The following is a 57,671-nucleotide window of genomic DNA, read 5'->3' on the forward strand; positions in this document are numbered from 1 at the left end:
GGATATAAAACCCCGGCGATTGCTCATTGGCTTCGCGAGCAGGGCATCCGCCCGGTCATGCCTTATACCCGTCCCAAGGGCCCGCCGGGACGCTTGCGCAAACAGGACTTTGTGTATGATGCCTATCTGGACGCGTATCTCTGTCCCGAGCATCAGGCCCTGCGCTACCGCACCACGAATCGGGACGGTTATCAGGAGTATGTCTCGGATCCCGTCTTTTGTCAGTCCTGCCCGCTGCTCGAGATCTGTACCCAAAGCCGGGATCACCGGAAGGTGATTCTCCGCCACGTCTGGCAGGAGGATCTGGACGAAGCCGAACACCTTCGGCACACCCCGTGGAATCGGAGGACCTACGCGGAACGAAAAGAAACCATCGAACGGATTTTTGCAGATCTCAAACAAAAGCATGGCTTGCGCTGGACGCTCCTCGCCGGAGGGGCACGAAACACCGCGCAGGCGATGCTTGTTTATGCGGTGATGAACCTCAAAAAACTCGCCACCTGGCGGTGGCGACAGACGTGCGCCGGCCGTTGGAGGCTTCTTTCTCCCTCAATGGCACAAACAAAGGCCTCCGAAATTCATTTTCGGAGGCCTTTGTCTACAATCTGATCCTTATTTATATTATTACACATTAAAATTTACACGAAAAGAAAGATCCCTCGTATGTTTACAAGTTTTTCTTAACAGGTATAAATATTAAGAGCATGTTTTCATTCAGAAAGAATTAACACAATTGGAATTCTGACGAAGGAGGACGCCATTTATGGCACGAAACGTTGCACAAAAGCTAATCGAAGAACACCTCGTCTCCGGGGAGATGACTCCAGGCGAAGAGATTGGAATGAAAATCGACCAGACACTCACCCAGGATGCCACTGGAACAATGGTGATGCTTGAGCTTGAAGCGATGGGGGTTGAACGGGCTCAGACAGAAGCTTCCGCCCAGTACGTAGACCACAATATCATTCAGGAGGATAATAAAAACCCGGATGACCATCTGTTTCTTCAAACAGCAGCAAAACGCTTCGGCATGTATTTCAGCCGCCCGGGTAACGGTGTCAGCCACCCGGTACACATGCAGCGCCTTGCCCGTCCCGGCCGCACCCTTCTCGGGTCGGACTCCCATACATGTGCCAACGGCTGTATGGGGATGCTTGCCATGGGAGCAGGCGGTATCGAAGTAACGATGGCAATAGCTGGAGAGCCATTCTTTGTTAAAATGCCCCAGGTTTGGGGAGTAAAGCTTACCGGCAAGCTTCCGGACTGGGTCAGCGCCAAGGACGTTATTCTTGAGCTTCTCCGCCGCCATGACGTGAAAGCCGGCGCTAACAAAGTCATTGAATACTACGGACCAGGCCTTGAAGATCTGAGCGCTATGGATCGTCACGTTATTGCGAACATGGGAGCCGAGCTCGGTGCCACCGCAAGCGTATTCCCATCGGACGATGAAGTGAAGCGTTTCATGGCAAGCCAGAACCGCGAGGACGAATGGCAGGAGCTGAAAGCTGACCGCGGTGCCCAGTACGACATCGATGAAGAAATCGATTTGTCCTCTCTTGAGCCGCTGATTGCCAAACCGTCGAGTCCGGGCAACGTTGTACCGGTACGGGAAATCGCCGGCGAACCTATTTTCCAGGCGTATATTGGTTCATCCGCAAACCCTGGATACCGAGACTTTGCGATTGCTTCTGAGATCGTCAAAGGGAAAAATGTGCATGAAAATGTAAGCTTTGATATTAATCCATCTTCACGGCAAATGCTGACAGACCTCGTGTCCAACGGCCATATTGCCAATCTCCTGAGCGCTGGCGGCCGGCTGCACCAGGCAGGCTGTAACGGCTGTATCGGCATGGGACAGGCACCTGCCACCCACAAAAACAGCCTGCGGACGACTCCGCGGAACTTCCCGGGACGCTCGGGTACGAAGGAAGACCGCGTATTCCTGTGCAGCCCTGAAATAGCTGCTGCTTCTGCGCTTTACGGTGAAATTACCGACCCGCGGACCCTTGATATGGACTATCCTAAGGTAGGTGAACCTGATGAGCCAACCGTTGATTTCCGGCTGCTGCAGGAGCCGCTTCCTTACGAAGAAGCAAAAAATATAAAAATTGAAAAAGGCCCGAACATTGCTACCCTTCCGGAAATGGAAGAGCTGCCGGACCGCATCGAAGTACCAGTACTGCTGAAGCTTGGCGACAACTTCTCCACCGATGAGATTCTTGCCGGCGGAGCGCGCGTGCTTCCGTACCGCAGTAACCTGCCGGAAATCAGCAAGTTTTCATTTGAAATTACCGATGAAGACTATTACAACCGGGCAATGGAAATTAAAGATGATACCGGTCACGCTATTGTCGGCGGATCCAACTACGGCCAGGGCTCAAGCCGTGAGCACGCAGCCCTTGCACCCCGCTACCTCGGTCTGCGTGTTGCCCTTGTCCAGGACTTTGCCCGTATTCACTGGCAGAACCTTGTGAACTTCGGCGTGCTTCCGATCACGTTTGAAGACACTGAAGACTATATGAAAATCGACGCCGGCGACACTATTGTGCTTGAGAACCTGCGTGAAAATATCCAAAATTACAACACGTTTGAAGCCACTATTAAAAACAAAAATGAAACCATTACCGTGCGCCATGAAATGTCAAGGCGCCAAATTGACATGATGCTTCGCGGCGGTTTGATCAACTGGGTACGCGCAAAACAATAACAGTACCGGCGGGGCAGACGCTTCTTTTCAGGAAGCGCTGCTCCTTTATGTTTGATGATTAAGGGAGGCCTTCATTGATGGAAAACAAAGTAGAAAATCAAAGAACTATCCTGCTGACCGGCGCCACCAACGGCATCGGCAGAATCGTCGCAGAAAAACTGGCAGCTGAAGGGCACACCCTATTGCTGGTGGGACGCAAGGAATGGAAAGGCGAAGAGCTGATTACCGAATTGGAGCAGAAAACCGGAAACACAGGACTTCATTTTTATCAGGCTGACCTTTCCCTGCTGCAGGAAATCGAGACACTTACAGAGAATATAGCACGGGACTACGGCCAGCTTGACGCCCTGATTAATAATGCCGGCGCCGTCTACTCTTCCAGGGTTTGGACGGAGGAGCATCTCGAGCGCACTTTTGCCCTGAATTACCTCGGGGTATTTTATCTTACTGAGCTTCTCCTCCCTCTTCTCCGGAAGAGCTCTGACGGCCGGATTGTAAACGTTTCTTCTGCTGCACATGCAATATCCAGGATGAACTTTCAAAATCTGCAGGGGGAGCAGAAGTATAACGGCCTGAAGCAATACGGTCTGGCGAAGCTGTCCCTGCTGCTGTATACGTATGACCTTTCCCAAAGGCTACGCTATGAAAATATTAAAGTGAACGCTCTCCATCCCGGCAACATTTCCACCGGGTTCGGATTGAATAATAAAAATGCCTTTTACCGGGGACTGAACAAATTCATCAGTATGTTCGGCGACTCCCCGGAGGAAGGAGCTGACCTGGAAGTGTCGCTTGCTTCAGGTGCCCGCGGCTCTCAGGTAACCGGTAAATACTTCACGAAAAAAGGAATTACGAGCTCTTCGAGTGATTCCTATTCCACAGCCAATCAAAGAAAGCTGCGGGAAATCAGCGAAGAACTCGTTTATCACTACACTGGAAGAGAGCTTCAGAAAGAAGCCTAAAAAATATCAGCCTCATGGAATGCCTTCGCGGGCATTCCTTTTTTCGCTTTTCTGTCTTTCCGCCTTGTTTTGCCCTGTTTTGAAGCGGGTATTTAACCTTCATGTGCATGTACTTATGCACCATTCTATTTACCTGAGGAGGAATTCCCCATCGTACAGGCGAAGGCAAATGCCGCAAAAGCTGACTTCACCGAACGTTTTACGTCTCTGCGTCAGCAGACGATGAAGCTGACCGAACCGTTATACACCGAAGATTTTATGATTCAGGCGCATCCTGACGTCAGTCCGGCGAAATGGCATCTGGCCCACACGACCTGGTTTTTTGAGCAGTTCATTCTCAAGCCGTACGCTGATCATTATGAAGAGTTTTCAAAATTCTCCAACGGCTTGTACAACTCCTATTACGAAACGCAGGGAAAACCGTTTCCCAAGCAGTACCGCGGACTGATTTCCCGTCCGACGACTGAAGACACCATGGAATACCGGCGTCATGTGGAAGCGGCGATGGAACGTTTTCTCAAAGAAGGGCCCTGGAACGATGAGATCGCTGAATTAATGGAAACCGGCCTGCAGCACGAGCAGCAGCACCAGGAGCTGTTAGTCACCGACACAAAATTCAACTTTTCGATGAATCCACTTAACCCTGCCTACCTGGAAAATGATTCTTTTGCTGAAAAGGGAGAGACTCCTGAATTGGAATGGCACGCCTATGAAGACGAGTTAACGACTATTGGCACAGATAATCTGCATTTTTCCTTCGATAACGAACGCCCGGAGCATAAATTTTATCTGCACGCCTTCTCTATCGCCTCCAGACCGGTGACCAACGAAGAATATATTCGTTTTATTGAAGACGGCGGCTACGAAGATCCTGAGCTGTGGCTTTCCGAAGGCTGGGGTATTGTCCAGAAGCATGACTGGAAGGCACCGCTCTACTGGCAGAAACAGGGCGGGATCTGGTTCTACTTTACGATGAACGGCCTGAAAGAAGTGCGCCTTCATGAACCTATTGCCCATATCAGCTACTACGAAGCAGATGCCTATGCCCGCTGGGCCGGAGCGCGCCTCCCTACCGAACAGGAATGGGAGTACGCTTTCCGCAGCTCCGAAGCAGACGGTACGTTTCTTGAATCTGAAAGCTATCATCCGCAGCCACTCCAATCGGCTCCCAATGCCTACGGAGACGTATGGGAGTGGACACGCAGTCCTTATTCCCCGTATCCAGGCAACCGTCCGCCGGAAGGGGCCATGGGAGAATACAATGCAAAATTCATGAGCAACCAAATGGTGCTGCGCGGCGGTTCGTGCGCAACTCCGCAGTCACACATCCGCTCCACCTACCGTAATTTTTTCCCGCCGGAAAAACGCTGGCAGTTCAGCGGACTGAGGCTTGCCAAGGACGGAGTGCAGAAATAGCCATGGCTGACTATACTGTATTGGATTTAAAGCCTTCGCTCTCCTCCCTGGCTGAAGACGTTCGCACCGGACTGGCTGCCGAGCCTAAGAGTATCCCCCCGAAACATTTCTACGATGAGCAGGGAAGCATGCTATTTAATGAAATTACCCGGCTGCCGGAATATTACGTGAGCCGGACCGAGGCGTCTGTTTTATCCGACTACGGGGAAGAAATTGCTGAAAGCATTGGAGCCTCCTCCCTTATTGAGCTTGGAAGCGGAAGCTTTGATAAAATCCGCTGCCTGCTTCCCTTCCTATCGGAGGCAGTGAGCTATACCCCCGTCGACATTTCGCTTAGTGCCCTGCACGATACCGCCGCCCATGTAAAGGAAGCCGTGCCGGCCATGCAGGTCTCAGGCGTATGTGCAGACTATACAAAAACGATGTCGTTTTTTAACAGCAGCAAAGACCAGCCCTCTGCTGTCTTTTTTCTCGGCTCCACTATTGGAAACCTGGATCCGAAGGAGGCTTCCGAATTTTTACAAAAGCTCGCTTTTCATATGAATCCCGAGGACAGCCTGGTGGTCGGTGTCGATTTGAAGAAGGATCCGGTCGTGCTTCACCGGGCGTATAATGACGAGGCAGGCATTACCGCTTCCTTTAATAAAAATTTGCTCCACCGCCTAAACCGCGAGCTTGACGCCGGCATCAATACCGGCCATTTTGCACATGAGGCTTTTTACAACGAACGGCTCGGGCGGATCGAAATGCATCTGCGCGCCGAAAAGCCTTCCCTGTTCTCGATCGGTGGAGAAACGTTTACGATGCGTGCCGGCGAGACGATCCATACAGAAAACAGCCGGAAGTTCACTCCCGAGGAATTCATAAATCTGGCCCGCCAGTCCTTCTGGGAAACCAGCGACTGGTGGACGGACGAAAATGAATGGTTTGGCGTATTTACGCTTTCCCCTCAAATATAAGCAGAGCTCCCGGTCCTCCGGGGGCTTTTCATGTCTGCGGCCAGCCTTCCAGCCGGTACGCCATTTCCCAGAACAAATACTCAAACCGGGTAGTCGTTAAAAATATATTTTCAATCTTTCTTTTTTCCTCCGCGGGTTTGTTTTCTGCCAGGCGGTCGAGCATGCTGATGCCCCAGTCCGCCAGCTGCTGAAATTCGTCATCGCTGTACATCTGCACCCATTCGCCGTACAGCTCATGCTCGAGGGCCCCCGGCCATGAACTGAGCTTTCTTCCGATTTCTGCGTAGCTCCACATGCATGGAAGCACAGCCGCAAGCAGCTCAGCCAGACCTCCGTTCTGCCCTTCATGCAGCATATACCTTGTGTACGCAAGTGTAGTTGGTGCCGCTTCTGCCTGTTCGAGCTCCTGTTCGGTGATGCCAAATTTTTTTGCATACTGGCGGTGCAGACTCATTTCTTCATTCATGGTAACGTCCATTACCTTCGCAAAAGCCCCCATCGTTTCCACGTCTTCGGCTTTAACAGCACCAATCGCAAACAGTTTCGCATATTGCATGAGATAAAGGTAATCCTGAACCATGAAATAACGAAATTTTTCCTTATCGAGGGTCCCCCGCCCAAGCTCTTCCACAAACGGATGCGTATGATTCTGCTCCCACACCGGCAGCAGTTTTTCCTTTAAATCATGAGTGAATGACATTAACCTCTTCCTTTCCTTCATTAAGAATCAAACCGGCCCAATCCCAGTCGGAAATAGGAATTTCCCATATTCAAACACAGTTTCCTCCTGCGGGCAACACGTGCATGAGGCAGCCTTTCGCAGGGTATACTACAAGTATACCGAAGGGAGCGTGATGAATTCATGAAAACAACGAATACCGATGTATGCATTGTTGGGGCGGGCCCCGTAGGCTTGACTGCCGCCAACACATTAAGAGCACTCGGCATCCGCGTCCGTATTTTAGACAGAAAAAGCTCGATTTCCCCCTTTTCCAAAGCATTCGGCATCCAGGCGCGCACCCTCGAAATGCTCAGCCTGATCGGTGCGCTCCGCCCCTTCTTAAAGGAAGGGTTCCCAATCACTGATGCGGCTGTTCAGCCTGAAGGCAAACGTGCTTCCAGGGCCTCCTTTGCTTCGCTCGATACGCCGTTTCCCTTCATGCTTATGCTGCCGCAGTCAGATACGGAGCATATTTTAAAGAAACAGCTTCGGGAAATCGGCCAATTTATCGATTGGAACACCCACTGTAAACGGATTACCCAGTACCGGGACTACGCAGAGGTGGAATGCTCCACCGAAAATGGGCACGAATTAATCCGCGCCTCCTATGTGATCGGCTGTGATGGTCCTCACAGTACCGTCCGTGAGAACATGAACGTTTCCTTTCCGGGCGGCAAGCATGAAACAATCTACTTTTTAGGGGACGTGACGGTGGAAGGAATTCCGCTTTCCAACGATATATCGACATTTATTACCGAACGCGGTGTAGCTGCTTTCTTTCCCTTCCGTGATGAATCGTACCGGGTAATCACTATCGACCATGCCGAACAGAACCGTGAACACCAGGACGACCTCCCTCTTGAAGATCTCGAAAAAAGCGTACAGCGTATTACCCAGCAGCCAGTACGTTTGACCAGCGCCTCCTGGCTGTCCCAGTTCGGCACCTCCCATCACCAGGCTGATGCCTACCGGGACCAGCGGCTGTTTCTTGCCGGGGATGCTGCCCATCTGCACAGCCCCTTCGGCGGCCAGGGGATGAACCTCGGCATGCAGGACGCGGTTAACCTCTGCTGGAAATTGGCGTGGGTGCTCCGCGGCCATTCGGATCCTGCTCTGCTCGATACGTATGAAGAGGAACGGTACGAGGTCGGACGCAAGACCATTCGAATGACAAATACGGCCATGCAGGTGATGACCCGCTCCCATACCCTTATTCCACGCCTTCTGGCGAACCCTGTCAGTATGCTGAGCAAAAGCAGTTCATTGCAGCGCCAGCTGACCCAGCGCCTCGCCAATATTGATATCAGCTATCAGAACAGGGCTTCGTTTGCGAAATTCCAGCACCAGGGGCCGATGATTCCAGCCGGATCCCGGGCTGCGCCGGCACGTGTTCTTACCGAGGAAGGAGAACACGCAGACGTAATGGATTTTCTGCACATCCAGCAGTTTACCTGCCTGTTTTATATCGAAGACGAGCAGGAGCTTCATCAGCTCGATGAAAGCATCCAGGAGGTGCGCCGGCAGTACGGCCCTTCTATTCTCATTCTCGTTGTTCAGCGTAAAGGCATACTCCGGGCCTCCAGACCGAATATCCACCATCTGTTTGATTACCGGCGCGATCTTGCCGTTAAATGGAAGCTGCCGGCATTTTCAGCTGTACTCATACGTCCGGACGGCTATGTTGCTTTTGCCGAGCACCCGGTCCGTACCGGGAGATTGATGAGAAAAATTCACACCGCTTTATATCAGTAGCTTCTTTCATCCTCGCTCCATTTTCCAGCCGGCTGTGGATAATTTCCGAAAGCACTTCAAAGACTGTCCACAAGCCGGCGCTTCATTTCAGTAAATTCTCTGTCATCAATGCCTTCAATCGAAGCAGCCGCTTCGATTATTTTTATGTCCTTCCCTTATCTCAGCTGATAACCATCCCCATTGTGTATATGTCTGTGGACGGTTTTGTCAGTTTTTCAAAAACCACCATTTTCTCCTTCTGTTCGTTTCCAGAAAAGAGCCTCCTGTTCGAGCCTCTGCACGACAGTATGCTTTTCTTCCATATATCCAGACGGACTGTGTGGGTGCCTCGCTGCAGCCTGTTTTTTAATGATTTCATATTCCTTCGCCTTTGCCGGGAAAGAGCGTAAATAATCGCGGAAGGCAAGGTGACGTCCGCTCCCTTCGCTTTCTTTTTCGAACACGTGCACGTGAAAACGGTGGACATATTCGCCTTTATAATAAAAAGCCCTTCCTTCAATACCATGCTCTCCTTTTCCCCTATATCCGAGTCCTTCAAGCCGGTCTTCGGACCACATAGAAAGCTTCGGCGTTTCGATCAGGATATCGATGATGGGCTTTGCCGAAAGGCCCGGAACGCTCGTGCTTCCTATGTGATAAATATGATCTCCCGGACCGCCGGCTTCAAGCTCGAGCAGCTTTTGTTCATGGTAAAAATAGTGCTTCCACTCCTTTTGCCACGGCACGACCTCTATTCTCCGCATCGGATCACTCCTTTTCAAAAATCTTTACTTTTCTCAAACTTCAGCATAAAAAACTGTCCTGGAAGCCTCCAGGACAGCTGCTTAATTTTGTTATTCGGGAATATACGGCAGATCCCGCATTTTCGGTACATTGATGACGTGAGGGGTTACGTAGCCGAGAAGGCCTTCCTTTCCGTATTCGCGGCCGATGCCGGACTGCTTGACTCCGCCGAATGGATAACGGACGTCAAGTCCCTGCACAGCAGCGGTATTGACCATCGTAGTGCCTGCTTCAATACGGGCTGCAACTTCGATGGCATGGTCCTCTTCTCCCCATACCGAGCTTGTGAGGCCGTAAATGCTGTCGTTCGCCATTTTCACCGCTTCATCCACCGTATCGTAAGGCACGATCGGAACGGTCGGTCCGAACTGTTCCTCCTTCACAATGTCGTCCTGCTGGTCCGCGCCGAGCACCAGAGTCGGCTGCAGGAAGTACCCCTGTTCAAACAGCTCCTTATCCACAATGTGGCCGAGCGGGATAACGTCCGCTCCTTTTTCAGCCGCATTATCCACAAGGCTTTTCACAAAATCCAGCTGCTGCTTGTTATTGAGCGGTCCGGTCGTGACCTGTTCATCAAACGGACTGCCGATTTTCACCCATTTGTTGGCTGCTTCCTGATACTTTTCCACAAAATCATTGTATAGGGTGCGCGGTACATAAATGCGTTTGGCGATCATGCATATCTGGCCGGCGGTCAGGAAGTTGGAGATAACCATGCGGCGCATCGCGCGCTCATCATTTACGTCAAAGTCCGGCAGCACTACGGCAGCATCATTGCCGCCAAGCTCAAGCGTCATATCCTTAATTGTATCCGCTGCCGACTTCATAATTTTCTTAGCAGTTTCCGTACCTCCCGTGAAAGCAATTTTATCCACATGTGTATTGGAGGTAAGCTCCACGCCGACCTCAGCTTCTCCGTGGACGAGATTCAGCACCCCGTCCGGAAATTCTTTGGCAATCATTTCAACTACCAGGCTGACCGCATGTGGAGCAAACGGGCTCGGCTTTGAAACGACGGTATTTCCTGTCAGAATCGCCGGAGCAATCTTGATTGTAGAGAGCGCAATTGGATAGTTCCACGGGCTGATGGCAGACACTACGCCTATCGGCTCCTGACGGATGATTGTTTTGCCGCCCTCGCCTTCGTCTACCTGATCAGCGATTGTCTCTTTTACTGTCTGGCAGGCATACTCCATCCACATGATTGAAACCGCCATTTCGCCCTCTGCGTCGTAAACCGGCTTGCCGTGTTCTTCCGCGAGCGTTTCAGCAAGCTCCGGCGTGCGGTCCTTCATTGTTTGGATGGCGCGTTCCATCCGCTCGATCCGCTCTTCCACCGGCACTTCCTTCCACGCAGGAAAAGCAGCACGGGCTGCTTCAATAGCTTCCGCTGCCTGCCCGGTCGTTGTTTTCGGCACGTATGCCACGATTTTTTGCGGGTCTGCCGGGTTTTCCCGTTCCATATATTCGTCGGCGTCCACTCGTTTTCCGTTAATCCATGCATATAATGTTACTGACTCGTCTGCCATTGCTGACTCCCCCTTAGAAACATTAGTATCTATCAATTCATCGTAGCCTGCTGCACGTGATTATTCAACTAATTTGCTGAGCCGGCTGCGGCAGTTACTTTTTAATAACCTGTTTAGTGCCGGGCACCATTTTCCCTTTACACATCGGACACTCTTTTTCGGTTTCATCAGGTGCTTCCGACAGACGTATCCAGGCCGGGCACATCGCTTCTTCACAGACGAGCGCCTCGATGGTTTCCGTTTCCTGCTTTTCCCCGGTATGTGTTTCCCCCGGAAAGGCTTCGAGCAGAAAGCGTGACACTTCCACCTCCTTGCCGCGGTAAAAGGCCGGCGAGCTGATGCACAGCTTCTGCTTCGCCCGCGTAATCGCTACATATGCGAGCCGGCGCTCCTCCTCCAGAGCCTGGGTCTGCTTATTTTCTGCCTTCTCTCCGTATAAAAGGTCCTTCATCCGGTCGGCCTTTAACGCAGAATCATGCGGCATGATCGTTTCTGAAGCCCCGATCACATACACGACCGGAAACTCCATGCCCTTGGCCCGGTGGATCGTCATCAGTGAAACGTGGTTCGCATCCGGGTCCTTCTCCCGCTCCTTCATCTCGCGGAATGTCCGCAGCATATCGTCGACAAAGTATACAAAAGACGACACACTTTCAAACCGTTTGGCCGAGGACTCCAGTTCATCGAGGGTTTCCTTTAACGTTTCCTTTTTCATGCTTACCTGCTGTTCATCGGCCTCCAGGTAGCCATCGTAAAACTGGCGCCGCATCTGGCGGATGGCCGTTTCCGGGCGTTTTTCCTTCAGCTTCTGAATCATGCCCTGCCGCTCCTCCACCTTTTTACGCTGAAAAGGGCGAATGCCCGGCATGTCTGTTAAATGAAGCAGCGGTTCGCTGCGGGGAGAAAATATTTCACGGTCTTTAATGTGCCGCATGCCGCGCTCCCGGGAGATGAATAAAGTCGGCACAACCTCGGGCATCGCTTCCACGAGCGTCGGATTCAAGCTCAGCCGCAGATAGTCCATCATCGCTTTCACCGGCCACTGCTCATAGAACATCTGGTTGCCGAGGGAATGGTGCACAAACGGCACATCCTGGGCCGTCAGCTGCTCAAAGATGGCACGGCTCACACTGATCGTCCGGTGCAGCACGGCCATATCACGCCACTCGCATTCTCCCTCTGCCACGGCACGCTTCATATCTGCCACCACCTGCTCCGCTTCTTCGTCGGTGGACGCAGCGCGGAAATAAAACGGAGACGAGGCTTCTGCATTCATCACCTGGAGGGTTTTCGTTTTCCGCTGCTTGTTGTGGCGCACCACTTCATTCCCAAGGCCGGCAATAGCTTTATGGGAGCGGTAGTTGACGTCGAGCACAATCGTCTGCGCTTCCGGATACTTCTGATCAAACTCCAGAATAAATTCGTGCCGGGCCCCGTTAAACGAATAAATCGTCTGGTCGTCATCACCCACCACAAACAAATTGCGGTGCTTTTCCACGATCATCTGCACCAGCCTGTATTGAAGATAGTTGGTGTCCTGAAATTCATCGACCATGACGTACTCAAACCGGTCCTGCAGCTGCTGCAGAAAAGCCGGGTCCTCGTCCATCAATGCTTTGGCCTTCATTAAAATATCGTCAAAATCAATATAATTGCGTTCAAGCTTCCAGTCTTCATACGCCTCGCAAATACGTTTTAACTGCTTTTGGCTCGTTTCTTTTTCAGGAAGATCCGCAACAGCGGTGTCATTCATTTTATGATAGGACAGAAAGGATAAGACCGCCTCAGGCTGATAGACATCTTCAAGGCCCATGTCCTTCATCAAAAGCTTCACGGCCAGCTGCTTTTTCCGCTCGCTTGAAACAATTTCCTGTCGGATACCATGGCGCCGGAGCAGAAGCAGGAAAAAGGCGTGGAACGTGCGCACCTGCAGATTGCTGGCTGTTTCTCCGACACCCGGCAGGTTCATCACTCTCGTTTTCATTTCTTCCGCTGCTTTTTTTGTAAATGTGATCAGTAGAACGGATTCTGCCGGCACCTGCTTGACCGCCATTAAATAGCCGGCCCGGCAGACGAGCACCGACGTTTTCCCTGATCCGGCACCTGCAAGCGCCAGCAGCGGCCCGTTTCCAAAGCGCACGGCTTCAATCTGGGCTTCGTTCAAAAAAATACCGTCCGCTTCAAGCGAACGAAAATAAAAGGCATCGGATTCCTGATCCGACACGAGCTCTCTGCTTGTCGTAGCTTTAGCAATTGCTGCATATGGTACTTCTTCTCCGCTTACACCGAAGGGAGTCGAATAAAAAGAAAATTCCCGCATAAGTTCTCACCGTTTCTGTTGGATTGAGTATGTTTATTATAAATCGGCACAGCCCCTCTTGTATAGAGCAGGCAGTCACAGGACGGCGAGCATTATTTTTCCACCGCCGCTGAAGCTTTTGCTCTCATAGTCCTGTAATGCCTGCCGTACCTGAACGAGCGGATAGACATGCCGGACGCGCGGCACCACAAGCTGCCCGCTTTCCACCAGTTGAAACAGCCTCCTGAATACCTGCTGGAAGCGCGCATCGGAAACTGAAGCATTCCAGTGCCTCAGATGAAACATCGTACCCTTCACTCCCAGTGTTTCCGTAATATAAGCCCAGTCGAGCGGTCTGCCGGAGAGCAGGCCGAGTGCTAAAAGCGTTGTTCCCGGCTTAACGCTCCCGGCGAGAGCGGCTCCGGCTTCTCCACCGATCATATCCACGGCGGCTTCTGCTTTCTCTCCCTGCAGGGCAGCTTTCAGCCCGCTCTCTTCTTCTCCTTCCCCGGCTGCCACTATTTTTTCTGCCCCCAGCTGTACCAGCTCGTTTATTACTTCATTTCGTCGTACAAGGCCCACCACGCGAATATTCATCCAGGAAGCCAATTGAATCAGAAGCCTGCCCATTACAGAATTAGCCGCGTTAATAACAAGCATTCCACCGGAAGGAATATCCAGCTTTTCAGTTAAAAGGACGTACGCCGTCACCGGGTTGATGTACATCTGCGCAGCTGTCTCATCGGAAAGACTGCCCGGCACTGGTACGGTCAGGGCTGCCGGCGCATGTACAAGCGACTGCCAGCTGCCTTCGCCCCGCAGCGGCAGCACGCGCTTTCCTATCAATCCTCTGCTCACTCCCTCTCCAACCCGCTCAATAACACCCACACCTTCGTAGCCGGGCACGAGCGGCAGCGTTACCCGGTGGGCATAACGCCCGTATACAGGAATGAGATCCGAAGGATTGACCGGGGACAGACGCATCCGTACTTCCACGCGGCCGGCTTTTAACTCCCCCTTTTCTTCCTCCCTGATATGAATTTGCTCGGACGGTATTCCAAACGCACCGACGTCTGCTTTTATGTTAATACGTCCCACCTTCTCCCCCCTAATATGCAATTGCCGCTCTGTCTGCGATATGCTACTCTTTGAACAACCCGTATATTTAAATAGGAAAATATAGTCCTACACTTTCTGAAAGCGTTATCCTGGAAGGAGGGAGCCCATTATAAGAAAGAACATGAAGATGCAGACAAAAATTATGTTTCTCGTCGTCGGGCTTGTCGCTTTTATTACGATAAGCTCCTTCGGGGTGTTTGCTTATTTAGAATATAATGATATCGAAGAAGAGCTCGGAGATAAAGCATTAAGCACAGCCACCTACATAGCGAGCTCCCCGGTCGTTCAGGGAGCGTATGCCTCCGAGGATCCAAGCTCCGTGCTTCAGCCCTATGCTGAACGGGTCCGTAAGCAGGCCGGCGCAGAGTTTGTGGTGCTCGGTGATACCGACGGAGTCCGTTACGCCCACCCGGACGAATGGAAAATCGGCGAATCCATGGTCGGCGGCGACAACGCCCGCGCGCTCGAGCAGGGGCAGTCCTACGTCTCCACTGCCACCGGCACCCGGGGCCCCTCTCTTCGCGGCAAGGCACCGGTTCGTGATGAAGACGGGGATATTGTCGGCATCGTTTCTGTCGGCTTTCTGCTTGAGGATGTGCGGGCGGCCATCTGGGAACGCTTCGGGCTTCTGTTTATGCTCGCGCTCGTTCTTCTCGCTCTAGGCGTAATCGGCAGTATGGCGGTCTCAAGAAATATCCGGAAAGATATGTTCGGCCTTGAACCTCATGAGATTGGTCAGCTGTACCAGGAAAAAGAAAGTGTACTTACTGCTATCCGGGAGGGCATTATTGCGATTGACACCGAAGGGCGGATCACGATGATGAACGAATCAGCCCGAAACATGCTTGCTATTAACGGAGCTATCGAGGGGCAGAATATTCATCACGTGCTGCCGGACTCGGAAATGCCAAAAGTACTGAAGCACGGACAGCCGGAATACGACCAGGAATTAGTGCTCCGAGGGGCTCCTTACATCGTCAACCGGGAGCCGATCACTATCGATGGCCGGCTCGTCGGCGTCGTTTCTTCGTTCCGTGATAAAACAGAAATGATGCAGATGGCTAACACGCTTTCTGACATTCAGCGCTATTCGGACAGCCTGCGCTCACAAAATCATGAATATCTGAATAAGCTATACGCATTGTCCGGGTATCTTCATCTCGGGAAATACGACGAGGCAGCCCAGCTTGTCGAAGAAGAAACGTCCCAGCAGCGCAAAACCCACTCCGTAGTCTTTCAGCAGATTAACGACCCGACCGTTCAGGCGATACTAACCGGAAAAGCGGCAAGGGCTTCCGAAAAAAAGACAGCTTTCCACATCGACAGCGAAAGCCGGCTGGGAACACTGCCGGACCACATTCAGAAGGTTCAGCTTGTATCTATTTTAGGCAACCTTATCGATAACGCCATTGACAGTGCCTCAGGCTGTTCAACGCCCGAAGTAGCATTTTTCGTCACCGAAATGGAGGAGGAAATTATGTTTGAAGTTGTCGATAACGGGCCCGGACTTCCGGAGGGGATAGACATTACTTCCCAGGGAGCCTCCACAAAATCCGGTGACCAGCCAAGAGGATACGGACTTTCGATCGTAGAAAGAACGATTCAGGAATTAGAGGGTATGCTTGAATTTGGCAACAATGAAAACCAGGGCGCCTACTTTACGGTTTACCTGCCCAAAACGTTGCCACAAGGGGGTAGTTGATGATTTACGTTGGTATTGCCGAAGACGACTTTCGGATCGCAGATATTCACCGGCAGCTTATTGAACAAATTGAAGGGTTCTCATGCCGGTTCACCTCCGGCACCGCAAAGGAACTGCTCGAGACGATGGAGCACACGCCGGTTGATGTACTGCTGCTCGACATTTATCTGCCCGATCAGCTTGGAACAGACATTCTCGGGCAAATACTGGACAGCCATGATGCGTACATTATTATTATTTCAGCTTCAAATGATCTCAGTCATGTGCAGAAAGCCTACCGATCGGGTGTGATCGATTATATTATTAAACCAGCTTCTCCTAAACGGCTCGAGGAGTCGCTGAAAAAATTCCAGGCTATGCAGGCGGCCCGCCCTGAAGGGGATCTTACCCAGGAGGAGATTGATCGTTACTTCTCCCCTCCTGCGTCTCCCGGCACGGCGGAAACCAAATCAGAATTGGATCTGCCAAAAGGTATTGATGCCTTCACACTCGATCAGGTAAAGGATCAGATCCATCAGGCAGAGCACGGAGTAACGGCTGATGAAATGGCTTCGTTTCTCGGTGCTTCCCGAACTACCGCGCACCGATATTTTAAATATTTGTTATCCGCAAACGAAATCGAGGTCCGTCCGATCTATGGAATTGTCGGCCGCCCTGAACGCAGATATTTTAAAAAATAATTCCTTCACCGGCTGCAGCCAGTACATGCAGCCGGTTTATTTATGCCTGTGACATTTATGAAATAAATACAATAAACGAAAGATATACATTTTAAATTGTAAACGGTTACATTTAAGCGTTTTTTGGTTACGCTTACATCAATATAAAAAAGGGGGCTACATATTATGAAGCATTCAAAATATTGGATCGGTGCCGGAGTACTTTCGCTTAGCGTTTTAAGCGCCTGCGGAGGAGGCGGCGGGGACAGCTCGTCAGGTGGTGATGGTGGTGGTGACGGCGGCGAAGAAAACTACGAGCCGGATTCCTCACTTGAAATTGTTGCACCGGCCGGAGCTGGGGGCGGCTGGGATACAGTGGCCCGTTCCGCTGCTGAAGGTCTTGAAGAAGAAGGCATTGTCGATCAGGGCATCGGTGTCGTTAACCGGGAAGGCGGCGGCGGAGCCAATGGCTGGTCCTACATTCATAACCAGGAAGGCAATCCGGAATACTCTTTTGTGGCTTCACCTCCCCTTCTGCTCGTGCCGCTGAACGGCCAGTCGGAATACAGCTATGAAGATTTCACTCCTCTTTCGAATATGATTGCCGACTACGGCGCGTTCGCCGTTACGGAAGACTCGGAATGGGATGATTTGAACGACCTGTTTGATGATATGAAGGAAAACCCGGATGATATCACCGTCGTCGGCGAATCCTCCCCGGGCAGTATGGACCATATGCAGTTTGCCAAAATTGCTGCCGGTGCCGGCGTTGACCCTTCTACTATTAAATACGTATCCGCCCAGGACGGCAGCGCCCTGACAAACCTTTTAAACGGCCAGGCCGATGTTTATTCAACGGGTATCACCGAGACGGTCGAGCAGGTGAGAGCCGGCGATGTTAAAGTGCTCGGCATTACAGCCGAAGAACGTCTCGAAGGTGACACGGTCAGCGAATTTCCAACCGCCATGGAACAGGGCATCGAAGAAACATTCGTCAACTGGCGCGGATTTTTGGGACCGCCAAACATGAGTGATGCTGAAATTGCTTATTACGAAGAGACATTTAAAGAACTCAGTGAATCTGACTACTGGCAGGAAACCCGTCAGTCCTACGCCTGGGAAGAAAACTACATGGACAGCGAAGAATTTGAAGAGTTCTTAGCCGAAGAAGAAGAATCCATGCAGGACCTGCTTGATGAGGTGGGCATTGACCGGGGCGGCGAGTAACACCGTACGAAGGAGCTCTGAACGTTCTGCGTCCAGAGCTCTCTTATTTTAAAAGCAGTTGAAAGAGGTGATACGTCATGTTTCGTTCCGCAAATAAAATTATCAGTATGATTCTCATTGCCATTGCTATTTTCTATTTATACCTGGCTTTTCAGATCCCCGCTTTTGCTACAGGCGTGTTTACCGCTTCCACCATGCCAAAAGCAGCTGGCTTTTTATTGATTGTACTCAGCATCTTTTTGTTTTTTATCAAAGAAGGCGAGAGTGAGGAAGATCAGGAAAAACGAAAGGAAGCCGGACAGCATATTTTTTACTTGAGCGGTGTAGGCGTAATGATCCTTTTATACATTACTCTTTTAGAGCCCGTTGGTTTCATTTTAGCTTCCACTGTATTTATTTTTCTGTGCAGCCTGTTTATGGGCTACCGCAAACATATCGTCAACGCTGTGACCTCGGTTGTTTTTCCGTTATCTCTTTATTTAGTTTTTACTCAGTTATTAAATATAAGTCTGCCTCCGGGCATTCTGCCGCTGTAGAAAGGAGGTTAAGCTCATGGGAACATTTGATGGAATTTTAAGCGGGCTCAGTGTCGCTTTCAGCGTCCAGGGAATGCTGTTTGTGCTAATCGGCGTTTTCGCCGGAACATTTATCGGAATGATGCCCGGGCTCGGGCCGATCAGCGCGATCGCTATCATGATCCCGCTGACATACAACATGGAGCCGACTGTGGCTCTCGTACTTATGGCCGGCGTGTATTACGGGGCCGTGTTTGGAGGCTCTACCTCCTCAATTCTTTTGAATGCTCCGGGGATTTCCGGTACGGTGGCTACCGCTTTTGACGGCTACCCCATGGCCCAGAACGGCCAGGCGGGAAAGGCACTTGCGATTGCGGCCATTTCTTCCTTTGCCGGCGGGACCGTGAGTGTCGTTCTGCTGATGCTCTTCGCTCCGCTTCTGGCAAGCGTCGCCATTGTATTCGGCCCGCCCGAATACTTTGCCCTGATGCTGCTCGGCTTAACCGCGATAGCCAGCTTGTCTGACGGCTCGACGATTAAGGCACTTATTTCCGCAGTGCTCGGCCTCATGTTTGTCACTATTGGCATGGACAGCCAGACCGGGACGACGCGGTTCACCTTCAATAATCCGAACCTGCTCGAAGGCATTGATTTTCTCGTAATCGCTCTCGGCTTGTTTGCAATTGCTGAAATCTGCAATCTGATTGTAAACCGCAAAAAGACAATTAAAAATCAGGGCAATATTGGAAGCCTGAAGCTTTCCAGACAGGACTTCAAGGATATGAGCGGTCCAATGACCCGCCAGTCCTTCCTAGGATTTATTCTCGGGGTTCTCCCGGGCGCCGGTGCCACGATTGCTTCATTTATCGGATACATTACGGAAAAAAAGATTGCCAAACGTCCCGAAGAATTCGGAAAAGGCGCAGTGAAAGGTATATCCGCTCCCGAAACGGCCAATAACGCCGCTACGAGTGGTGCCTTTGTACCTCTTCTCAGCCTTGGTATTCCCGGTTCCGGAACGACGGCCGTCCTGCTCGGCGCCCTGCTTGTGCTGAACGTGCCGCCGGGGCCGCTGTTAATTGAAGAACAGCCTGACCTCTTCTGGGGCGTTATCATCAGCATGTATATCGGCAACGTGTTTTTGTTAATCCTGAACCTGCCGCTTATTCCATACATTGCTAAAGTACTGTTAATACCGCGCCCAATGCTGATTTCGCTTGTGATTATGTTCAGCATGATCGGAGTTTACTCCATCAGCTTCAGCACATTTGATCTTTATTTACTGCTTGCTTTTGGCGTGATCGGCTATTTGATGAAGCTGTACAATTTTCCGGCAGCTCCGCTGATCCTCGCATTTATACTCGGCGGGATGATGGAGGAGTCCTTCCGTCAGGCCATGACCATTGCCAATGACGATTTAACGGTGTTTTTTACCCGGCCAATTGCCCTCAGCATGCTGATTGTCGCGCTTCTTTCCTTCCTCGTGCCAATTATTCGCCAGAAAAAAGCATCCTCCGCATAATAAAAACCCGGACCTCCGGGTTTTTTTGCGTCATTTTTCATACTGATTTAAAAAATCGTCCAAACTTCGTAAACCATTTTTAAATTCCAGTTGACAAATGACTAATTTCTTTCTATCCTTAGAAATCAGTGAGGTGAACATAGATGCGTATACAAAAAATTATTTATACGGCTTTATTTGCAGCAATTATCGCAGCTTTAGGCATTGTGCCGCCAATTCCGCTCCCATTCAGTCCGGTGCCAATCACCCTGCAGACCCTAGGTGTCATGCTTGCAGGCTCTCTGCTCGGTGCGAGATACGGCGGGCTCAGCATACTGCTGTTTGTCGTACTCGTAATGATAGGACTGCCACTGCTAGCCGGCGGTCGCGGCGGTGCCGGTGTATTATTCGGCCCAGGCGGCGGCTACATTCTGAGCTGGCCGATCGGGGCGTTTATCATTGGCTGGATCGCCCATTCCTTCAAGAAACCTTCGTTTCAAAAGTATTTGTTTGCCAATATCGTTGGCGGCATTCTCGTCATTTATGCCGGCGGGGTCACCTACTTATCGTTTTTAATAAACATACCGTGGACCACTGCCGCGATTCAGGCACTCGCTTTTCTGCCTGGGGATATTTTTAAAGCAGTTGTTGCTGGCTTTGTAGCAGTCAGGCTGAACAAGCAGCACAAAATCAGACTTTAGCGCCGAAAGGGGGGAGGACTTTAAATGATCGGCCAGGCTATCACCCGGCATGCTGATTCTAACCCTGCCGGGACGGCGCTCTCATACTCAGAACGTTCCATCAGCTGGCGGGAGCTGCACGAAACCATTAACCGCCGGCGGCGTCAGCTGCACGCTGCTTTCGGTCCATTTTTTCAAAAGCAGATTGCTTTTGCGCTTCAGGATCCTCTCGAACAGCTGTATATGTTTTTTGCGGTCGTGTCTGGAGGCGGGATTGCTGTGCCAGTGGATGAAACGCTGGACATCGACACGAAAGCTTCTCTTCTTTCCTCCTCCAGACCCAGTCTTTTTATCACAGATACTGAAGCAGCCGGGCCGCCGGTGCCTTCATTAATTCTTGCAGACGTTACTGGCACTGAGGCGTATCCGTCTGCACCCGCTGCCTTCTGCGAAGAGACCGATTTGTTTTACGGTGCCTGCACATCAGGGTCCTCCGGGGCCCCGAAAGTATGTTTGCGGAGCCATCGTTCCTGGCTGAAAAGCTTTGAAGCGGACGAGCAGCTGTTTCCGTTTCAGGAAGGCGAACGCGTACTGATTACCGGAAAGCTCTCCCACTCTCTCTTCTTGTACGGTGCCGTTCGTATGCTCGAAAACGGCCACACCGTTGTGCTGCCCGCACGACAATCGCCCCGGGCGTTTGACCGGATGGTGGACGAGCAGCAGATTACAGTATTGTACGCTGTACCTACCACGCTCCGCTGGATTCTCAGCCACTCCTTTCCTCCTTCTCCCACCGTCAGACTTATCATTACGGGAGGAGAAAAATGGTTTCCTGCCGATAATCAAAAAGCATTCGCCCGATTTCCTTCGGCGGACCTGTATGAATTCTATGGCAGTGCCGAAACCAGCTTTATCAGCGCCTTAAACCATCGCGCGGAACAGGTCAGCTCTTCCTGCACCGGCCGCCTGTTTCCTATGGTGGAAGCCGCATCTTCCCGGGCATCCGGGGAATTAATCGTAACAAGCCCGTTTTTATTCAGCGGCTATGCCGGAGATAAATGCTTCCACTCCCCCCATTCGGTTGCCACCGGAGACATTGGCTGCGTCGATAAGGAAGGCTTTCTTTATATTACCGGCCGGCGGAGTGGAAAAATTGTCAGCCGCGGACGCAACATTTATGCCGAAGAAATCGAACAGGTACTTATGAGTCACCCGGACGTTGAGCAGGCAGTCGTTTTTGGCATGTACGACGCTCTTCAGGGGGAAAAGATTGCTGCACTGTATACTGGAAGGGCTGCCCACAGCGAACTGCGGTCTCACTGCCGGAAGCAGCTGCCGGCTTATAAAATACCTGCATGCCGGCATATGGACCATCTTCCGGTGCTTAGCAGCGGAAAAATCGACCGGGAGCGGGCACAGAAGTATTACGAAGCTTCATTTAAAGGAGAACGGTAATGATGACTGAGCCTGTCTATATTATTGATGCCAAACGGAGCCCTGTACATCATGTGAACGGAGCTTTTTCCCAATTGGAGCCGGAGCAGCTGACGGCGCCGCTGTACAAGTATTTCCAGCTCCATCACGGGATCAATGACCGGGTCCTGGCGGACGAAGTTTTTATGGGAAATACAGTTGGTCCGGGCGGTAACCTTGCCCGGCTCAGTCTGCTTGAAGCCGGATATGATATGTCTGTTCCCGGCGTAACAGTGGACCGCCAGTGCGGCTCCGGCCTTGAAGCTGTGCATCAGGGATTCCGGCATCTGCAGACCGGCGCCGCGGATACCGTTCTTGCCGGCGGGGTGGAAAGCACAAGCCGGGCCCCGAAGCGCTCCTTTTTCGCCTCGGAAGCCTATCCGGTCTCCTCCACGCAGGAAAGAGCCCGCTTTTCTCCAAAGGTTATCGGCGATCCTGATATGGGAGAAGCCGCGGAAACGGTAGCGGAGGCCTACAGCATTTCCCGTGCAGACCAGGACGCCTTTGCCGAACGAAGCTATAGGCTTTCGTGGGAGGAAGCAGCAAAACCGGATATTTCCCGGGAAATCATTCCCGTAAGCACCATTCAGGAAGACGCAGAGCTTCGTTCTCCAGATAAAATGAATAAAATTATCCGCCGGGCGCCCCCGGTTTTCCAGGAAAGCGGCACGGTCACTGCTGCCAACTCCTCCCGGATCAGTGACGGGGCGGCACTCACGCTGATGGCAAGTCGCTCCTCCTGCCGGCAGCATGGGCTCGAGCCTGCGCTTGAAATCATCGACGCCACCGCAGCGGGTGTTGATCCGAACATGCCGGGCATCGGGCCGGTGCCTGCTGTACGCCGGCTGCTTGAGCGAAACCATTTGTCTGTACAGGACATTTCCGTTTGGGAATGCAATGAAGCATTTGCCTCCCAGGTGCTTGCCTCCGCCTTTCAACTCGGCATTCCGCCTGAGCGGCTGAATACAGCGGGAGGAGCCATCGCCCAGGGGCATCCATACGGCGCGTCGGGGGCGATTCTTATTGCAAGGCTGATGCGGCTGATGCAAAACGGCGGCCTGCCGCTCGGCGTAGCTATGATCGGAATCGGAGGCGGACTTGGGCTCGCCAGTCTGTACCGGCTTTTATAATAAAAACAGCCTGCATTCATCAAAGGATGAATGCAGGCTTATTTTTTATGACGAAGCCTACTTAGTTATTGAGAAACGATTCCGGTACAGTGGTTAAGTCAATTCCCCAAAGGGTCGGAAGAACAAGATAGACTAATGCCGTAATTAGTATTATCGCAATTATATTCAGGAAGAAGCCGTTTTTCACCATGTCGATGATCCGTATCTTCCCACTCCCGAAAATGATGGCGTTTGGCGGTGTACCAACCGGCAGCATAAACGCACAGTTAGCAGCCATCGCACACGGAACCATCAGCGCAAACGGGTGCACCTGAATCGCAATCGCAAGGGAAGCAACCAGTGGAATAATCATCGTGCCTGTCGCTGTGTTGGACGTGATCTCTGTCAAGAACAACACGAGCGTGGCAGATACAAGGATAACGAGAATGATGTTTACCCCTTCAAGGATAGTTAAGCTGTTACCGATCCACTCGGCAAGGTCGGTGTTACTAAAGCCGGCAGCAATCGCCAGTCCGCCCCCGAACAACAGCAGAATGCCCCATGGTATTTCTCTGGAGTCTTTCCAGACCAGCACCCGCGGGTCCTCCTGTTTTTTCGTGGCAGGCACTAAAAATAAAAGCACCGTAGCGATCATGGCAATACCGCCGTCACTGAGGCCGGTTACTCCAACGATTTCCTGCCAGAAAAAGGAACGTGTAATCCACATGACAGCGGCAAATACGAATACTGCCATGACAATTTTTTCTTCGTATTTCATTCCTCCGAGCTTCGTTCTTTCCGCCTGAATCATGTCACGGCCGCCCGGAATGGTCGAAAAGCCGATATTATAGACAAAGCGTGTCAGGTAGAACCAGACCATCAATAAGAAGACAGCTACGATCGGCGCGCCGAACATAATCCACTGTGCAAAGGAAATCTGCTGGCCAAACAGCTCTTCCGACTGCGCGGCCAGAATACTGAGCGGCGGTGTCCCGATCAGTGTACCGAGTCCGCCAACCGTTCCAGCGTAACCAACACCGAAAATAAGCGCTTTTTCGAATTTTTTCACTTCTTTTTCGGAATCCTGTTCTCCTTTGAGGGCTTCCGACACCTGGTACGTAATCGCAAGCGCAATTGGAAGCATCATCATGGTTGATGCTGTATTGGACACCCACATGGATAAAAAGCCTGTCGCTACCATAAAACCGAGAATAATCCGATTGGTGCTTGTACCAATCACCGCGATGATAAACAGCGCGATTCTCTTATGTAGGTTCCATTTTTCCATTGCATAGGCAATAAAGAAACCACCTAAGAACAAGAAGATAATATCGTTACCGTAAGCAGAAACGACAGTGTCCCCGTCGAGCGCTCCGGTAATCGGCAGAAGGACAATCGGCAAAAGCGAGGTTGCCGGAATCGGGATCGCTTCTGTAATCCACCAGGTGGCAATCCAAAGTGTGGTGGCAAGTACTGCTTTTCCTTCATAGCTGAGCCCCGAAGGATCCAGAAATAGCATTGTAATGAGAAATAATAATGGCCCTAAAATAAGTCCAACGAGCTGTGGACGTTTGTAGGAAGGATCCTGCCCTCCGCTGTCTCCTCCGTCGTTTCCTCCTCCGTCATCGCCGTCGCGGTTTTTGTTACGGCCAGCGGTAGAAGGATCCTGTATTTCTTCTTCCTTGTGACGCGTTGGTGACCGGTCCGTCTGAAAAACATTCAGCAATTTTTTCGTCTGCCGGTGGGAATGCCATAATGATTTCCAACCTGAAGCAACCGTATTCTTCATCCTTCTCACCTCTTACTTTTCAGATTATTGAAAGCGCTTGCTAACTAATATAATAAAGTTTTGATTCTTTGTATACATTTTGTAAGTAAGCACATACTTTTGTAAACAAAATAACCAAAACTGCCAGCCTTTTTCCTTACTTTTCCATCCAGTCTTTAAGTATTTCCACCTGTTCCGGAGGCATCGTGTACTGCTGCAGCGGCCTGCCGCTTCCCGCATAGTTCATCGTTATTTTAAGCACCCCTTCTCCCTCCAAAAAAGCGAGATACTTCCGCACGGACACTCTCGATATGCCCGTACTTTCTGCGAGTCCCTGCGTCGTAAAGGTACTGCCGGCATGCTGAAGAATTTCTTCGCCGACAATCCGGAAGGTTTCTGTCGTCAGACCCTTGGGCAGCTCGGGCTCCTCCTGCGTACCCTTATTGGCTAAAAACAGCTGATCCACATCTTCCTGTCCCCATTCCTTTGTCGTTCCCGATGCTTTCTGCCATTCCTTTACATTGATTAACGCTTCCCGGAAGCGCTCAAAGTGAAACGGTTTAATCAAGTAATCTGTACAGCCAAGCCGCTTAGCCCGCTGCAGGGACGAAGTATCATTGGCCGACGTAATTGCAATCACATCCACCGGGATTTGTTCTTTTCGCAGCTCCTCCAAAAGATCAAGACCGTTTTCTTTATTTAAATACACGTCCAAAAGCACAATATCAATCGCTTCTGCACGAAGCATCTCTTTTGCTTTCGACAGGTTTTCCGCATGCCCCGCTACGTCAAATCCCGGAACCCGTTCGACATACATGCGGTTAAATTTAGCTACCATCGGGTCATCTTCGACCATTAATACTCTCATTTCAGTTCTCCCTCTCTATTGGTATCTGTACATCAAAGGCTGTCCCTTCTCCCGGTTGGGAATCGATAAACACTTCTGCTTCCAGCGTATCGAGGGAACGCTTCGTATTGTACATGCCAAAGCCCCGACCTTCACCTTTTGTCGAGTACCCCCGTTTAAACAGTTCTGCCTGGGTCTTCTCGTCCATTCCCCGTCCGTTATCCTCGATTTGAAAACCAAGACAGCTGTTCTCTTCGTAAATATGCATAAACAAATGAGGGGACGGCGTCTGCTTCATCGCGTCACGGGCATTGTCGATCAGATTGCCGATAATCGTGATCATATGGTCGGTCCATTCAGGATCAGCCATCGCTGGCCACATCCCGCTTCCCGACAGCTCCACTTCGATGCCGTTTTCCTGCAGGTTGGATATTTTATTCATTAAATACCCGGCAAGCACCGGATCCTTTACATACGCGGTCACCCATCCGACCTCCTGGCGGTAGTTGCTTGAAATGCTCATCACATAGTCGTCGAGCTCTTCATACGACTCCGTCTGGATCATGGCCGAAATGACGTGAAGCTTGTTCATAAACTCATGGGACTGGGCCCTGAGCGTCTCTGCATAGGTTCTGGCCCCGGACAGCTGCTCGACGAGCCGTGTCAGTTCATCTTTGTTGCGGAAAGTAGCCACCGCTCCAAGCAGGGTCTCATCCGAAACCACCGGCATGCAGCTCACAATAATTTCTACGTCTTTCAGCTGCTGGACCTGGTCAAGCTCCTGCTCTTTAGTCTGCAGTACCCTTTTCAGGAGGGAGTCGGCAAAGAAATGGGATATATCTTTTCCCATCGGGTCTTCTTCGGCGCCGGCTTCCGTGAACAGCTCCCTGGCCGCATCGTTGGCCAGAATCACCGTGCCGCTGCTGTCGACAGCAAGTACACCCTCCCGCACCGAGGACATAATCGCCTCCCGCTGTTCAAGCACCTGCGATATTTCAAGCGGCTCGAGTCCGTGCATCGTTTTTTTGATCCGGCGTGCCAGCCAGAAAGCGCCAATGACACCGGCTGCCAGACCAATACCGCTTCCGAGAACCAGCGTCTGCTGGTCTGCCCAGATGTCTTCCTGAATACTGTCAGTCAGAATGCCCACGGAGGTGACACCAATCTGTTCGCCCCCGTCCATCACCGGTACAAATGCCCGCATGGAAACGCCCAGCGTTCCCTCAGCCGTCGATACGTACGTTCTCCCGTTTAAAGCCTCCGTCTCGTCTCCACCGGCGAATTGCTCCCCGATCCGGTCCTCGCGCTGGTGCGTATAACGCACGCTGTTCATATCCATGACGACTACATATTCCATATTCGTTGCTTCCTGAACTTCCTTTGTATATTCCTGCAGGCTTCCTCCCTGTTCACCGGCCCGCAGCGCTTCAGCTGCTTCCGGCGAACGGCTGACAGCTTCGGCAATGTTCAATGCTTTTTCTGCCTGCTGGTCCCGGACGTCGTCAGCAGTATCTACGGCAACGATGATTCCGGTAATGCAAAGCGCAATCAGCATCACTGCAGAAATCAACAAGGTAATCCATGTTACAAGCTTTAACGGTTTTGTTCGCTTATCCCCCACCATATCCCCCATCACTGCTGCAAATACTTATGTTTAGTAACATGTTTATTATGCAGGGAGCAGTTCGTTTTTTCAAATGAAGGTAATGGCAGTCTTTTCGTTTATTTTTGCTGGCAGGTCGGGCAGTAATAGCAGCGTCTTGAACCGGCAGTGAAACGGATAATTTCCGTACCGTCCACCCGGCATGGCTGTCCGCCGCGGTTGAACACCCAGTGCCGGTACTCGCTGTAAGTTTTTCCTTCTGCCTTTGCCCGCTCAACGACGGAATCATCAGTTGTTATTCCTTTATGTTTATAGGACCGGTCCATTAATACCAGCAGCTCTTCTGCCACCTTCCGGACCTGCCTGTCACTTAAATCGGCGGGCCGCTGATCCGGATAGACACCAGCCGCAAACAGTATTTCGCTGCGCAGGTAATTACCAATGCCCCCGATAAAATGCTGATCAAGTAAAAGTGACGTCAGGCGCCGGTTCCGAAACTTTTTATCCAGGATGCGATCCACAATCATATCCGATGTTACTTTCTCGCTGAGCGGATCCGGTCCGACCTTCGAGACAAACGGGTGATCCCGGATTTCTTCTGTTGGCATAATTTCCACATCCGAAGCGCTGTATAACAGTGCGGACTGCTTTTCATTGTGCAGGGCCAGACGGAGCTTGCGGTTTGTTTTTGGGTACGTGTAGCTGCTTTTAACATACCATTTTCCGTACAGCTGATTGTGGGAATAAATGGTATAGCCGCTGCTCAAGTGAATGAGCATTGCTTTTCCTTTTGTCGCCACCTCGTTGACCTCTGATCCTGAAAGCAGATTTTCGTAAGTCTTTAATCGTTCAAACGCCGTGTACACTTCGATAACTGGCCCTTTTCGAAGGGCTTTTTCCACTTTATCCGCTTCCCGCCGTATCTCTGGTCCTTCAGGCATATCGCTGTTCGCTCCTTATTCTTTTTTATCTTTTCGACCCATCCGTGACATCGTCTGTCCCCGGGAGATCGTTTCGGTTTCCAGCCCGTCTTCGACGGCCTGTGCCGGTTTTTTTCCATTCGTATGCAAAGCTGCTATCTGGCGAAGACCTGCCTGAATCATCGTCAAAATCAAATACCAGGCTACAGCGATCAAAATCAGCTGCACAAAACGGCTGTCAGGGAACAACGTAATAGGCATATCCCATACTGCGTGCAGCAGCACCGGAATAATAAAGATTTTTAAAAACTGCCGGTCCGCCATATGCTTTCTCTGCAGCGGCTCGTCCCGCTTCACGAGCAGTAGGGCAGCGCCGATGATGGCACCCCATACAACATGCCCTCCAATCGACAGCCAGCCGCGTTCGAAAATAACGTCGATCATTACGCCGGTGCCGTACTGCAGGCCGAAATTAAGTGCATAGCCGGCGGATTCAAAGGCAGCGAAGCCTGCCCCGACAGCAGCACCGATTACGAGCCCATTCAGAATATACTTTACCTGCGTTTTCTTTATTAAGTATGCGATGATAATCAGCTTTCCCACTTCTTCGACCACACCGATGACGATAGCGCTGAAAAACCCAATTTCACCGATGGGGATAAAGGAATACAAAATCAGCGTGACAAAAATCGACGCTACCCCGCCCACGAAAAACATCTGCAGCAAACGAAGCATACTGATGTTTCTCGGCGCATTCAGTTCATAAAAAAACACAACGAGCGCAAACGGTGCAGCAAATGAACCGATGGCGATCATGCCGGGAATTGTCAAAACATTGCCGAAAAACAGTGTGCATCCATATAGAATCAAATATGTGATCACAAGCACCAGAAGTACACGCGAAAACAGCCACGGCTTTGGCCACGAAAGTGGAATCTCCTTCTCATTGGGTGTTGTCAGAGAGGTCCCGGAAATAAACACCAGCTCTGCTTCATCCCTTGTATGCCGCTTAAACACGTTGGAGAACAAATTTTTTAGATGAAAATCTGCAGAGCCTTCTTCTCCGACATATTGATTAATCCGGGTCGAAGCCCGGATAAAAGCGCTTCTCGCCTGATCTCCCGGATGTTCTTCATCCTCCACCAGTGCTTCAACGAGGACCGTACGACTGAGTGGAAGCCATCGCCCGCCAGTGGCTTCTGACCACACCAGGGTTTTGGCACCGATTTGTTTTTCATCAATTAGCGCCCGCATCTGCACACTCGACAGCGGTCCGTGCTCTTCGTCATGCTGTGTGTAGTACCAGTAATCCATAGACCTTCCCTCCTGCCTGACTTTCTCCAATTACTCTCATTTTACCCGAAAGCCATGAATCATAAGCTATCCATAAAGAACATAACACCCGAGTCCTGCAGATTGGAATACAAAAAACCAGCCTGTTTCTCTACAGGACTGGCTCTTCGGTTATTTTATTGTCTTTTCTTTTTCGTAACGAACTGCTGCTGGACGGTCAAGCTCATAGAGCCTCTGATACCGTGGGCTTGTATGCATTAAATCTTCGTGAGTACCGCGCATTGTAATCCGCCCCTGATCCAGAAAACAGATTTCATCTACCTGCTCTAGTCCGCTTAAATGGTGAGTAATCCAAATTACCGTCTTACCCTCTAATGCCTGCAGCACGTCGTTCATTAATGCTTGCTCCGTCCGGGGATCAAGCCCGACCGCAGGCTCGTCCAAAACGACGATTGGTGTATCCTGCAGAAGCACCCGCGCCAGTGCTATGCGCTGGCGCTGGCCGCCGGAAAAACGAGCGCCCGCTTCCTGCATATTCGTATGGAATCCTTCCGGAAGCGAGTTTACAGCGTCATAAATCTGCGCCTGTCTTGCCGCCTGCTTTACTTCTTCCATTGATGCGTCCGGGCGGCCAAGCCGTATGTTATTCTCTACCGTAGTCGAAAATAAATACGGAGATTGGTTTAATACAGCAACCTTTTCCGTAATTCTCTCGCCCCAGGCAGAAGCCGGCCGCCCTTCCACAACCACCTCTCCGTGAAAAGGCAAGCACACGCCCCGAAGCAGGTTTAGCATTGTTGATTTCCCGGACCCGCTTGGCCCTAAAAGAGCTACACGGCAGCCAGGTCTCCATTCTGCCTGCAAATGCGTCAAGACGGGCTGTGAAGCTTCATAATGAAAAGAAACATCATCAAAGAAAATATGCTTTTTTTCGTGTTCCGGCTTCCACGACTGCGGCTCCTGCAGATTCTCTTCCGCTTCGAGCCTGCTCAGGCGTTCTGTCGAATGCGTGTACCTCGGCAGCTCGCCCACCGCATCAGAAATTGGGATCAGCGTTTCTGTGAGCGGAAAAATAAATAATACAAATGCCGCCACGAGCGTTGGAGCAAGCGATCCCGCTGCCGCCCCGGATCCGGCCCACACCAAAACAATTAGCACAAGCACCGCTGTCACTGTCTGTAAAAGTATCCCCCGGGTGCGAATAAACCGGCTGTATTTCCCTTCCACTGAACGCATGGCCTCGTCCGCCTGGCGAAAACGTCCGGCAAGCTCCATGAAACGACCGCTCAACAGCCATTCTCCTATACCGAAAACTGCCTCTGATGTTTCTTTATACAGCCCCGCCCGTTTTGGCTTCCACTCCTGCACAAATGAGGCTGTGCGTCTGTAGGACCAATACGGAATCACAGTCATATAGATGAGTGTATATACAGCTGCCAAAGCGGCCATTTCCCAGGAAAAAAACCCAAACCAAAGCGCTGACAGCAGATACAGAGCGAGCGCGCTTACTGCTGGCATGACGGTTTTAATGTAAATATCCTGCAGGCGCTCGATGTCCTCAGCCAGAAGCCCGAGCATATCTCCAGCATGAAGCAGATGGGACCCTTTTTCCACCACCGGGAGCAGCCCTCTGTATAATCGAACTCTCATATCAGATAAAATCTTTAGTACTGCCTGATGTGCTGCCAGCCTTTCTACGTAACGAAAGACGGCCCGGCTGACTCCGAAAGCCCTGACAGCAACAATCGGAATGTAGACCATTAGAATATTTTCAGGCTGTGTGGCCGACTTGGTTAACAAAAAGCCTGAAACAAACAGCAGAGCCACGGCTGATACAGAGGCAAGAAGCCCAAAAAAGGCTGTCCAGGCGATACCCCGCTTATATTTTTTTACGTAAGGCAGTATCCATTGCCCCTTCATTCTGCTTCTCTCCTCTGCATCCGAATCCATTCCTGAAAAGCCGCGCTGTTTCTCATCAGACCCTCCGGGCTCCCGTCTCCAGCTAATCGGGTCTCTTCCAGAAAAATTACCCGATCGACATCATTTAACCAGTGCATCCGGTGTGTCGCCATAATGACTAGCTTACCTTCAAACAGCTGTTTTAACCGCTGTTTGATATCATATTCCGTTTCTATGTCCAAATGCTCGGTGGGTTCATCCATCAGCAGAATCGGCCGACCGCTTAAAAACGCGCGTGCGATCGCTATACGCTGCGCCTGCCCGCCGCTGATACCGCGGCCTCCTCCGCCTACAGCTGTCATTTCTTTCTTCGGAAGGCTTTTTATCCATTCACCAAGGCCTGCCTGCCCAGCTGCGTCATTCACTTCTTTTTTTGAGGCCCCCGGCTTATTCATTCGGATGTTTTCTTCAATGGTGCCTGCAAAAATATGCGGGTGCTGCGGAATGTAAGCAATCTGCTGCCGCCATCCTTCCTGCTGTAAATGGGTGCGCCACTCTCCGTCTATGATCATCGCCCCGTTTGAAGCCGGCAGAAACCCGGCCAGCAGATGAATGAGCGTAGATTTACCTGAACCGCTGTCTCCGGCAATCATGATTTTTTCGAACCCACCTAAAACTGCGGAAACCTCGTTAAGTGCATTCGCTTCGCTTCCGGCATGAGTCACAGAAACGTTTTTCAGCATTAACCGGCTCTGCTCTTTCCACTCGTGCTGAAGCTCAGGCTCGTGGTTCTTCTCTTTTTCCGCCAGCCATTTTTCGGCAGCAGCCCCAGCTTCCTTCCCGTCAAGCGTGGCGTGGAAATCACTCCCCAGTTCACGTACCGGCATGAAAAATTCCGGGGCCATAATAAGAACAAATAGTGCCGGGAGCAGCTCCCCCTGCCCTTCAATCAAGTTCAAACCAAGAAAAACGGCTACTACCGCTACTGAAAGCATTGCAAAAAAATCGAGGGCAAACGAGCTAAAAAATGCTACCTTCAGTGTGCTTATCGTCGCTTTCCGATACTGCTCGCTCACCTTACGGATGTTATTTTCATGGCCGCGTGCCCTCCCTAGGTACACCAGTGTTTTCAGTCCCCGCACGGAGTCGATAAAATGGTTGGATAACATCTGGTAGGAATGCCATTGCTTGTTCGCTTTTGCTTTCGCCGCCACTCCAAGAAGAATCATAAATACAATTAGAATAGGAAAGGCGGTAAATAAAACCACCCCGGAACGTATGTCCTGGCTTAATACCACCACTCCAGTGACGACCGGAATAATAAGCACACCGGGGATTTTCACAAGCGACAGCTCAACATAGCGCTGAAACTGACTCATTCCTTCCACAAAAGTTGTTACTGTGCCTCCCGTGCCCCGGACAGTATTGTCCGGGCCGAGCCGGCCGATTTTTTGAAAGAGCGCATCGCGTTTTTCCCCCGTCAACCTGCTGGCATAGGAAGCAGCCAGAGCCTCTTTCCAGGACTGCAGAAGATAGCGTAAAACCAATGCAGCTGTAAACCAGGCAGCAGGCGCTAACGCAGACGACACGCCCTGTTGTTCAAATAACGGCACAATAGCCCGGGCGAGCCAGTACGCCTGCATCACAATCATGCCTGCCTGAATGAGCGTCAGTACAGTCATCCAGCTGAAGCAGGCCTTTGAGCCCCGGTAAGCCAGTAAGTCTTTTCCCATTAGTAGGTCAGATCCTTTCCAGTGACCCGTTTCCGGAACACATAATAACTCCATATTTGATAGCCGAGCACAAACGGCAGAAGCGTAATGGCTACGATCGACATGACCCGCAGGGAGTAATCCCCCGAGGAAGCACTGTATACTGTTAAGTCATTTAATGATGAAAGAGAGCTCACCATAACTCTTGGAAACATAGCCACAAAAACCGAAGCGATAACAGAAGCTATCCCGAAACCTGAAAAGATAAAGGCCCAGCCGTCTCTTCCCCGCAGGGAGAAAAGAAATGCAGCGGCATAGCTTACTACAGCAGCAACGGTAATGGCTGCCACCCATCCGCCTTTAACCACATACATATCAGTATTAAAAACAGAGAGCACCACGAAAACAATCAGCGCAGAGAAAACAGCCGCTGCGGATCTCCGAGCATGTTTACGCGCCCGCTCCTGTACTTCTCCGACTGTTTTCAACGTCAAAAACATCATACCGTGCAAGTAGCATAAAATTACGAGCGTGAGGCCGCCGGCCACTGAGTATATATTGACAAAATCGGTAAACCCCGCCCTCATTGTCATCGTTTCATCAATTGGCATGCCCTTGAGCATACTCGTAAACAACACGCCAAACAAAAACGGCGGCATAAGGCTTCCAAGAAAAATGCTCCAGTCCCACGTTTTTTTCCAGTACATGTGACGGCCCTTTCCCCGGAACTCAAACGCCACGCCCCGGATAATCAGAGCGAGCAGGACGAATACAAATGGGATGTAGTAGCCGCTGAACATAGTAGCGTACCAGTGAGGAAACGCAGCGAACACCGCTCCTCCGGCCGTGATCAGCCATACTTCGTTGGCGTCCCAGAACGGGCCGATGGTGTTGATCAGCACCCGGCGCTCCTGGTCGTTTTTGGCCAATACCCTCGTGCCCATGCCGACGCCGAAATCAAATCCTTCCAGGAAGAAAAATCCAACAAACAAAACAGCCACCAGCAAAAACCAAAATTCACTGAGCTCCATGTTCATATGCCTCCTTGTCAAATGGATCTATCGCCGGCTCCTGATCTTCATCCTCCGGGTCATGCTCAGTGCCTTGTTTGATTTCTTTAATGTATAAATAAACCATCACAAGGCCAAGCAGCAGGTAAATTGTAGTAAATGTAATGATGGAAAATAAAAGCGATCCTACTGAAACATTTGGAGAGACCGAAGCAGCAGTCGTCATCAAACCAAAAACGGTCCACGGCTGCCGGCCAATTTCTGTCATGATCCATCCGGCGGTGTTTGCTATAAACGGGAAGGCAATAAGTGCCATCATCAGCTTTAAGTACCAGCGGCGTTCAAGAAGCGTTTTCCGGAATAAAAACCAGAGACCGAGCATTGAAGCTGTAATCATAACCATTCCAGCACCAACCATAATCCGGAAACTCCAAAAGGTTGCGTTTACCGGCGGGATGTAGTTTCCCGGGCCATACTTTTCTTCGTATTCCGCCTGAAGTGTCTTCATTCCTGGCACTGAGCCCTCAAATTCTTCATAGGCAAGATAACTGAGCAGATACGGAAGCTCCAGCTGTGCTTTATTTTCCTGCGCTTCGACATCCATCCAGGCAAACAGGTTCCACCCGGCCGGGTCTTCACTGTCCTCCCAGAGAGCTTCACTGGCTGCCATTTTCATCGGCTGTGACTCCATCAAATGCTGCGCCTGCACATGGCCGCTGAATGCTGTTCCCATACCACCGATCAGACCAAGCGCCATCGCCAGGGCAAATGATTTCCTAAACAGGGAAACCTCTTCTCCCTTCAGCATTTTATAAGCACTTGCGCCGCCTATAACAAACGCTCCTGTCGCAAAAGCACCGAATATAACGTGCGGAAATTCCACTAAAAACTGAGGATTGGAAAGAAGAGCAAAGAAATCATTCATTTCCGCCCGGCCGTTCTGCAAAATATAACCGACCGGCTCCTGCATAAAAGCATTGGCTGCGAGAATCCACATGGCTGAAAGAATCGTTCCAAGCGCCACCAGCCAGATACACATCAGGTGAATGCCCTTTGGCAGACGATTCCATCCAAAAATCCACAGCCCGATAAAGGTCGATTCCATAAAGAAGGCCAGCAGAGCCTCTACTGCTAGTGGCGCCCCGAACACATCGCCTACAAAACGGGAATATTCCGACCAGTTCATACCAAACTGAAATTCCTGAATGATACCAGTCACCACCCCGATTGCAAAATTAATTAAAAAAAGATGGCCCCAGAACTTCGTCATTTTTAAATACACTTCTTTACCGCGGAAATAATATAATGTCTGCATAATTGCCACCATAAAAACAAGTCCGATCGATAAAGGCACAAAGAAAAAATGAAAAATCGTCGTCGATCCGAATTGAATTCTGGCTAAAATCAACTCATCCACTGTAGAAACCCCTCCCCTGTTCACTATTTCACAAATTCAAGTGAAATTATTCACATGACTCGATATTATTATGCTCCTGAACGTGATAAAAATCACATACTATTTATGACAAAGCTATTAACATATTGTGGCAAAAGTATGGCAGATATTAAAATCGTTCCAGGTCTTATCCTCCCGGAACGATTTTGAATTTTATTATGTCATATGCCAAAAATGATTAAGGAGCTTTAACAAGCGATTCCGGAAGCGCGTACCTATACATATACACCGGGTCCTCGTGACGGTCCAGGACACACATAAGCTCTGCCGGCGGTTCCGCGTATATTCCCGGGTAGTCCTGCTCGTCCTTTGCCTCCTCCACGTTAAAGGCCAGCTGTTCTTTATCGGTAAAAAATTGTGCGTCAATGCCGGGTTTATTGCCCCTTGCATCCAGCCGCACCCATCTGTCTTCTTCGTGAAGATAGACGGCATTTAACGCATGAATGCAATAGCCGTCTGACGGTTCTTCGAAGAGAGTTAGCCGCTGGTAGCAGAAGCCGCATGGTATCCCTTCCAAGCGGAGAAGCGCCGCCAGCAGATGAGACTTGGACCAGCAGATCCCCTCGCGGTATTTCAGCACCTCCGAGGCTCTCCGGGTAACTGTTTTACCCTGAATATCCCACGAATGGCTGACTTTATCACGCACAAATAAGTAGGCAGCTTCTATCTTTTCTTTTTCATTCATTTCCGGAAAAAACAATTCCGCCGCTTTCTGCTGAATACTTTCCGCCGCGTAATCGATGTCATAGGTTTCCTGTAAAAATTCTATAAGTTGCACCATCGCCCTGCCTCCCTTTATGTATAATTATACTAAATAAAGAATTTAAATATAAAAAGAACAGGCAGCTGCCTGTTCTTCATTTCTTCTTATTATTGCTTTATCCACTGGGGCTCCGGTTTTTCGTTCATTGTCTCTTCTTCAATGAAGCTTTGATTCATGCCCTCCTGGACATAGGGTTCGTGCCCTGCAATCCAGTATTTCATTAATACAGTATAAAGAAGCAGTGCCGGCAGGCCGCCGATAAACCATGAGCCGTCAATATTAATAAAGGAAACGGCAGTACCAACAACAATAGATATAATAGCTGCGGGATTCCATCCTTTAAAAGCCTGGAACAGCTTGCTTTGTTCGTACAGCGCTGCTACGTTATAATTCCGTTTATGCACGAAAAAGAAGTCTGCAATCATTACACCGAATACCGGCCCCAAAAAGGCGGAGACAATGGCAATGAAGGTTGTAAAATATGCAGCATTCATCAGCCACCACGGGCATGTTAACGTAGCGAGTATACCAATGATAATGCATGACTTCGCCCAGGAAATTTTAAAAAGGTCCATTGCTACTAGCGCCGGCGGCATAATGTTAGCCATCAAGTTCGTTGTCACCTGGGCTATCGCAATAAAAACCAGTACGATAATGCTTGCCACGGTAGAAGGAATATATTCGGAAATAACATCAATCGGGTTCCAAATTCCAACCGCAGCCGCTCCGAGCATGCCGATAAATGGAAGCAGAATGCTCGGCGGCACCATACCAACCAGATGAGCGTTAATATAGGTGGATGTCTTTGTCTTTTTCGGGACGTATCTTGTGTAGTCCGACACGTTAATCAGAAGGGCTGCAAACTGTCCCACCAATACGGTCATTGCAAGCCAGAGCGGAATGCCCCAGGATCCGTCCACATTCGCGGCTGCCTGCACCTCAAATCCAAACGTCGTTAAAAACAGGAAAATTAAGTAGATGATACCGCCCATTATGATGACAGAACCGATAATTTCCACCCATTTGATAGATTCAATACCTTTAGCCGAAAGAAAAATCTGCAGGGCCTGAAAGCCAAAAAACCACACCCATACATTTTCAAAGCCTATAAAGCTCGAGGCAATCTGATTCAAAGCCTGCGCCCCGAGCCATGTCTGTATCCCGAACCAGAACAAAGCCGGAATACTCCGTAAGAGAGCGGGGATTCTAGAGCCAATCGGTCCAAAGGACGAACGAAGCTGAACAACCATCGGAATACCGTGCTTCCATCCTACATATCCATTTAATGAAAACAACAGAGCGGCCATAATATTTGCGAGAAGCAGTGCCGCGCCCGCCTGGTAAAGGTTCAGGTCACCAAACGGCGGAATCAGGCTCGAACCGAGCATGAATGTACCGATCATGATGGTATCCCCCCACCACATCGCCACATAAGCCTTCGGCCCAAGGATTCTTTCTTTCTCACTAGTAATTGGTCCCAGATCCTGCCGTGCCTGCATGATATTTTCCTCCTAAATAAAAAACGAACATTTCATGTTTATTGTATTCATTCATTCGTTTAATGATTAATTATATTTTATCGGAGAAATATGCACCGGATCATTGTTTATCATCACACAAATTTATTATTTTCTCTGTGCATTATTGCTAAAAACAGCGGATTTATTCCATTTGAAATGTATATTTTCTTACATTGTAAAAATTTAGTCATTTGCTTTGATTTTTGGAAACGTTTTCATTATAATGCAGGTATATCTTCTTACTTCATTACCGAACGTACTTTGATACTATTAGGAGGTTTTCGATGCTAGAGGGTAAAACAGCTTTAATTACAGGCGGCGCCGGTGGTATTGGCAAAGAGACAGCTCAGCTGTTTCTCGATAATGGAGCGGATGTCGTTCTCGTGGATGTGAACGAAGAAGCTTTAACAAATGCTAAAAACGATTTAACGAGCGGAGAAAAAACAGTCACTGTTATCCAGGCCGATGTAACAAAGGAAGAGGACGTCGAAAACTATATCAGGCAGGCAGCAGAAACATTCGGGAAAATAGACATTTTCTTTAATAATGCAGGCATTAACGGCCCGGTTGCACCAATTAAAGATCTGGAGAAGGACCAATTTGACTTGATCATGAATATAAACACGACCGGTATTTTCCTTGGGCTGAAGCATATGATACGTCACATGGAAAAACAGCAATATGGCGTGATCATTAACACTGCTTCCAATGCCGCCTATATCGGATCAGCAGGCATGGCCGGGTATATTGCCTCCAAACATGCTGTAGCCGGTTTGACAAAAACCGCCGCTCTGGAAGCAGCTTCGGCAAATATCCGGGTGAATGCTGTGGCACCAGCAGCTATCGACACGCAGATGCTCACCAGCATTCAACAAAATCTTTCGCCGGATGACCCGGAACAGGCGGCGGCTGCAATTCGTCAAGGAATACCCGCCGAACGCTTTGGCACGCCAAAGGAAGTAGCAGAAGTCGTACTTTTTCTTGCTTCCGACAGGGCATCCTTCGTTACCGGATCATTGTATAACGTTGACGGAGGCATGCAGGCCGATTAATTTGTTACACCCTACTAGTTTCCTCTTTCATGCGCGTTCGCTCTCAATCATGATACAATCAAACGAGCGAACAAGGTCTTCATACGGCCTTCATAAAGGAGGTTCTTTTTTTTGAAATTAATTATTGGCATAACCGGCGCCACGGGAGCCATTTTTGGCATCCGTCTGCTCGAAATATTAAAATCCACCGACATTGAAACCCACCTGATTTTATCCTCCTGGGCAAAGGCTACTATTCCACTTGAAACTTCTTACACAGCGTCCCAGGTAGAGGCGCTTGCAGACGTTTCGTATTCCTCAAAGGATCAGGCCGCCCGCATATCAAGCGGCTCCTTTCGTACCGAAGGCATGATTATTGCTCCCTGCAGCATGAAAACGACTGCCTCCATCCGTCACGGCTTTGCGGATAACCTTATTGCCCGCGCAGCCGACGTGGTTTTAAAAGAGCGCAAGCACCTGCTTTTAATGACCCGGGAAACGCCTCTTAACACCATTCACCTGGAAAACATGCTCGCTCTTTCCAAGCTCGGCGTAACCATTGCTCCACCGATGCCTGCTTTTTACAATCAGCCGGCAGATATCAATGAACTTGTCGACCATATTGCTTACCGCACGCTCGACCAGTTCGGCATTCATATGGAAGAAGCTGATCGCTGGGAAGGCATGCCTTCATCAAAACATAAATAGAAGCGGACGCCTACTAATGCCGGGCGCCCGCTTCTATTTCACAGATAAGATCCCTTTCACGCTTTATTATGCCAGCCAGTCGCCCTTCATAACAGTGACTGCCCGTCCGCCGATGTGACAGCGGCTGCGGTGCATTTCCACCTCTACAATACCTTCCCGCTTACTGACCTGTTTGGCCGTGAAGCTCTGCTTTGCCATACGTTTTGCCCAGTACGGACCAAGTGCACAATGCGCCGAACCTGTTACCGGATCTTCATCCACCCCAATGGCTGGGAAAAAGCAGCGTGACACAAAATCGATTCCCTCTTCTTCTGATAGAGAAGTAACTAAACATCCGCGCGTCGTATGCTGGGCTAATGCTTTCATATCCGGCACGAGGTCCCGGAGCGTCTGTTCGGAATCGACTTCTACAATAACATCCATCCGGTTTTGCTCCACCGCAGGTGCCTCTACCCCGAGAGCCTCAAGCAGTCCTTCATTTAAAGGCGCAGGCTCCGGCGGCTCCGACGGAAAGTCGAGCCAGATGGTTCCCTCCTTTTGAAAGGCAGCCAAAGATCCGCTCGCGCTTTGAAACGTAATCGTCCCCGTTTCCGGAATCTTTTCTTCTTCCCACAGCACGTGCGCTGAGGCAAGCGTCGCATGACCGCACAAATCCACTTCAGCGGACGGGGTAAACCAGCGTATTCCGTATTCACTTTCTCCTCTTTTAACCAGAAATGCGGTCTCAGAAAGATTCATTTCTGCAGATGTCTGCTGCATCCATGCCTCAGACTTTTGGTCCGTTTCTTCCAGCAGGCATACGCCTGCTGGATTTCCGTAAAAAGCCTTACTCGTAAAAGCATCCACCGTGTATATTTTCATTCTTTTTTCTCCTTTATGCTTTTGATTCTGCCTGTATTGTAGCACGTGAGCCCTTTCTTTAGGAGTTTATACACTTAAAGGAAAACATGTATTTAGGAAACAAGGATTAATTCTCCATTTGATAGGGAATGGGGTATCACACATACTTCCTGCCCCGGTAGTTGTGACTACAAGCAGAAAGGAGAAATACAACTAAATGAAATGGATATGGAAAAAAGATACTTCTCTGCCTTTTCAGGACGTTTTCGGCCCAGCTGAATCGACAATTACTCATGTCACTTATGATTCCCGGAAAGTCCAGGAAAATGGCTGCTTTGTCTCGATACCGGGCAAAAACATGGACGGCCACACGTTTATTCCGGATGCTGTCCGCAACGGTGCATCCACCATCGTAGGAAGCGACCGCGATACACTCACCCATTATGCTGCTTCATTTCCAGCCATCACATTCGTTCTCGTGGAGGACAGTAAAACGGCGATGGCTGACTATGCAGCGCATCTGCACCACCACATTCACAAAAAAATGAACCTTTTCGGCGTAACAGGGACCAACGGAAAAACGACTGTTACGGCTTATATACGGTCAATGCTGAACAATTTAGGAGAGCCTGCGGGCATTATAGGAACAGCCGGAGTATGGTCCAAAAATAATAAGCAATCATTTAAGCCCACCACCCCGACGACACCGGAAGCGGCCGATCTGCATGATATTTTCGCTTCCTTTTATGAAGAAGGGACACGCACAGTAGCAATGGAGGCGACCTCTATTGCCATTGATTTAAAGCGTCTGCACGGCCTCGAATTTGAGGTGGGCGTTCACACTAATCTCGTATCTGAGCATATGGAGTTTCACGGCACGATGGAGAACTATAAACAGGCAAAATTAAAATTATTCAGGCAGTCCCGCCAGGCCGTGGTGAATCTTGATGATGATGGTATGGCCGAGGACATTTTAAACATCTTCGACGGGCCGGTCTGGACATACGGCATCCGGCGCTCTGCAGATATTATGGCCAGCAACATCCGCACGGATACAGGCGGATCAAGCTTTCTGCTGACGGTACAGGGGCGCTCCTACTTAGCAAGGGCTCCGGTGTTTGGCGAATATAATATTTCCAATACCCTGGCTGCGGTAGGTTCGTGTCTCGCTGCCGGCTATTCGGTATCCGAAATTCTGTGCTCGCTTCCAGATATTCAGGGTGCGGAAGGGCGTTTCCAGATTGTCTCCGATTATCCAGGAAAGCAGATTATCCTCGATTACGCCCATACGCCTGACGCATTGGAGCTGGTGGTGGAGACAGTTAAAAGCCTCCCTCATAAAAGGCTTATCCTCATGATTACCGGAATCGGCCTCCGGGACCCGGCCAAACGTCCAAAAATGGCAGCGGCTGTAGAGGGAAAAGCAGATCATATCATCGTTTCTGTCGATCACCCCGGCCCATACAACCGCCAGCGCATTGTCGATGACGTTGCTTCTGGTTTTAGCGATCCCGGTGCAGAAAATATATACAAAAGAAAACACCGGGAGGACGGCATTCATAAGGCTCTCTCGCTGGCGGAAAACGGCGACCTTATCGTTATTACCGGTCTCGGCTTCGGTGGCTACCAGGTCATTAACGATCAGCATGTTCCTTACGATGAACTCGAAGTGATTGACTCTTATTTTCAGGAAAACCGGCAATTATCATAAATAATCTATGACCGGAAAACATGTAAAATTGTTTTCCGGTTTTTTGGCTCGTCTGTGCTGGCCGCTCATATCATTAAGATTAATAAAACAGCTTACCGGGAAAGGCACTATCAAGAATATGTAAAGGAGGCTTTTCATGGATTATCAAATTACTGCCATTCATTTTGACGGCGGCCGTGAAAAAGAAGAGCACATTACGCATATACAGCTGGTGGACGGAACCGAGGAAACGATAGAAAAAGCGATCGCAAGCGTTGATGACGGTAAGGATTACTATTATCGCGTAGACGGCGGGGACAAAGTCCGCGTGGACACGGTTCACCCGGAAGACCCGGACACTCCTGCCTATCTCCGGACCCACCCGGATCAGTCAACAACAGACAATTTGTTAAAGCTTCCCACATTTGACCCTACCTACATGCCTTAACTCAGAAAAGCAGCGTTCTCCCGTGGGAGGACACTGCTTTTTACAGTTCCTGTTCAAACGGATACAGCCCCCGCGCCTCGGCCTCAGCGGCATAGTCATTTAAAACTTCTTCAAGTGTATCCTCGGTATCTTTTCCTTCTGTATTAATGCCAAGCACCTGGGCCGCGTGCATAATTTCCTTCTCCCTTACGCCCGCCATCATCTGTGAAACATCTTCAGTGACTTCCACTCCGTAAACGGATGCTTTTTCCTTCCATTCCGATAAAAGTACTTCATCAATTACGGTCTGTTCATCTTTGCCTTTGACAGCTATGCCGTATTGCTCTGCTTTTTTCATTAAATCATTTTCTCGGATATCCGTACCCATCCGTTCTATTCCGGCTTCGCTTTTTTGCGCCGATACATTGGCCGGCAGGGCAACACTCGAAAGTATACAGGCGGTAATGACGGCATACATCCATTTTTTCATCTGCTCAACCTCTTTTTATATAGAGTATATTTTTATTCATCATATAGATAAATAATGTCAGGAAAAAGTCAGGAAGAGGTTATTACATCACATCCGTTTGTTTTTCACGATCGTTATTCTGATCCGGCACGTCCTGCGGCAATTCAAATACAAAGATGGTCTCTTCCGGCCGGCTCGATTGGAGGTACAGGTCGCCGCCGAGCCCCTGGGCGATTAATTTACTGAACGGCAGCCCGAGGCCGAGGCCGTGCACATTATACTTTTTATTTTCTCCCCGGTAGAAGCGCTCAAATACGAGCAGCTGCTCCTCCTCATCAATACCAATGCCGCTGTCTATCACTTCAATAGCCACCATCTGATCGCTTTTTTCACTGCATCGTATGGTCAGCGTGCCTTCCTTCTTCATTGCCTGGTTCGCGTTATTCAAAAGATTAACCATAATTTGCTGGAAGCGCATCGGATCAGTGTAAACCGCATGCGTCTCTTCGCCGTAAAGCTTTTGAATATCCAGCCGGTCCGTGTCATTGGAAATCGACCATTGATGGATGACCTCATTCAAGAGTGACTCCAGCGTCAATGGCTGCATGTCTGTCGGCACTCCCTGGGAGGAGAAGGTGTTAAATTCAAGCAGGTCCGCAATCATGTTCCGCATCCTGCCCGTTTCCGCCAGCGTCACGCTCAAAAATTCCTTCGCCTCGTCCCCAGTTACTACATCATCTTTAACCGCCTGCACCATCCCACTGATGGAAGTAACCGGAGTTTTCAATTCATGAGTAACACCGGCCAGCAGCTCGGTACGCATGCTTTCAAGCTGCCCGAGTCTCGTCGTCATGTCATTAAAGCCGGTAACCAGTTCATCGACCTCCCGCTCTTTCGCCTCGGTATCAATACGAATGGCGTACTTTTCTTCCTTTACACGCTGAAAGGCTTCGGCAATCTGCTTGATTGGCCGCAGCATTCGTTTGGAAAGAATATAAATCGTGAGCCACCCGAGCAAAGCCAGACTCACCAGCAGGATACCGACCAATTGATACTGACCGCCGACTCTTACCAGTGAATCAGCCGGCTGAACGATCACCACCCATCCTTCGAAAGAACCGTCATCGCCCTGAATACGTGACTTGACCAGGTACTGCTCCAGACTTCCCTGTTGGACTTTCACCGTCTGCGGCCCGGAATCAAGAAATGAATCCGGGAACACGACAGGCTCCTGATACAGCGAATTTCCGAACAAAGAGTTGGATACAATATTTCCATTATTGTCCACAACATATACTAGCGGCTCCGTTTCAATATCAAACGTCTGCTGACGCTCACGCACGTATGATGCGAGATCCGCATTTAAGCCAATCGAATTATCTTCTGCCCCGGCCAAATCCTCCGAGATTTCATCCGCCAGGAAGGAAGTAACGTTCAGCCCGCGTTCGAGATTATAGGAGCGGAGCCAGAAAAATGAAATCAGGCCAATGATAATCAAGCCGATACAGAGCGTAATAAAATAGCGCGTCGTCCAGTATCGGAGCAGCGAAACTTTTTTATCTTTATTCCTCTTTAACACTGAGCTGATACCCCACTCCCCGGAGCGTTCGTATTTCTCCTTCTTCCACCGGCCAGTTTTTCAGTGACCGGCGTATCCGCTTGATGGCCAAATCCACCGCGCGGTCGCTCCCTTCGTAATCAATGCCCCACACGTGGGAAATTAACTGCTCCCGGTCAAAAAACTGATTCGGGTGATTGCTTAGAAAAATAAGAAGCGACAGATCCCGCGGTGTCAGATCGAGCTGCAGCCCGTTCAGCGTCACAGCGTATGCCTTTTCATCAATGACGAGGCTCCCGAATCGTTTAAGGTACTGCTCCTCCTCCGCTGGCGAGGCTGTTTTACCGCTGCGCCGGAGTACAGCCTGAACACGGGCTACGACTTCATCACCTTCAAAAGGCTTCGGAATGTAGTCGTCCGCCCCGCCGTCAAATCCTTTTAACCGGTAGTCCACATCCCCAAGAGCGGTCAGCATAATACACGGGCAGTCGCTTGTATTCTGAATATGTTCGAGTACTGCCCATCCATCCCGGCCCGGTAACATGACGTCAATTAAGGCTAAATCAAAATTCCCGCGGTCGAACGTCTCCACGGCTTCGTTTCCTTCATATATCTGAGTCACTTCAAAGCCTGCCTTTTGAAGATAGGCCCGAAGCACCTGGCTGATCGATGTTTCGTCTTCAATTACAAGAATCGAGCTCATATACGCTCTCTCCCTTCTCTATGTACTTTCATTATAAATCAACGAAGCGCAGGAACAAACGGGTTCCCATGCAATCCGGTACAAAAAAAAGACCCTCGCGGGGGAACGAGGGCGTACAGCTATATGAATCTAGGGGGTAATTCCATGAAGAGTGCACTACCCGAGTGAGTGCAGCTCTTAAGCCGAGTAATAATACCCAGCTAAAACACAATTGGATTGTTTGCATAGGGCCATCGTATCCACATGACTCTTCGGCTTCTTCTGCAGTTACAGGACGATCAATCGTTGTTCTAGGGGGGTCAACATATTTAAGGTCCTGGAACCAGTAAGCTGCATATCCTCACCTTTTCTTCATATGTGCCAGTTATTTGATGCACTTTCCCTTTCGACAATGCAGCAAATATAGGGCGGAAGAAAATGATGATTCGATGCCGTTTACGTGGCAACTGTATCAGAAGCCGGCTTTCACTCCGCTTTCTAAGGAAGTTGGTACCTGGTGCGGCGCGGAAGTGTTTTAAGCCGTGGCGGCCTCTACATTTATTACTATAAGTGGTCTGTGTGTCAGCAGAATGTCAAAAAATATCTTTTTTTAAAAAATACTGTTTAATTTGCCTGAAGGGCCTGCATTAACCGCTTCATCTATTGAGGGTTTTCGTTATGTTTTACATTGATGATGACGTTTCCCTTCTTGTGTCCATTCTCTACATACCGATGGGCTGCCACTATTTCTTCAAGTTCATAGTACCTGTCCACTGCAACCTTTAGCTTCCCCGTTTCCACAAGTTCCTTGAGAAAGCTGAGAGCTTCGGCGTTTTCCGATGAATTTTGAGCCAAAATCAATTTCCTGCTGCTTGTCAGTTTCGTCCACAGCATCCTAACGCCCGGCAGCGGTACTGTGACATTTATATAGGTGCCATTCTTCTTTAATGATTTCATACAAGCTGAAAACGAACTCTTGTTTACCGCTTCAAAAATAACGTCATAAGTCGCTCCTTCACTTGAAAAATCTTCAGTGGTGTAATCAATTACCTTATCAGCGCCGAGTGATTTTACCAATTCCAGATTCGTCGTGCTGCAAACTCCTGTAACTACGGCTCCAAGATACTTGGCAATTTGGACAGCGTAGCTCCCTACACTCCCTGAAGCACCGTAGATAAGCACCTTCTGCCCCTTCTTAATGTCTGCTTTCTCAAGATGAAACAATGCGGCACTCGCCCCTATTGGTATGGCTGCGGCTTCCCCAAAAGATAAATTACTCGGTTTAATACATACTGGGCCGTCTTCAGACAAACACTTATATTCAGCATAGGCACCAGAACCCTTTAGGGAAGCGGCAAAAATCCGGTCGCCCTTCTTAAACCGGGTGACCTCTTTTCCGGCTGACTCTACTTCTCCAGCTAACTCCATACCGAGTATCTCATTTTTCGGCTTCCTTACACCCAGGGCTATTCGGGCAGGCACCCAGACTGAAAGAGGAACGGTGAAGCTCCGTGCACGAATATCTGCAGCTGTTACAGTGGTCGCTTTTACTTTCACCAGTATTTCATTTTTCTGAGGTACGGGTTTTTCCATATCTTTGAGCTGAAGGACTTCGGGGGAGCCATACTTTTTGTACACAATGGTTTTCATTTATCCACCCCTATTTCGTTATATTCATTAATTACTTCGGAAAAAGTCTTAAACATACACAACGACCGTTTATTTTTTATAATACAAATACATGGTCAGCGGTGCGAATACGAGGACTAATAAAAATGAAACCAACAGCACCCACCCGACCTCAGCAAAGGCCGGGTCTCCACCCATAAATCCTCGGACAGCTACAACAAGAAACGATACCGGGTTGATTTCCACAATCGGCTGAAGCCAGCTGGGCATTGTCTCGGGATCCACAAACACATTACTGATAAAAGTTAATGGAAACAGAACCATCATGCTTGCTCCCATCAGTGACTTTTCCGACCTCATCACGATGCCAAGCGTCGTCCAAATCCAGGAAAGACTGAAGGCAAACACAAGCAGTATGCCTACGCCCAGCAGTATACCCACCAGCCCGCCCTCCGGCCGGAACCCAAGGATAAAGCCAAGTGTAATCATAATCGTAGAAGCAATCGAATACCTGACAAGATCCACGAGCAGAGCCCCGACTAGAACGGAGGGCCTCCAGACTGGCAGGGTCCGGAAGCGGTCGAATATCCCCTTGGTAATATCGTTGTTTAATTCGATACCTGTGTACATCGTAATACTAACTACGGTCAACACCAGTACCCCCGGCAGCACAAACTGTAAATAGGCTTCTGTCGATCCGGCAAGGGCGCCGCCAAATAAATAGGTGAACATAAGCAAAAAGATAATTGGAAAAGCAGTAATATCAAACAGCTGCTCGGGCACATATTTGATTTTCAGAAGCATTCTGCCGCCAAAGGTAAGTGACGCCGAGACCGGGCCTGCGTTTTTTGGACGTTCGCTGGTCGACACTGCGGCCCGGAGCACATCCTGCTGACTGAGAGGAGCCTGTTTTTTGTTCATGCTTCCGCCTCCACTTCTTCCTCTTCTGCTGAACGTCCAGTCAGGGTAAGAAATACTTCATCCAGGCTCGGTTTGCCTACAGAAAAGTCTGAAACAGCGATACCGGCTTTATTTAATTCATCGAGTATTTGTACCGCCAGGTTGTTCTCTGCCACCTGGGCCGTCAATCCCGAGGCATTAGAGGAATAATTCACAGCTGTTCCCAGCTTTTGCTGCAGCAGCTGGGCAGCGATCGGCCGCTGCCCAGGGTCCTGAAGACGGACATGCAGCTTGCCCACTCCTACTGATGCCTTCAATTCACCACTCGTTCCTTCTGCGATGACTTTTCCCTGGTCAATCACCGCGATCCGGTCCGCCAGCTGATCCGCCTCATCCAGATACTGAGTAGTTAACAGCACCGTGGTGCCCGTATCTACCAGCGTCCGTACAATATCCCAAACCTGATTGCGGCTTCTTGGGTCAAGGCCTGTCGTCGGCTCGTCCAAAAATAACAGATCCGGTGTTACGACAATGCTTGCAGCGATATCAAGCCGGCGTTGCATCCCGCCGGAATACTGCTTCACCTGTTTTTTTGCCGCTTCTTCAAGTCCGAAAGCACGAAGCAGCTCGTACGCCCTGGATTTTGCCTGAGCTCGTGTAAAACCCATCAGCCGCCCAATTAAATGAAGGTTTTCCAAACCGGATAAATCTTTATCCACTGAGGCAAACTGTCCTGTCATACTGATCCGCTTCCTTATGAACGCTGCCCCCTCCACTACATCATGGCCAAACACACTTGCCCGGCCTCCACTGGGCTGGAGAAGGGTCGCAAGTATGCGGAGAACTGTCGTTTTTCCAGCTCCGTTTGGACCGAGTACTCCGTACACTGTTCCTGCCGGCACCTCCAGATCGATCCCGTCCACCGCACGGATCGATTCAAACGTCTTCACCAGACCTTTGACGTCAACAGCAATTCTTTGTTCGTCCACCTCGTTGCCCATCCCTTGTACCTCCTTATACGTCGTCTCTAAACCGTCTCCTTTTTCTTTATGATAGCACTGCCAGCCCATCCGGACTTCTTTTCGATTGCTGTAAAAACATATGTTCGTATTTTTTTACAGCCGGTTCTTTTTTAAGAAATTTAACACAGCACGGTCTCTGTACTCTGCTCCCGACCCGATCCAGATCAGATGCCCCCACGAATCCAGAATAGTTAATTCCGCCTGAGGTATTAAACGTTTAGCCTCGTACGCATGCTCTAGAGGCACCGAAGCGTCATGCTCACTGTGCACAATCAGCACCGGTGCATAAATCATCGGCTGCACCTCTTTTGCCGCATTTGTGTTCACATCAATCAGAAAACCCTTCCCAGACCTCTGTACTGCTATCATACTGGCAAATTCCTGAAGAGCCCTGCTGTTTAATTCCTGACGAATACGTTCATACGAAAGCGTGCTGAACGAGGCAGCCATTTGTTTAAATATCATTTCCGGCCTTCTTTTGACAGCCATCCTCAGCAGAGCCCATGTTCCTTGTTCCACTATCGGCCGAAACAGCACCTTTGCTGCTTTGTAGGCAGCATCCTTTTTCGTCAGCCATTCGGTAGTGACCGCTGACTCGAGCGTCAATGTACGCACCCGTTCAGGATAAGCTGAAGCAAGCATCAACCCGTTCGGCCCTCCGGCGGAAACCGCAAGCACATGAACAGCGTCTATCTGCAGATAATCAAGCAGACCGGCGCAGGCTTCTGCGGTTCCTTCCAGAGAGGCGCCGATTTCTGCGCTTGTGGCTCCGTACCCGGGCCTCGAAGGCGTAATTAACCTGTATCCCCGCTTCACAAGCGGTGCATAGCCCATCTCCTCCATGCAATTGGAATGCCCTCCATGCATCACCAGCACCGGCTCCCCAGTCCCACAAATGGTATATTCCATCTGCGTACCGTCCTTCCGGTACCACATACCAAGTGTCCGCTTCATGTTCTGCTCCCCTTCCCGTTTTCTATACTTTTACTATATCCTATAATGAAGTGGGCTGCCGGGCGCATTTCCGCTGAGACCGGAAAAAATTTACGGACGGATTTTTCATAAACATTCACGCAGGAATTGCAAAGCATTCTGCTCTTTGTCATATTAAATAAGAGACAAATTATAAACGGAGGCTGACCATGGATCAATTTATCTTTTTTCAACCAATCTTTCAGGAACGCATTTGGGGTGGTAATAAATTACATACTCATTTTAATTACAACATCCCATCAGCATCGACCGGTGAAGCATGGGTCTTTGCCGCTCATCAAAACGGTTCAAGCATTGTAGCGAACGGCTCCTACGCGGGTAAAACGCTCCTGAATCTCTGGCAGGATAAGCGGGAATGGTTCGGTTCGTTAAAAGGCGACCGCTTTCCGCTGTTAACGAAAATTCTCGACGCGGCCAAGGATCTTTCGGTGCAGGTGCATCCGGACAATCAGTACGCCGCCGCTAATGAAAACGGCGAATACGGCAAGACTGAATGCTGGTACGTGATTGACTGCGATGAAGACGCGGAGCTCGTACTCGGGCACAACGCCGACAGCCGGTCAGAGGCTACGGAGCTCATTGCCGCCGGCGAATGGGACGCTTTTTTACGGAGAGTGCCGGTAAAGCCCGGGGATTTTGTTTACGTACCGAGCGGCACGATGCACGCCATTGGCGAAAGCGTGCTTATTCTGGAAACCCAGCAGAACTCGGACGTCACCTACCGCGTCTATGACTACGACCGGACCGATAACGAAGGAAACAAGCGGGAGCTTCATCTGCAGCAGGCCCTCGACGTGACTCATTTCCCTCATGAGGATGCTAAAGTGGATCCTTCTGTGGAATCCGACGGCGAGGCAGAAGTCACCACCTTTGTGGAGGCAGACTACTTTTCCGTCTACAAATGGGAGGTGCACGGTACAGCTTCATTCACCTGCGAAGCGCCGTTTCTGCTCTGCAGCGTCATTGAGGGCAGCGGCACTGTCGATAACCTGACGGACAGCGCCCCAATCCAAAAAGGCGATCATTTTCTCGTCCCTAATCACGTAACCGACTTCACGATCGACGGCAATGTCACCTGCATTGTGTCTCATCCGAATGCCTCCCTTCACTCCTCCTAAATACAGAAAACCACCTTCTGCCAGGCAGAGGGTGGTTTTGTTATACTATAAAAAAACAAAGATTGGCGGCGGTACGATGAACATGTTCCCTCTATTGTATACTCCGATCATGCAGCCGGTGGAAAAACAATTTCTTTATGCGCTCCGGCAAAAACACATTCCCTCTCTCTCCGGCCACGTACTCGAGATCGGCTCCGGTCCCGGAGCAAATTTTCCTTACTACCGGGCAGCTGCAAAAGTAACTGCCATCGAGCCGAATGACCGGATGCGCAAGCAGTCTATTCCGGCGCAGATGCACGCTCACGTCCCGATTCGCACACTCGGTTCTTCAGCTGAGCGACTGCCCTTTGACGACAATACCTTCGACAGCCTTGTCTGTACACTCGTGCTCTGTTCTGTCGAGGACCCCATCCAGGTACTGCAGGAATTAAAACGGGTATGTAAACCGGGAGCTGCGGCCTATTTTCTCGAGCATGTCCAGATGCCGCACCCAGCGGCAGCGCGTGTCCAGCATAATATAACGCCGGTATGGAAGCACTTTTGCGACGGCTGTCACCTCGATCGCCCCACCCGTTCGCACATTGAGCAGGCCGGATGGAGCATTACTGGAACCGACAGTTATTTTCAGGGATTTTTACTATCCATGCAGGCTGTTCTTCCTCCAGACCCATCAGCCTAAAAACAAAATGCCGTAGATGATGGCAAGCACAATGACCAGTGCCGGATGCAGCTTCGTTTTTTCAAGCAGGAGGTAGCTTGCCACAAGCATCCCGGCTGTCTGCCAGCCGCCTGCGCCTTCCCAGGCACTGGTGAAAAACTGCAGCGTTAATATGCCAAGCAGCACTCCAATGACCGGACGCACATAGGCGGTGAGTCGTTTTACCTTCGGGGAGTTCCTGTATTTGTACAAAAAGCCCATTAGGACGATCATTAAAATTAACGACGGGGCAACGGTCGCAAACAGACCGGCAGCAAGCCCCGGCCAGCCGGCGACTTCATACCCGATGTAGCCGGCCATTTTTGTGGCAATCGGTCCGGGCAGGGCGTTACTGATAGCCAGCACTTCACTGAATTCACCCACGCTCATCCATTCGTACCGGTTCACCACTTCATGCTGGATAAGCGGAATGGACGCCGGACCGCCGCCGTAGCCGAGAATACCCGGGATAAAAAACGCCATAAAAACCTCTAAGTAAATCACGTGGAGGTGTCCTCCTCTCGTTTAGCAGGATCCTTCTGAACCAGTGCAGCAATCAGAAGCACTGCAATAACGATCGCCGGATGCACACCGAGCACGCCAAGTACCACAGCGGCCCCGATAATAAATGCTATCGTCTTCTTCCAGCCCAGGTCACCGCCGGATTTTTTAATAAATCCCCATGTCAGCACTCCCATCAGCACCGTCACTACGGGAAGCACTCCGTTTGCAAGTCCGCTCACCCACGAAGCGTCCCGGTATTGGGACAAAATGCTGAAAAACAAAATCATCAACAGTGCCGTGGGGGCGACGATCGCCGCCACTCCGTTCAGCGCCCCAAGAACACCGCCGCGGCTGTAGCCGATGTATCCGGCAAGCTTGGTGACGATCGGCCCCGGAAGCGTGTTGGCAATCGCTAGTGTATCGCCGAATTCCTCGTCGGTCATCCATTCATAGTGCTCCACTACTTCTTTTTGCACGAGTGGAATCGACGCCGGTCCTCCCCCGTAGCCAAAAATACCGACCCGGAAAAAGGCGAGAAAAATTTTCCACTGCATCACTTCCACCTCTTCTCTCTTTATTACCAGGCAGCTACGTTGCCGTCTGTGCGGGATTCGCTTCCCCCGCAGAGTACTCCAGTTTCCGGATCTCTCCATATAATCTGTCCACGGCCAAAGCTCGAGGATTCTGTTTCTATTTTCACCGTATGGCCTTTCCGGTTCAGCGCCTGAGCGGCTGCCGCGGAGAAGTCAGGCTCCACTGTAATCAGCTTATCCCGCTTCCACTGCCATCTCGGTGCATCCAGGGCCGCCTGCGGATGAAGACCGAAATCAATAGTATTCATGATCATCTGCATATGGCCCTGGGGCTGCATGAATTCCCCCATCACCCCGAACGGTCCCACGGGTTCACTGCCCTTAGTCAAAAAACCGGGAATAATCGTATGATACGGCCGTTTTCCGGGCATCAGCCCATTGGCGTGCCTGTCATCCATGGAAAAATTGTGCGCCCGGTTGTGAAGGGCGATTCCGGTCTCCGGCACCACCATTCCTGAGCCGAAGCCCATGTAATTGCTCTGGATAAATGAAACCATATTGCCGTCCCCGTCAGCAGCTGCCAGGTACACTGTGCCTCCGCTGTGCGGATCTCCTGCTTCGGGCACCATCGCTTCATTTCCAATTTCACCGCGCCGGGTCTCTCCATACGCATCCGAGAGCAGCTCTTCGGTGGTCCGGGTCATGGCGTCCGGATGGGCGACATATTTTTCTCCGTCCGCAAATGCAAGCTTCATCGCCTCCATTTGATGATGAAGGGTGTTGACGCTGTCGCGCTCCTGAAAATCATACCCCTTCAATATGTTCAGAGCCATTAAAGCAACAATCCCCTGGCCGTTCGGCGGAATTTCCCAGACGTCATATCCTTTGTAGTGCACCGAGATCGGCTTCACCCACTCCGGCTTGTACAGCGCCAGATCCTTGGAGCGCAGATAGCCGCCCTGCTCTTTCATGTAAGTGTCTATTTTCTTCGCCAGGTCTCCGCGGTAAAACGATTCTGCATTTGTTTCAGCAATTTCCTTTAACGTCTCCGCATGCTCTTTGGAGTTCCATAGCTCTCCCGCAGCCGGGGTGCGGCCCTCCGGAGCGAACACCCGGCTCCAGTCGGCAAACACTGTCGGATCGAGCTCTTGCTCCAGTGTTTCAAAGGCGGACGCCCACAGCGTTGCCAGCGTGGATGCTACCGGATAGCCTTCCTCAGCGTAAGCCACAGCTGGAGCGATCAATTCTGAAAACGGAAGCCTACCGAAAGCACGGGACAGCTCTGCCCACGCAGCCGGCGCTCCTGGCACCGTAATCGGTACCGGTCCCCGTTTTGGCATTTCATCGTAGCCGTCTTTATACAGCCCGTCGATCGAAAGCTCCTCCGGCGCATAGCCGCTGGCATTCAGGCCATGGAGCTCGCCGTCCATCCAGACGAGCGCAAAGGCATCACCGCCAATCCCGTTGGATGTCGGCTCGAGTACGGTCAGACTTGCTGCTACAGCAACAGCTGCATCCACAGCGTTGCCTCCTTTTTTTAAAATGTCGAGACCTACCTGGGAAGCAAGCGGCTGTGACGTAGCCACCATGCCTTTTTTACCGTACGTCGGCGTGCGGTAGGATGCATATGGATGATGGTGCGGATCAAATGAAATCATGATAATCGCTCCTTTTATAAATCAGTATGCTGAAGACGGTGGACGACATGCTGGACAAATGACAGGAGCCGGCGATCATCGTTCCGATTGGCGATAATTGAAATCGAGATCGGAGCTTTTCCCGGCATTTCCACTGGAATAGTTACCTGCGGCAGCCCGCCGATACCCGCAATACAGGTCAGCTGCATCGTGCGTTTCCGCACCGCCTGTATCTCCTCTTCCCCGGCATGAATTTTCGGGGCCGGTCCGGGCACAGTCGGAATAACCATCACCGTGTCTTGTCCCAGCCTTTGCTGCACCTCCTCCTGCAATTGTTTCCGTTTTTCAAATATGTGGGGATAATCCTCCCGCCGGGTGTCTGCGGCAAACGCAAACCGGTCCCGGACACCGGGTCCAAACGACGGCTTATACTCCCTGATCCATTCCCGATGCATTTCTCCAATTTCCACTGCCTGCTGCAGCCGAAAAACTTCAGCCCATTCTGCGAGCGAGTCTTCCGCCAGCCTGTTTTCATTCAGTGTTTCGGCCTGCGCCTGCACGGCGGAAAATACTTTTCCAAGCGACTTCTTGTATTCATCGGCATATTCCTTCCACGCCTCTTCCTCCCACCAGATCGTCCGGTACGGGGTTTCTTCTTCTCCCGCCGGAAGGAGCGCTTCTCCTACCTGCTGTAAAACCCCGGGGTCTCTGCTCATCCAGCCGACAGTGTCAAAGCTCGGAGCGAGCGGCACGACGCCTTCAAGCGATACGGCCCCGTGCGTCGGGCGTATGCCGTACAGGCCGCAGTAGGAGGAGGGCACGCGCACCGAGCCGCCTGTATCCGTACCAAGGGCAAAATCGACGCTGCCGGCCGCTGCCGCTGAGGCCGATCCGCTCGAGGACCCTCCTGGTATTGCTTCCGGGTCGGCTGGATTGACCGGCATGCCGTAATGCACGTTGTCGCCGTGCAGGCTGTACATTAATTCATCGCTGATGGTCGTTCCGGTCAGCGCAGCCCCGCTCCGAAGCAGGCGTTCAATTGCCGGCGCATTAGCTGTGTTTTCCGGGTGGGTTCGAAGCCATTCCGGGTGGCCCGCAGACGTTTTTTCGCCGTGAACCGCGAACACGTCTTTCACTGCAAACGTATAGCCGGAAAGATTCCCGTTCATCGTAGGCTCGAGCCGCAGCTTCTTATTCATAAACGCTTCCTGTTTATTCATTTGTCGAATCCTCCTCGGAAATGGCCTGGATAATGGCTTCGGCCGTTTTTTCCGCGTGCTCTCCGTTCAGCTGAAGCAGTTCTTCGCGCTTATTCTCCTGCAGCAGAGCAAGCATCTGCTTGTGTTCGTCCTGCGACATATGAATCGAATGCACGTCGGAATCAATATTTGTATAGATGTTCATGTATGCTTCAATACGGCTCCATACGTATTCGAGCGATTTTATCAGTGGCTCGGAGCGGGAGGCCTCGTACCAGATCTGGTGAAACAGCCGATTTTGCTTCCGCCACTCCATTGGATCCGAAGCGTACCGGTCCATTTCGGCGATTCGCTCCTGAAGCCTGCGCAGGTTCTCTTCATTCATCTGTTCAAAGGCCCATGCCACTGCCAGTTCTTCGAGTTTATTGCGGATGGCAAACAGCTCGCGGACTTCACTGGCAGACAGACGGCTCACATAGACACTCCGTTTTTCTTCAAACAAAAAGCCTTCTGTTTTCAGCGTCGTAATCGCTTCCCGGACCGGCATTGTGCTCACCCCGAACTCCCCGGCAATCTGCCGGATGGTCACCTTCTCGCCAGGCCGCCGCTCTCCCTGAATGATCTGCTGCTTCAGCAGTTTGTACACTTCTGTACGTAACGTTGACACATGCAAAGATGGTTGATTCACAGCACTCGCCCCTTTGTGATCTGTGATCACAAACATTTTTTATTATTTTAGCAGAAAAATCCTCTTCTGCAAACTAGTTTTTAGTTTACTTTATCGGCGTTTTTCCTTCATATTTAAAAGAAGAGAAGCTCAAGGAGGACGATACCATGACAACACTAGTAACCGGCGTGAGCCATGATCAGGGCATCGGTGCTGCCGTCTGCCGTCTGCTTGCCGAGCGGGGAGAAAATATTATTTTCACTACCTGGGGCTCAGACATCGACTGGGCGGCAGAATTTAAACTGCATCTCGAAAACCAGGGCATCGAAATTTATTATATCGAAGCCGATTTCTCGAATCCGGGCGCGCCGGATGAACTCCTCGATCAGCTGAACGAGCTGCCGCTGTTTCCAACCGCACTCGTCAATAATGCTGCCTATTCAGCCAACGACAGCTACGAGCGCCTGAACGGGGAATCGCTTGATGAGCATTATTACGTTAATATGCGTACCCCCTTTCTGCTTACCACGAAAATCGCCCAGCGGTGGATTGATTTTGGTATCACCGGAAAGATCGTAAACCTGACCTCCGGACAGGATCTCGGACCGATGGTAAACGAAATTGCCTACGTATCTACGAAAGCAGCGGTGCGGGCATTTACCGAATCCCTGGCTGCCGAGCTCGCACCGTATGATATCAACGTTAACGCCGTCAATCCGGGGCCGACGAACACCGGATGGATGGATCCGGCTATGGAAAAAGAGCTGTCGAAAAAATTCAGTAAAGGTCGGATTGGACAGCCGGAAGACGCAGCCAAAGCAATCGCCTTTCTGTTGTCAGACGAGTCGGACTGGATCGTCGGCCAGGTTATCCACTCCGAAGGCGGATTTTTACGCAGCTAGCCGGCATGACGCCGGTCAGTTCGATGTCGCTGCAGGATGTAGCGATGTTAATCGAACATCATTTAAATAAACACCCTGCGCCTTTCTTTGTCCAGCTCCGGGTGTTACCATCCCCGTCCGTTCGTGATTTCAGAGCGTTTGTGACTTCGTCTCAATCCGTCTGAAACCGACGAGCCGTCAGGGATGGTGATCAAACACCCTGCGCCTTTCTATTCACCTTGCACAACATTTCTTTTGTTAACTTTGTTCAGGTTGTCTATATTAATCTGTAAGCGTTTTCTTTAATATAAGCAACAGATAACATAAACCTTCTTCAAAAGGAGCGAACTTATTATGGCTGGTATCCGCATGAATCACATTACAAAAACATACGATGGTGACGTTACTGCAGTAGATGATTTTAATCTTGATGTTGAGGACAAGGAATTTATCGTTTTCGTCGGCCCTTCGGGTTGCGGGAAATCCACTACTCTCCGCATGATTGCCGGACTCGAGGATATTACGGACGGCGATTTATATATCGGAGATGAGCGCGTCAACGACGTTTCTCCAAAAGACCGC

General features: G+C 50.5%; 50 protein-coding genes and 1 pseudogene (1 of these 51 running past the window's edge). 22 read left to right on the forward strand and 29 right to left on the reverse strand.

Annotated features, from left to right (window positions below):
• From ACTRXH_RS04270 to egtD, 5 genes and pseudogenes are all read left to right on the forward strand, one after another.
• Positions 1–516 (forward strand): annotated as a pseudogene (locus ACTRXH_RS04270) (transposase); the annotation flags it as partial.
• Between the two features lie 247 nt (positions 517–763).
• Positions 764–2,707, forward strand: a complete 1,944-nt coding sequence (locus tag ACTRXH_RS04275) for an aconitate hydratase (RefSeq protein ID WP_474261507.1) — start codon at positions 764–766, stop codon at positions 2,705–2,707.
• A gap of 77 nt (positions 2,708–2,784) precedes the next feature.
• Positions 2,785–3,669 (forward strand): SDR family NAD(P)-dependent oxidoreductase, encoded by an 885-nt coding sequence (locus tag ACTRXH_RS04280; protein ID WP_474280764.1) that lies wholly within the window; start codon positions 2,785–2,787, stop codon positions 3,667–3,669.
• Positions 3,670–3,819: 150 nt separating this feature from the next.
• Positions 3,820–5,085, forward strand: a complete 1,266-nt coding sequence (gene egtB, locus ACTRXH_RS04285; RefSeq protein ID WP_474261670.1) for an ergothioneine biosynthesis protein EgtB — start codon at positions 3,820–3,822, stop codon at positions 5,083–5,085.
• A 2-nt stretch (positions 5,086–5,087) separates the two neighbouring features.
• A complete protein-coding gene (gene egtD, locus ACTRXH_RS04290) occupies positions 5,088–6,044 on the forward strand; it encodes an L-histidine N(alpha)-methyltransferase (protein ID WP_474261509.1) in 957 nt (318 codons plus the stop codon).
• A gap of 28 nt (positions 6,045–6,072) precedes the next feature.
• On the opposite strand, the gene tenA is transcribed toward egtD, so the two are convergent.
• A complete protein-coding gene (gene tenA, locus ACTRXH_RS04295) occupies positions 6,073–6,744 on the reverse strand; it encodes a thiaminase II (RefSeq protein WP_474261510.1) in 672 nt (223 codons plus the stop codon).
• Positions 6,745–6,906: 162 nt separating this feature from the next.
• Between tenA and ACTRXH_RS04300 the strand changes: the two genes are divergently transcribed.
• Positions 6,907–8,517: an FAD-dependent monooxygenase gene (locus ACTRXH_RS04300; RefSeq protein WP_474261511.1), complete on the forward strand. Its 1,611-nt coding sequence runs from the start codon at positions 6,907–6,909 to the stop codon at positions 8,515–8,517.
• 215 nt (positions 8,518–8,732) lie between these two features.
• On the opposite strand, the gene ACTRXH_RS04305 is transcribed toward ACTRXH_RS04300, so the two are convergent.
• From ACTRXH_RS04305 to ACTRXH_RS04320, 4 genes are all read right to left on the reverse strand, one after another.
• A complete protein-coding gene (locus ACTRXH_RS04305) occupies positions 8,733–9,260 on the reverse strand; it encodes a GrpB family protein (RefSeq protein WP_474261512.1) in 528 nt (175 codons plus the stop codon).
• Between the two features lie 90 nt (positions 9,261–9,350).
• Positions 9,351–10,829, reverse strand: coding sequence for an aldehyde dehydrogenase family protein (locus ACTRXH_RS04310; RefSeq protein ID WP_474261513.1), 1,479 nt, complete (start codon positions 10,827–10,829; stop codon positions 9,351–9,353).
• Positions 10,830–10,923: 94 nt separating this feature from the next.
• A complete protein-coding gene (locus ACTRXH_RS04315) occupies positions 10,924–13,149 on the reverse strand; it encodes an ATP-dependent helicase (RefSeq protein ID WP_474280766.1) in 2,226 nt (741 codons plus the stop codon).
• Positions 13,150–13,224: 75 nt separating this feature from the next.
• On the reverse strand, positions 13,225–14,226 hold the full coding sequence (locus tag ACTRXH_RS04320; RefSeq protein ID WP_474280768.1) for a zinc-dependent alcohol dehydrogenase family protein: 1,002 nt from the start codon (positions 14,224–14,226) through the stop codon (positions 13,225–13,227).
• 148 nt (positions 14,227–14,374) lie between these two features.
• Between ACTRXH_RS04320 and ACTRXH_RS04325 the strand changes: the two genes are divergently transcribed.
• The 8 genes from ACTRXH_RS04325 to ACTRXH_RS04360 all read left to right on the forward strand — a co-directional run bounded on the left by ACTRXH_RS04325 (position 14,375) and on the right by ACTRXH_RS04360 (position 23,134).
• Positions 14,375–15,949: an ATP-binding protein gene (locus ACTRXH_RS04325; RefSeq protein WP_474280770.1), complete on the forward strand. Its 1,575-nt coding sequence runs from the start codon at positions 14,375–14,377 to the stop codon at positions 15,947–15,949.
• Positions 15,949–16,629 (forward strand): response regulator, encoded by a 681-nt coding sequence (locus tag ACTRXH_RS04330; protein ID WP_474280772.1) that lies wholly within the window; start codon positions 15,949–15,951, stop codon positions 16,627–16,629. The genes ACTRXH_RS04325 and ACTRXH_RS04330 overlap by 1 nt, the downstream gene beginning before the upstream one ends.
• 165 nt (positions 16,630–16,794) lie before the next feature.
• Positions 16,795–17,835: a tripartite tricarboxylate transporter substrate binding protein gene (locus ACTRXH_RS04335; RefSeq protein ID WP_474280774.1), complete on the forward strand. Its 1,041-nt coding sequence runs from the start codon at positions 16,795–16,797 to the stop codon at positions 17,833–17,835.
• 77 nt (positions 17,836–17,912) lie between these two features.
• Positions 17,913–18,371, forward strand: coding sequence for a tripartite tricarboxylate transporter TctB family protein (locus ACTRXH_RS04340; protein ID WP_474280776.1), 459 nt, complete (start codon positions 17,913–17,915; stop codon positions 18,369–18,371).
• A gap of 16 nt (positions 18,372–18,387) precedes the next feature.
• Complete coding sequence (locus ACTRXH_RS04345) at positions 18,388–19,872, forward strand: tripartite tricarboxylate transporter permease (protein WP_474261520.1); 1,485 nt, start codon at positions 18,388–18,390, stop codon at positions 19,870–19,872.
• 143 nt (positions 19,873–20,015) lie between these two features.
• Positions 20,016–20,552 (forward strand): biotin transporter BioY, encoded by a 537-nt coding sequence (locus ACTRXH_RS04350; protein WP_474261521.1) that lies wholly within the window; start codon positions 20,016–20,018, stop codon positions 20,550–20,552.
• A gap of 24 nt (positions 20,553–20,576) precedes the next feature.
• The gene (locus ACTRXH_RS04355) at positions 20,577–21,986 is read left to right on the forward strand and encodes an AMP-binding protein (RefSeq protein WP_474280778.1); all 1,410 of its coding nucleotides are present in this window, start codon (positions 20,577–20,579) and stop codon (positions 21,984–21,986) included.
• Positions 21,986–23,134 (forward strand): thiolase family protein, encoded by a 1,149-nt coding sequence (locus ACTRXH_RS04360; RefSeq protein WP_474280780.1) that lies wholly within the window; start codon positions 21,986–21,988, stop codon positions 23,132–23,134. Before ACTRXH_RS04355 ends, ACTRXH_RS04360 begins: the two co-directional genes overlap by 1 nt.
• A gap of 61 nt (positions 23,135–23,195) precedes the next feature.
• Here ACTRXH_RS04360 and ACTRXH_RS04365 read toward each other — a convergent pair whose 3' ends face one another.
• The 11 genes from ACTRXH_RS04365 to ACTRXH_RS04415 form a co-directional block, all read right to left on the reverse strand.
• Positions 23,196–24,902, reverse strand: a complete 1,707-nt coding sequence (locus tag ACTRXH_RS04365) for an SLC13 family permease (RefSeq protein ID WP_474278520.1) — start codon at positions 24,900–24,902, stop codon at positions 23,196–23,198.
• A 136-nt stretch (positions 24,903–25,038) separates the two neighbouring features.
• Complete coding sequence (locus ACTRXH_RS04370; protein ID WP_474280782.1) at positions 25,039–25,749, reverse strand: response regulator; 711 nt, start codon at positions 25,747–25,749, stop codon at positions 25,039–25,041.
• A gap of 1 nt (position 25,750) precedes the next feature.
• Complete coding sequence (dcuS, locus tag ACTRXH_RS04375; RefSeq protein WP_474280784.1) at positions 25,751–27,349, reverse strand: DcuS/MalK family sensor histidine kinase; 1,599 nt, start codon at positions 27,347–27,349, stop codon at positions 25,751–25,753.
• A 101-nt stretch (positions 27,350–27,450) separates the two neighbouring features.
• On the reverse strand, positions 27,451–28,272 hold the full coding sequence (nei, locus tag ACTRXH_RS04380; protein WP_474278514.1) for an endonuclease VIII: 822 nt from the start codon (positions 28,270–28,272) through the stop codon (positions 27,451–27,453).
• A 15-nt stretch (positions 28,273–28,287) separates the two neighbouring features.
• A complete protein-coding gene (locus ACTRXH_RS04385) occupies positions 28,288–29,565 on the reverse strand; it encodes a PrsW family glutamic-type intramembrane protease (RefSeq protein ID WP_474280786.1) in 1,278 nt (425 codons plus the stop codon).
• Between the two features lie 150 nt (positions 29,566–29,715).
• Positions 29,716–31,464, reverse strand: coding sequence for a thiol reductant ABC exporter subunit CydC (gene cydC / locus ACTRXH_RS04390; RefSeq protein WP_474280788.1), 1,749 nt, complete (start codon positions 31,462–31,464; stop codon positions 29,716–29,718).
• On the reverse strand, positions 31,461–33,176 hold the full coding sequence (gene cydD / locus ACTRXH_RS04395; RefSeq protein WP_474280790.1) for a thiol reductant ABC exporter subunit CydD: 1,716 nt from the start codon (positions 33,174–33,176) through the stop codon (positions 31,461–31,463). The genes cydC and cydD overlap by 4 nt, the downstream gene beginning before the upstream one ends.
• The gene (cydB, locus tag ACTRXH_RS04400; RefSeq protein ID WP_474261531.1) at positions 33,176–34,186 is read right to left on the reverse strand and encodes a cytochrome d ubiquinol oxidase subunit II; all 1,011 of its coding nucleotides are present in this window, start codon (positions 34,184–34,186) and stop codon (positions 33,176–33,178) included. The genes cydD and cydB overlap by 1 nt, the downstream gene beginning before the upstream one ends.
• Complete coding sequence (locus ACTRXH_RS04405; protein ID WP_474280792.1) at positions 34,173–35,582, reverse strand: cytochrome ubiquinol oxidase subunit I; 1,410 nt, start codon at positions 35,580–35,582, stop codon at positions 34,173–34,175. The genes cydB and ACTRXH_RS04405 overlap by 14 nt, the downstream gene beginning before the upstream one ends.
• A gap of 217 nt (positions 35,583–35,799) precedes the next feature.
• Positions 35,800–36,402, reverse strand: a complete 603-nt coding sequence (locus ACTRXH_RS04410; protein ID WP_474280794.1) for a transglutaminase-like domain-containing protein — start codon at positions 36,400–36,402, stop codon at positions 35,800–35,802.
• Between the two features lie 89 nt (positions 36,403–36,491).
• Complete coding sequence (locus ACTRXH_RS04415) at positions 36,492–37,883, reverse strand: NCS1 family transporter (protein WP_474280797.1); 1,392 nt, start codon at positions 37,881–37,883, stop codon at positions 36,492–36,494.
• A 305-nt stretch (positions 37,884–38,188) separates the two neighbouring features.
• On the opposite strand from ACTRXH_RS04415, the gene ACTRXH_RS04420 reads away from it, so the two are divergent.
• Positions 38,189–38,956 (forward strand): SDR family NAD(P)-dependent oxidoreductase, encoded by a 768-nt coding sequence (locus ACTRXH_RS04420; protein WP_474261535.1) that lies wholly within the window; start codon positions 38,189–38,191, stop codon positions 38,954–38,956.
• A 111-nt stretch (positions 38,957–39,067) separates the two neighbouring features.
• Complete coding sequence (locus tag ACTRXH_RS04425) at positions 39,068–39,643, forward strand: UbiX family flavin prenyltransferase (protein WP_474261536.1); 576 nt, start codon at positions 39,068–39,070, stop codon at positions 39,641–39,643.
• Positions 39,644–39,709: 66 nt separating this feature from the next.
• On the opposite strand, the gene ACTRXH_RS04430 is transcribed toward ACTRXH_RS04425, so the two are convergent.
• A complete protein-coding gene (locus ACTRXH_RS04430; protein ID WP_474280799.1) occupies positions 39,710–40,504 on the reverse strand; it encodes a PhzF family phenazine biosynthesis protein in 795 nt (264 codons plus the stop codon).
• A 196-nt stretch (positions 40,505–40,700) separates the two neighbouring features.
• Between ACTRXH_RS04430 and ACTRXH_RS04435 the strand changes: the two genes are divergently transcribed.
• Both ACTRXH_RS04435 and ACTRXH_RS04440 read left to right on the forward strand, forming a co-directional pair.
• Positions 40,701–42,194: a UDP-N-acetylmuramoyl-L-alanyl-D-glutamate--2,6-diaminopimelate ligase gene (locus ACTRXH_RS04435; RefSeq protein WP_474280801.1), complete on the forward strand. Its 1,494-nt coding sequence runs from the start codon at positions 40,701–40,703 to the stop codon at positions 42,192–42,194.
• Between the two features lie 136 nt (positions 42,195–42,330).
• Positions 42,331–42,621 carry a DUF3892 domain-containing protein gene (locus ACTRXH_RS04440; protein WP_474261547.1) on the forward strand — a complete coding sequence of 97 codons (291 nt, stop codon included), beginning with the start codon at positions 42,331–42,333 and terminating at the stop codon, positions 42,619–42,621.
• A 40-nt stretch (positions 42,622–42,661) separates the two neighbouring features.
• On the opposite strand, the gene ACTRXH_RS04445 is transcribed toward ACTRXH_RS04440, so the two are convergent.
• The 7 genes from ACTRXH_RS04445 to ACTRXH_RS04475 all read right to left on the reverse strand — a co-directional run bounded on the left by ACTRXH_RS04445 (position 42,662) and on the right by ACTRXH_RS04475 (position 49,814).
• Complete coding sequence (locus ACTRXH_RS04445) at positions 42,662–43,090, reverse strand: hypothetical protein (RefSeq protein ID WP_474261548.1); 429 nt, start codon at positions 43,088–43,090, stop codon at positions 42,662–42,664.
• Between the two features lie 82 nt (positions 43,091–43,172).
• Positions 43,173–44,648 (reverse strand): HAMP domain-containing sensor histidine kinase, encoded by a 1,476-nt coding sequence (locus tag ACTRXH_RS04450; RefSeq protein WP_474280803.1) that lies wholly within the window; start codon positions 44,646–44,648, stop codon positions 43,173–43,175.
• Entirely contained in the window at positions 44,632–45,330 is a 699-nt protein-coding gene (locus tag ACTRXH_RS04455; RefSeq protein ID WP_474261550.1) for a response regulator transcription factor, read from the reverse strand. Before ACTRXH_RS04455 ends, ACTRXH_RS04450 begins: the two co-directional genes overlap by 17 nt.
• A gap of 639 nt (positions 45,331–45,969) precedes the next feature.
• The gene (locus ACTRXH_RS04460) at positions 45,970–46,959 is read right to left on the reverse strand and encodes an NAD(P)-dependent alcohol dehydrogenase (protein ID WP_474280805.1); all 990 of its coding nucleotides are present in this window, start codon (positions 46,957–46,959) and stop codon (positions 45,970–45,972) included.
• 69 nt (positions 46,960–47,028) lie between these two features.
• Positions 47,029–47,859 carry an ABC transporter permease gene (locus ACTRXH_RS04465; protein WP_474280807.1) on the reverse strand — a complete coding sequence of 277 codons (831 nt, stop codon included), beginning with the start codon at positions 47,857–47,859 and terminating at the stop codon, positions 47,029–47,031.
• Positions 47,856–48,839 (reverse strand): ATP-binding cassette domain-containing protein, encoded by a 984-nt coding sequence (locus ACTRXH_RS04470; protein WP_474280809.1) that lies wholly within the window; start codon positions 48,837–48,839, stop codon positions 47,856–47,858. The genes ACTRXH_RS04465 and ACTRXH_RS04470 overlap by 4 nt, the downstream gene beginning before the upstream one ends.
• A gap of 114 nt (positions 48,840–48,953) precedes the next feature.
• Positions 48,954–49,814, reverse strand: coding sequence for an alpha/beta fold hydrolase (locus ACTRXH_RS04475; protein ID WP_474280811.1), 861 nt, complete (start codon positions 49,812–49,814; stop codon positions 48,954–48,956).
• 188 nt (positions 49,815–50,002) lie between these two features.
• On the opposite strand from ACTRXH_RS04475, the gene manA reads away from it, so the two are divergent.
• Positions 50,003–50,971 (forward strand): mannose-6-phosphate isomerase, class I, encoded by a 969-nt coding sequence (gene manA / locus ACTRXH_RS04480; protein WP_474261555.1) that lies wholly within the window; start codon positions 50,003–50,005, stop codon positions 50,969–50,971.
• A gap of 37 nt (positions 50,972–51,008) precedes the next feature.
• On the forward strand, positions 51,009–51,650 hold the full coding sequence (locus ACTRXH_RS04485; protein ID WP_474280813.1) for a class I SAM-dependent methyltransferase: 642 nt from the start codon (positions 51,009–51,011) through the stop codon (positions 51,648–51,650).
• Here ACTRXH_RS04485 and ACTRXH_RS04490 read toward each other — a convergent pair.
• The 5 genes from ACTRXH_RS04490 to ACTRXH_RS04510 are packed head-to-tail and all read right to left on the reverse strand — an operon-like array spanning position 51,642 to position 56,229.
• Complete coding sequence (locus ACTRXH_RS04490; RefSeq protein WP_474261558.1) at positions 51,642–52,172, reverse strand: chromate transporter; 531 nt, start codon at positions 52,170–52,172, stop codon at positions 51,642–51,644. The genes ACTRXH_RS04485 and ACTRXH_RS04490 overlap by 9 nt on opposite strands.
• On the reverse strand, positions 52,169–52,726 hold the full coding sequence (locus ACTRXH_RS04495; RefSeq protein WP_474280815.1) for a chromate transporter: 558 nt from the start codon (positions 52,724–52,726) through the stop codon (positions 52,169–52,171). Before ACTRXH_RS04495 ends, ACTRXH_RS04490 begins: the two co-directional genes overlap by 4 nt.
• Before the next feature lie 23 nt (positions 52,727–52,749).
• Positions 52,750–54,363 (reverse strand): gamma-glutamyltransferase, encoded by a 1,614-nt coding sequence (ggt, locus tag ACTRXH_RS04500; RefSeq protein ID WP_474280817.1) that lies wholly within the window; start codon positions 54,361–54,363, stop codon positions 52,750–52,752.
• Between the two features lie 14 nt (positions 54,364–54,377).
• Positions 54,378–55,562 (reverse strand): amidase, encoded by a 1,185-nt coding sequence (locus tag ACTRXH_RS04505; protein ID WP_474280819.1) that lies wholly within the window; start codon positions 55,560–55,562, stop codon positions 54,378–54,380.
• Positions 55,555–56,229 (reverse strand): GntR family transcriptional regulator, encoded by a 675-nt coding sequence (locus ACTRXH_RS04510; protein ID WP_474280821.1) that lies wholly within the window; start codon positions 56,227–56,229, stop codon positions 55,555–55,557. Before ACTRXH_RS04510 ends, ACTRXH_RS04505 begins: the two co-directional genes overlap by 8 nt.
• A 146-nt stretch (positions 56,230–56,375) precedes the next feature.
• Between ACTRXH_RS04510 and ACTRXH_RS04515 the strand changes: the two genes are divergently transcribed.
• The gene (locus ACTRXH_RS04515; RefSeq protein ID WP_474280823.1) at positions 56,376–57,110 is read left to right on the forward strand and encodes an SDR family oxidoreductase; all 735 of its coding nucleotides are present in this window, start codon (positions 56,376–56,378) and stop codon (positions 57,108–57,110) included.
• A gap of 333 nt (positions 57,111–57,443) precedes the next feature.
• Positions 57,444–57,671 carry the start of an ABC transporter ATP-binding protein gene (locus ACTRXH_RS04520; RefSeq protein WP_474280825.1) on the forward strand. 906 nt of this gene lie beyond the right edge of the window, so the window shows 228 of its 1,134 coding nt (coding positions 1–228); its start codon is at positions 57,444–57,446; its stop codon lies beyond the right edge, outside the window.

This window comes from Marinococcus sp. LNHM5E3-2.1 (genome assembly GCF_056034365.1).

What these genes read in the sequence shown, in the direction of transcription:
- ACTRXH_RS04275 (WP_474261507.1), top strand. Translation starts at nt 764, where the DNA reads ATGGCACGAAACGTTGCACAAAAGCTAATCGAAGAACACCTCGTCTCC.
- ACTRXH_RS04280 (WP_474280764.1), top strand. Translation starts at nt 2,785, where the DNA reads ATGGAAAACAAAGTAGAAAATCAAAGAACTATCCTGCTGACCGGCGCC.
- egtD (WP_474261509.1), top strand. Translation starts at nt 5,088, where the DNA reads ATGGCTGACTATACTGTATTGGATTTAAAGCCTTCGCTCTCCTCCCTG.
- tenA (WP_474261510.1), bottom strand. Translation starts at nt 6,744, where the DNA reads ATGTCATTCACTCATGATTTAAAGGAAAAACTGCTGCCGGTGTGGGAG.
- ACTRXH_RS04300 (WP_474261511.1), top strand. Translation starts at nt 6,907, where the DNA reads ATGAAAACAACGAATACCGATGTATGCATTGTTGGGGCGGGCCCCGTA.
- ACTRXH_RS04305 (WP_474261512.1), bottom strand. Translation starts at nt 9,260, where the DNA reads ATGCGGAGAATAGAGGTCGTGCCGTGGCAAAAGGAGTGGAAGCACTAT.
- ACTRXH_RS04310 (WP_474261513.1), bottom strand. Translation starts at nt 10,829, where the DNA reads ATGGCAGACGAGTCAGTAACATTATATGCATGGATTAACGGAAAACGA.
- ACTRXH_RS04315 (WP_474280766.1), bottom strand. Translation starts at nt 13,149, where the DNA reads ATGCGGGAATTTTCTTTTTATTCGACTCCCTTCGGTGTAAGCGGAGAA.
- ACTRXH_RS04325 (WP_474280770.1), top strand. Translation starts at nt 14,375, where the DNA reads ATGCAGACAAAAATTATGTTTCTCGTCGTCGGGCTTGTCGCTTTTATT.
- ACTRXH_RS04330 (WP_474280772.1), top strand. Translation starts at nt 15,949, where the DNA reads ATGATTTACGTTGGTATTGCCGAAGACGACTTTCGGATCGCAGATATT.
- ACTRXH_RS04335 (WP_474280774.1), top strand. Translation starts at nt 16,795, where the DNA reads ATGAAGCATTCAAAATATTGGATCGGTGCCGGAGTACTTTCGCTTAGC.
- ACTRXH_RS04340 (WP_474280776.1), top strand. Translation starts at nt 17,913, where the DNA reads ATGTTTCGTTCCGCAAATAAAATTATCAGTATGATTCTCATTGCCATT.
- ACTRXH_RS04345 (WP_474261520.1), top strand. Translation starts at nt 18,388, where the DNA reads ATGGGAACATTTGATGGAATTTTAAGCGGGCTCAGTGTCGCTTTCAGC.
- ACTRXH_RS04350 (WP_474261521.1), top strand. Translation starts at nt 20,016, where the DNA reads ATGCGTATACAAAAAATTATTTATACGGCTTTATTTGCAGCAATTATC.
- ACTRXH_RS04355 (WP_474280778.1), top strand. Translation starts at nt 20,577, where the DNA reads ATGATCGGCCAGGCTATCACCCGGCATGCTGATTCTAACCCTGCCGGG.
- ACTRXH_RS04360 (WP_474280780.1), top strand. Translation starts at nt 21,986, where the DNA reads ATGATGACTGAGCCTGTCTATATTATTGATGCCAAACGGAGCCCTGTA.
- ACTRXH_RS04365 (WP_474278520.1), bottom strand. Translation starts at nt 24,902, where the DNA reads ATGAAGAATACGGTTGCTTCAGGTTGGAAATCATTATGGCATTCCCAC.
- ACTRXH_RS04370 (WP_474280782.1), bottom strand. Translation starts at nt 25,749, where the DNA reads ATGAGAGTATTAATGGTCGAAGATGACCCGATGGTAGCTAAATTTAAC.
- nei (WP_474278514.1), bottom strand. Translation starts at nt 28,272, where the DNA reads ATGCCTGAAGGACCAGAGATACGGCGGGAAGCGGATAAAGTGGAAAAA.
- ACTRXH_RS04385 (WP_474280786.1), bottom strand. Translation starts at nt 29,565, where the DNA reads ATGGATTACTGGTACTACACACAGCATGACGAAGAGCACGGACCGCTG.
- cydC (WP_474280788.1), bottom strand. Translation starts at nt 31,464, where the DNA reads ATGAAGGGGCAATGGATACTGCCTTACGTAAAAAAATATAAGCGGGGT.
- cydD (WP_474280790.1), bottom strand. Translation starts at nt 33,176, where the DNA reads ATGGGAAAAGACTTACTGGCTTACCGGGGCTCAAAGGCCTGCTTCAGC.
- cydB (WP_474261531.1), bottom strand. Translation starts at nt 34,186, where the DNA reads ATGGAGCTCAGTGAATTTTGGTTTTTGCTGGTGGCTGTTTTGTTTGTT.
- ACTRXH_RS04410 (WP_474280794.1), bottom strand. Translation starts at nt 36,402, where the DNA reads ATGGTGCAACTTATAGAATTTTTACAGGAAACCTATGACATCGATTAC.
- ACTRXH_RS04415 (WP_474280797.1), bottom strand. Translation starts at nt 37,883, where the DNA reads ATGCAGGCACGGCAGGATCTGGGACCAATTACTAGTGAGAAAGAAAGA.
- ACTRXH_RS04420 (WP_474261535.1), top strand. Translation starts at nt 38,189, where the DNA reads ATGCTAGAGGGTAAAACAGCTTTAATTACAGGCGGCGCCGGTGGTATT.
- ACTRXH_RS04430 (WP_474280799.1), bottom strand. Translation starts at nt 40,504, where the DNA reads ATGAAAATATACACGGTGGATGCTTTTACGAGTAAGGCTTTTTACGGA.
- ACTRXH_RS04435 (WP_474280801.1), top strand. Translation starts at nt 40,701, where the DNA reads ATGAAATGGATATGGAAAAAAGATACTTCTCTGCCTTTTCAGGACGTT.
- ACTRXH_RS04440 (WP_474261547.1), top strand. Translation starts at nt 42,331, where the DNA reads ATGGATTATCAAATTACTGCCATTCATTTTGACGGCGGCCGTGAAAAA.
- ACTRXH_RS04445 (WP_474261548.1), bottom strand. Translation starts at nt 43,090, where the DNA reads ATGAAAAAATGGATGTATGCCGTCATTACCGCCTGTATACTTTCGAGT.
- ACTRXH_RS04455 (WP_474261550.1), bottom strand. Translation starts at nt 45,330, where the DNA reads ATGAGCTCGATTCTTGTAATTGAAGACGAAACATCGATCAGCCAGGTG.
- ACTRXH_RS04460 (WP_474280805.1), bottom strand. Translation starts at nt 46,959, where the DNA reads ATGAAAACCATTGTGTACAAAAAGTATGGCTCCCCCGAAGTCCTTCAG.
- ACTRXH_RS04465 (WP_474280807.1), bottom strand. Translation starts at nt 47,859, where the DNA reads ATGAACAAAAAACAGGCTCCTCTCAGTCAGCAGGATGTGCTCCGGGCC.
- ACTRXH_RS04470 (WP_474280809.1), bottom strand. Translation starts at nt 48,839, where the DNA reads ATGGGCAACGAGGTGGACGAACAAAGAATTGCTGTTGACGTCAAAGGT.
- ACTRXH_RS04475 (WP_474280811.1), bottom strand. Translation starts at nt 49,814, where the DNA reads ATGAAGCGGACACTTGGTATGTGGTACCGGAAGGACGGTACGCAGATG.
- manA (WP_474261555.1), top strand. Translation starts at nt 50,003, where the DNA reads ATGGATCAATTTATCTTTTTTCAACCAATCTTTCAGGAACGCATTTGG.
- ACTRXH_RS04495 (WP_474280815.1), bottom strand. Translation starts at nt 52,726, where the DNA reads ATGCAGTGGAAAATTTTTCTCGCCTTTTTCCGGGTCGGTATTTTTGGC.
- ggt (WP_474280817.1), bottom strand. Translation starts at nt 54,363, where the DNA reads ATGATTTCATTTGATCCGCACCATCATCCATATGCATCCTACCGCACG.
- ACTRXH_RS04505 (WP_474280819.1), bottom strand. Translation starts at nt 55,562, where the DNA reads ATGAATAAACAGGAAGCGTTTATGAATAAGAAGCTGCGGCTCGAGCCT.
- ACTRXH_RS04515 (WP_474280823.1), top strand. Translation starts at nt 56,376, where the DNA reads ATGACAACACTAGTAACCGGCGTGAGCCATGATCAGGGCATCGGTGCT.